Raw genomic sequence first — 56,549 nt, 5'->3', positions numbered from 1 at the left:
AGCGCCCAGGCGGCCGGCAGCGCGACGAGGGCCGGATAGTCGGCGACGACCGGCGCCCACGGTGCCAGGGCTCGCCCGCCGATCGCGAGGCTCGCGAAGACGAGCGCCCCCACGACGGCCGCGGCCCGGTGCACCGTCGCCCGCTCGGTGGCGAGTACCGGCGTCACCAGGGTCGCGGCGGCGAGTCCCCAGCCCCAGGTGAGCGCGCGCCAGGCGTCGAACGCCGGCAAGGCGAAGCCGGCCGCGAACAGGATCATCGCCGTCCAGACCAGGGGCAGCCGCGACCTGTTCCGACCGCGGGCCCGGTAGACCACGCGCCCGCCCAGCGCGCTCACGTTGGCAGCGAACAGCGCCGCCAGGGCTGCCAGGACGGCTACGACGGCGACCGCGGGCAGGAGCGCGCCGGGCAAGCCGGCGGGCAGGCCGGCGAGCGCGGCGACGGACGGTGCGCCCAGCCCCAGCTCGGGCGCGGCGTGGGCCGCGTACACGCCCCAACATGCCGCCAGCAGGGCCGACACCACCGGCAGCGCCAGCGCCGCCGCCCGCGCCCACCCCGACCCGCGCGTGCTCCGGCCGGCCCGTCGGCCCGCCGACAGCGCGGCGGTGCCGGCGGCCAGCGTGAGGGCGGCCGCGGCGACGTCGAACGTGACCGCGTGGTCACGGTCGATGGGATCGGCCCATGCGACCCCTGACACGGCGGCCCCCGGAATGCGCTTACCGGCCTCGAAGCGGACGCGAACGCCGGCGGCGAGCTCCAGGCGGTCGCCCGGCCGCAGCATGAGCGCATCGCCGGGCTTGAGCCGCCACTCTCGAACAGCCGGCACATCGCCGTCTCGCTCGACGACCCGGTAGACGGCCGGGCTCAACGCCGTCACCCGGTGCGCTTCGTCGAAATCGACGGCCGTGGCGACGCGCAGCACGAGGCCCTCGTTGGCCGCGGCCGCGTTCTCGCCGAAGAGCAGCGCCGGCCGCGACGCCACCGCCGCCCAGGCGTGCCAGGGGGCTACCCCCCTGGCTGACAGCAGCAGGACGGGGGCGGCGAGGATCACGAGGCCCGCGGCGAGCAACCCGGCCTGGAGGCGGCCCACACATCGCAGGCTGCCCACCAGGGCAACAGCCGCCGCCAGGCCGACGCCGTGCCAGCGCTCTCGACCCAAGGCCAGGGCCAGATCACCTGCGAGCGACAAGCCAGCCCAGACGAGAAGACCCGAGCTGGCCAGCCCGGCCACGGCGGCGAAGCCGTCACGTCGGCCCGGCAGCGGCCCGACCAGACTGCCCAGGAGCGGCGCCGTCGCGGCAGCGAGGATCAGGAGCGGGGCTTCCGGCGCTCCGGCGAAGACGCGAGCCACGAGCGTGGCCACCAGCACGGGACTCAGCGAGGCGGCGAGGCGCGCCGGCGGCGTCGGCAGCGTCACGAAGGCGACGAGCAGGCTCAGCAGCGGCGCCACCGCCGCGCAGTACCACCAGAGCAAGCTGACGCCGAAGAGCCGGGCGCTGCCGGGACCGACCGGCGTGGCCAGCGCAAGGCCACCGGCCAGGAGAAGGAGCACGGCCAGGATGCCGGCGTGTCGCCTGTCGGCCATGAATACCGGCGTGGATTATAAGACGGTATGCTGGGCAGGACCGAGGAGGATCGTGCATGGCCGACAAGATCGAGCGTGTGATGGTGATCACCGCCCACCCCGACGACGCCGAGTTCGGCGCCGGCGGCACCATCGCCAGGCTGGTGAAGCAGGGGCGTGAGGTGACCTACGTCATCGTCACCAATGGCGACAAGGGCAGCAGCGACCGGACCATGACCCCGGAGCGCCTGGCCCGCATCCGGGAGGCCGAGCAGCGCCAGGCCGCCCGCGTCCTGGGCGTCGAGCGCGTGGAGCTCCTGGGCTACGAGGACGGCGAGGTGGAGGACACGCGCCAGCTCCGCCTGGACGTGACCCGTCAGATCCGCAAGTGGCGGCCGGGTCTGGTGATCACCCAGAATCCGCACCGGACGATGAACCTCTACGCCTCGCACCGTGACCATCGCATTACCGCCGGGGTCGTCCTGGACTGCGTGTACCCGCTGGCTCGTGATCACATGTCCTTCCCCGAGCTCATGCCGGAATACGAGCCGCACAAGGTCCGCGAGGTCCACGTCATGCAGTGGGAGAACCCGCAGCTCGTCGTGGATATCTCCGAGACCATGGATCTAAAAATCAAGGCGCTGGCCTGCCACCAGAGCCAGCTGCCCGACTTCGGCTCCGTCGAGGCGCGAGTGCGCGAGCGTGGCGCGGAGCTGGGCAAGCCCCGCGGGTACGCCTACGCAGAGACGTTTGATCGCATCGTGATCCCTCGCTGAGGGCCACGCCCGGCTGCTGCCGGGGTACAATCGACACCGTGAGCCGTCCCCGGCGTATGCGTGTCCTGGGCGCTCTGATCCTCCTCCTTCCCGCCGTCCTGACGCAGGCCGCCGACGCGCCGTCGGCGCCGACGGCCGAGTGGCTGGGAGCGCAGGTCCACGCGCTGGCCGGACCCGAGATGCGGGGACGGCGCTCCGGGACCGAGGATGGTGAGCGGGCCGCCCGCTATCTGGCCGCCGCGCTGGCCGGTCTGGGGCTGCGGCCCGCCGGCGACGCCGGAACGTTTCTCCAGTCGTTCGTGCTGACGACGGGAACCGGGCTCGCTGGCCCGGGGACGAATCTGCTCCAGGCCGACGGCGGCCCGCCCTTCGTGGTCGGCCGCGACTGGGCGCCCCACGGCGGGGCGCCCGACACCGAGCTGACCGCGGAGGTCGTGTTCGCCGGTCACGGCGTGGTCGCTCCCGGACGCGACGATTACGGCGGTCTCGACGTCCGGGGTCGTCTCGTGGTCGTCCGGGGAGGCAGCCCCGACGGGCTGCCGTCGTCCCGGCTCGACAAGCTGCTCTCGGCGCGGGCCCGCGGGGCGGTGGGCGTTCTCGTCGTGGAAGAGCCGCTGCCCTCGCTGGCGGCGACGGGGACCCGGGTCGACATCCCGTCGGCGAGCGTGACGCCGGCCATGGCCGAGGCTCTACGGGCCCGTGACCCGGCGAGGCTACGGCTGGCGGTCTCGCTGATCCGCCGGGAGCAGCGCGCGGCGAACGTGATCGGCTTGCTGCCCGGTCGCCATCCCGAGCTCGCCGCCGAGGCGATCGTGATCGGCGCGCACTACGACCATCTGGGAGAGGTCGACGGGGCGGTCCACCCGGGAGCTGACGATAATGCCTCGGGCACGGCCCTCGTGCTGGGGTTGGCCCGCGCCTTCGCCGCCGCGGGCGGCGCGTCCCGGACCCTGGTGTTCGCCTTCTTCGGCGGCGAGGAGCTGGGATTGCTCGGGTCGCGACACTACGTCGGGCGGCCGACCGTGCCGCTGCCGCGCACGGCAGCCATGCTGAACTTCGACATGGTGGGACGGCTGCGCGATGACCGGCTGCACGTGGGCGGCGTCGACAGCGGCAGCACCCTGCGCGGGCTCGTGCAGGCCGCCCTGCGGGGGGAAGGACTGGAGGTGGTCGCCGAGGGCTCACCCTGGGCGCCCTCCGATCACCAGCGCTTCTACGCCGCCGGCGCGCCGGTGCTCTTCTTCTTCACGGGCCGCCACGCGGACTACCACCGTCCGACCGACACGCCGGATAAGATCGAGACGGCCGGTCTCGCCCGCATCGCGCGGGCGGCCTCGCGCCTGGTCTCCGAGCTGGCTGCGGGCCCGCGGCCCCGCTACGTGCAGCTCTCGGGGCCGGCCCGTTCCGGCGCCGGCGCCTCGGGCACCGCCTTCTTCGGCATCATGTTCGACGGCCGTGCGCAGGGCGACGGGGTCCCGGTGGGCGCCGTGGTGCCGGCCAGCGCGGCGGCCCGGGCCGGTCTCGCCGAAGGCGACGTGATCGTGCGCTTCGACGACGTCCCCATCGCCGGCTTCCCCGACTTCCAGCAGGCCGTGCGCCGCCGGCGTCCGGGCGACCGTTTCACCGTGGTGTACCTGAGGGATGGCCAGCCCCGGGTCGGCAGCGAGACCCTCGACGCCCGGCCATGAGCTCGGCCATGGCCAGACGGGATCCACAGGCGGCGCCGACGCTCACCGAGATGCTGGAGCGACGGGTAGCCCTGAGCGGCGACCGGCCGTACTTTCACCTGTACGGCGAGACGGTCACCTACGAGCAGCTCTGGGCGCAGAGCGCGCGCTACGCCGCGTCGCTGGCCCGGGCCGGCGTCGGCAAGGGCGAGACCGTGTGCCTGGTCTACCCGACGTGCGCGGAGTTCTTCTACACCTTCGTGGGGGCCCTGCGGCTGGGCGCCGTCCCCGTGCCGCTGTACCCCACGCTGGGCGTGGAATCGACGGCGGCGATCCTCCGCGATTCCGACACCGTGGCGGTGACCACGATCGGCTGGTTCCGCAAGTCGGTCGACGCCAGCGTGACCGGGGCTCCCGGCGTGCGCGCCGTGCTCGAGCCCGCCGAGCTCGAGAGCGAGCCGCCGCTGACGCGGTTCCCCGAGGCGGACGCCGAGGACGTGGCGTTTTTGCAATACACGTCGGGCAGCACCGGGCAGCCCCGCGGCGTGGTGCTGACTCACCGCAACGTGGTGAGCACCTGCCACTTCATGGCCGAGGCCGCCGGGCTCACCCCCGCGGACCGCGTCGTCTCGTGGCTGCCCCTCTACCACGACATGGGGCTGATCGGCTGCTCGTTCACGCCGCCGCTCACGGCCACCCCGCTCTGGCTCCTGCCCCCCGACCTGCGCAATCCCCGTCAGTGGCTGGAGCTGATCACCGAGGTCCGGGCCACGTTCACCGTCTCGCCCGACTTCGGCTACCGCAACTGCGTGAGGAACATCAAGGACAGGACGGGGCTCGACCTCGGCAGCCTGCGCGCGGCGCTCTCGGGCGCCGAGCCCGTGCGCGTCTCCACCATCCGGGCCTTCGAGCGCCACTTCGGTCTCGAGAACATCATCGCGCCCTGCTACGGGCTTGCCGAAGCCACACTGGCTGTCGCCATCTGGCCGTTCGGCGTGCCCATCAAGACGGACCCGAGCGGGCGCTTTGTGTCGGTGGGGCGGCCCTGTCGGGGCGTGGAGGTCGCCATCGTCCCTCCGCGTGATGAAGACACCGCGACGAGGGAGCTTCCCAGGGGGACCATCGGCGAGATCTGCGTGAAAGGCCCGGGGGTGATGCGCGGGTACTACAACAACCCCGAAGGCACGGCGCAGGTGCTCTCCCCCGGCGGGTGGCTGCGCAGCGGCGACCTGGGCTTCGTCGATCAGGAGGGCGACCTCTACATCACCGGGCGTCTGAAAGATGTGATCGTCCTGGGCGGCGAGAATGTCGTCCCCGGCGACATCGAGGAGATCGTGGATCACCTCACCGGCATCCGCTACTCGGCCGTGGTGGGGATCGACAGCGAGCGTACCGGAACCCAGCGCCTCTACGTGGTGGCCGAGGTCCGGGGCGAGACGTCGGAGGGCGAGGCGTTGCGCCAGCTCACCGGCGACATCGTGCGGAGCATCCACGAGGAACGCGGCCACCGTCCGGCCCGCGTGCTCCTGGTTCAGCCGGGCACCATCCCGAAGACCTCCAGCGGAAAGATCCAGCGCTCCCGCCTGGCCGAGATGATCGACACCGGCGAGCTGCGAAGCCGCGTGGTGCACCCCGTCGACTGACGCGGCGCCCCCTCCGACCTAGATCTTGGCGCCGGACTTCGCCCAGTCGTCCAGGAACTTCTTGAGGCCGACGTCGGTGAGCGGGTGCTTCACGAGCTGCTCGAGGACCGCAAAGGGCATCGTGGCCACGTGGGCGCCGGCCTTGGCGGCGTCGATGACGTGGAGCGGGTTCCGGATGGACGCGGCCAGGACCTGGGTGGTGAACCCACAGGTCCGGTAGATCTCACAGATATCGCGGACCAGGTCCATGCCGACGTGGCCGATGTCGTCGAGCCGGCCCAGGAACGGGCTGATGTAGAAGGCGCCGGCCTTGGCCGAGAGCAGGGCCTGGGCCGCCGAGAAGCAGAGCGTCTGGTTGACCCGGATGCCCTGGCCGCTCAGGCGCTTGACGGCCTTCAGCCCGTCCTTGGTCAGCGGACACTTCACGACGACGTTCGGCGCGATCTGGGCGAGCTCCTCGCCTTCCTTCACCATGCCCTCGACGTCGGTGGCCACCACTTCCAGGCTGACGTCGCCCGGGACGATCGAGCAGATCTCCTCGACGTGCGGGCGGAACGGCCGCTTCTCCTTGGCGACCAGCGTGGGATTGGTGGTGACGCCATCAACGACGCCGAGCGCCACGCCTTCCCGGATCTCGCCGATGTTCGCCGTGTCGAGAAAAATTTTCATGCTCTCCTCCTGCTGCGCTCGCCGTTCACAGCCAGCCTAGTCCCCGGCGTCGGGCGAAGTCAAGGCGGCGTATCGCGCCGTCTAGGATGCTACCGAACGGGAATCGTCGCGCCATTCGCGATGTTACTTTCCGTGGTCTATGGAGACAGCCATCGTGAGTGTGCGCGCCAAGCGGGAGTACGTGCAGGTGATCTATCAGCGCTATCGGGCGGCGAGGCGGCCGGAGAAGCAACGGATCCTGGACGAGTTCTGCCAGGTCACCGGCTATCACCGCAAGCATGCCATCCGCGTGCTCCGCGGCCGGGCGCCGGGGGCGGCCCCGGCCCCGCGCCACCGCCCGGCGCTCTACGGACCTGCGGTGATCGAGGCGTTGCGGGCGATCTGGGCCGCGGCCGGCTACCCCTGGTCGGTGCGGCTCAAGGCCCTGCTGCCGCTGTGGCTGCCCTGGGCGCGGCGCCGGCTGCGGCTGCGGCCGGCGGTGGAGCAGCACCTGCTGGCCATCAGCCCGCGGCAGATGGATCGCCGGCTGGCCCCCCACCGCCGCCAGCTCACCAAGCGGCTCTATGGCCGCACGAAGCCCGGCACCCTCCTCAAGCACCATATCCCGCTGAGGACGGATCGCTGGGATGTCGCCGTGCCCGGCTTCACCGAAATCGACCTCGTCGCCCACTGTGGCCCCTCGGGTGACGGCGAGTTCGCGCATTCCCTCAATCTGACCGACATCCACACGACCTGGGTCGAGACCGCCGCCGTCCTCGGCCGGAGCCAGGCTGGCGTGCAGGCAGCGCTCGACGAGCTCCGCCAGGCGCTGCCCTTCCGGCTCCGCGGCATCGACTCGGACAACGGCTCAGAGTTCATCAACCAGCATCTCTGGGAGTACTGCCAGCGGCAGGAGATCCAGTTCACGCGGGGTCGCCCGTACAAGAAAGACGACAACGCCCACATCGAGCAGAAGAACTGGACCCACGTGCGCAAGCTCCTCGGCTACGTTCGCTACGATAGCCCGACCGCGGTTGCGGCCATCCACGACCTCTACCGACACGACCTGCGGCTCCTGCAGAACCTCTTCCTGCCCTCGGTCAAGCTGCTGCGCAAGACCCGCGTCGGCGCCCGGGTCCGCCGCCACTACGACGCCCCGCAGACCCCGCTCGAACGCGTGCGTGCCTGCCCCCAGGCCGACCCCCGCCGTGTGGCCGAACTGCTCGCGCTTCGGGCCCGCCTGGACCCCTTCACCCTGGCCCAGACGATCGACCGGAAACTCGCGGCGATCTTTGCGCTCGCCACCGGGCGCCGCCCCTCGCCGCTGCCTGCCAGCCCCGCGAGCCCGGTTGCCGTTCCCCTCAAGCGCCCCCGCGTGGGCCGGCGCTTCGAGATCCACCGGCGCCCGGCCACCGGCTCGCGCCCATCCTTCACCCCGGTCACATCCCCAGTGGCGCGATGATCCCGGCGTCGGTCACATTCTCAGATGGCTTGACAGGGGCGACGGCTCACACCGCCGCGCGGTATTCGGCCAGGGCAGCCTTCAGCGCGGCGTGGTCGGGGACGGCGTCCCAGCCTGTCGCTTGCAGCGACAGCGACGCGGCGCACGCGGCGGCGGCGGCGGCGTCCCAGGGGTCGCCGTCGAGGTGGTAGCGCAGCAGGAACGTGGCGGCGAACACGTCGCCGGCTCCGGTGACATCGACCACACGCGCCGGGCGCGGCCGGACCTCGTAGCGCTCGCCGTTGACATAGAGCAGCGCGCCGGCGCTGCCCGCGGTGAGCACGGCGATCGGCAGGCGCTGGAGCCATTCGAGCATGGCCGGCTCCTGGCCACGGACGTCTTCGGCGCTCAGGAACAGCGCCTGCAACCGCTCCAGCAGCCCGCGCGGCGGCGCCCACGGCCGGGGGCCGATGGCCCCGTCGGGCCCCGCCGCGCGCAGCCAGCCCTGGCCCTCGGCGGCGAGAGTAGCGTCGGGAAACGCCTCGACGAGCTGCGGGTCGACCTCGCCGGCCACCGGCGCCAGCATCACCAGCCCGGCGTCGCCCCAGTCCTCGGGGACGTCGGCGGCGGCCTGTGGGGCCCCCGCCGACAGTAACCGCAGCGCCCGGCGGCCCGCGTGCTGGCGGTGCTCGAAGACGGTGGTGGCCGGCGCGTCCAGGGACACGACCTCGATCTGCGGCGGGAGCAGGTCCAGCGGGAAATCAGCGGCGTGGCTGGTGAGCACGCCTGCCGACAGGCCAAGCCGCTGCGCCGTGACGGCGGCAAACAGCGCGGCGCCGCCGGGCCGGGTGACGTCACCGAAGCGATCGAGGGTGACGTGCCCGACGGCGACGAAATCGGGAGCGCTCACCGCTCGACGGCGCCGCTACCGCCAGGTGCGCTCGTCACTGATCTTCTTCGCGCCGTCGGGGATGGTGCCGGGCGGGACGATCTCGACGGTGCCCCGCAGCTTCATCACGTCGCGGATGGCCTCGACCAGCGGGGCCGTGACCGCCGCTGGCGCCGCCTGGGGCGTGAGCTCGACGCGGAAGGTCAAGACGTCTTCGTGGCCCACCCGGGTGACGACGACCTGGTAACGAGCCAGGCCGGCCACTCGCGCCGCGACCTCGTCGGCCTGGCGGGGGTGAACGAACATCCCGCGGACCTTCGTCACCTCGTCGGCGCGGCCCCGCCAGCCCAGCATCCGATCGGAGGTGCGACCGCATGGGCACGGGGCGTCGTCGATCATGGTCAGATCGCCGGTGGCGAAGCGGATCATCGGATAGGTCGGGTTGTCGACGGTCGCGACGATCTCGCCGATCCGTCCCGGCGGCAGCGGCTCTCCGCTCTGCGGATCGCAGACCTGGACGATGGCGTCCTCCACCAAATGCATGCCGGACTTCTCCGGGCACTCGTAGGCGATGAGGCCGAGATCGGCCGTGCCGAACCCCTGACGAGTCAGGATGCCGTACTCCGCCTCGAGCTCGGCGCGCAGCGTCTCGGGAAGCGGCTCCGCCCCAACCTGCGCCACCTGCAGTGACAGCTTGGCGCCGCCCATCTCCCGGGCGCGCTTGAGGATCGTCATCAGGAAGCTCGGAGTGCCCACGTAGCCGGTGGCGCCCAGGGCCCTGGCCACCATCACCTGCGTGTCGGTGTTGCCCACCCCGGTCGGCACGACGGTGCAGCCGATGAGCATCAGAGCTTCGTCGATCTCGTGGGCGGCCGGCACCAGATGATAGAGATACGTATCGAGCACGACGTCGCCGGGGCGGAAACCGCCGGCGTAGAGGCAGGTCTCGGCGTGCCACGCGCTGACCGCCGACCCCATGGGCTCCAGGATGGGCCCCGGCGAGACGAAGATGCGACGGAGGCTGGCCGGGGGCACCGCGCAGAAGCCGCCGAAAGGCGGGTCGGCCTTCTGCAGCTCGGGCATCTCGCTCTTCTTGAGCACGGGCAGCCGGGCCAGCTTCTCGATCCCGCGGATGTCCTGGGGACGGAGGCCGGCCCGCTCCAACCGGCGCCGCACGCCGGGCGCCGCGGCCCAGGCGTGCTCGAGCAGCCGGCTCAGCCAGCCCGCCTGGTAGCGCTCGCGCGCCGCGGCCTTCATCGTCTCCTTCTCGCGATTCCAATACCCCGTGCGGCGGTCGACCGTCGTCACTCATCTCCTCCACGCCGAAGAATTGGCGCCGTTCGAGCGCGGGCGGAGCCCGCGCAACCCTCCTGGGGGGAGGCAGGCGCACGCGGGCCGTCAGGCCCGCAGCGCCGTCGGAAGGGGGGCGAAGCCCCCCTCCGAGTCACGACAACCAGCGCTTGCGGCGCTTGTAGTGTTTGACGTCGCGGTAGGATCGTCGGGTCCCCAGCTCGGTGAGCCCCAGGTAGAACTCGCGGACGTCCGCGTTCTCCCGCAGCGCTGCCGCCGAGTCCTCCAGCACGATGCGGCCATTTTCCATGACGTAGCCGCGCTCGGCGATGGTCAGCGCCAGCGTGGCGTTCTGCTCGACGAGAAGCACGGTGAGCCCGCGTTCCCGGTTCAGCCGCTGAACGATGTGGAAGATCTCCTCCACCAGCATCGGGGCCAGACCCAGCGACGGCTCGTCGAGCAGCATCAGGCGCGGCTCCGACATGAGGGCGCGCCCGATCACGAGCATCTGCTGCTCTCCGCCCGACAGGTAGCCCGAGGGCACCCGGCGCCGCTCGCGTAGCCGGGGAAAGTACCCGTACACCGCCTCCAGCGTCCGCCGCACCTCGCGCAGCTCGCGGCGAACGTGGGCGCCGGCGATCAGGTTCTCCTCGGTGGTGAGGTGCTCGAACACGCGCCGCCCCTCGAAGACCTGCGCGATGCCGCGCTTGACGATCTCGTGCGCGGGCAGCCGGTCGACCCGGTGGCCGTCGAACTCGATCGACCCCTTGGTGACCTCGCCGCGCTCGGGGTGCAGCAAGCCCGAGATCGCTTTGAGCGTCGTGGTCTTGCCGGCCCCGTTGGCCCCCAACAACGTCGTGATCCCCCCGGAGGCAACGGCCAGCGATACCCCTTTGAGGACGAGGATCACGCCGTCATAGATGACCTCGACGTTGTTCAGCAACAGCATCGGCGCAGGAGCGCCGGGCGGTCCCTCCACCCGGCGCTCCTCCGTCGACAGGCCTTCCGCCACCACCGTCACTTCTTTCCGGCTTCTTGGATGTGTTTGGCCACGACGTCCTGGTAGGCCTTGAACCAGTCGGTCGTCTTCACGAACTTGCCGCCTTTGACTTGCCAGATCTGGACCCAGCCCCCGCCCTCGTGGTCGGTGGGCGTGATCTCCAGGGGCGGCAGCAGCCCACCCAGGGTCACTCCCTTGATTCGCTCGAATCCCTTCTTGACGTCGTCGCCCGTGATCTTGCCATCCGGCTTGGCCTTGAGCGCGTTCCGAACGGCCTCCACGGCCACCGCCGCCCACAGGATGCCCCGGTTGTAGTAGACGGTCGAGGCCATCACCTCGGGCGGCTCCTTGCCCTCCTTCTTGTAGAGCTCGCGGATCTCCTTGATGACCTGGAAGTCCTGGCCCACGCCCGCGTACTGCATGGTGTTGTAGCCTTCGGCGACACCGAAGCCGCCGGCGGCTTCCACGTCGGCTTCGGCCGAGCCCCACACGAAGGAGACGACCTTGCGGAGCGGGTAGCCCACCCGCTTGAGCTCCTTGATGGAGACCGACGGGGAGCGGCCGAACAGATGGGCGATCACGAAGTCGGCCCGGTACCGTTGGGCGATATCGAGCGCCTGGGCCCCCATCTCCACACCGGGGGGCGGCACCGCGAAGGTCCGGAGCTGAAAGCCCTCCTGCTTGGCCAGATCTTCCAGGACCGGGATCGGTTCGCGCCCGGCCGGGTTGTCGTAGAAGAGGTACGCGATCTTCTTGCCCTTCAGGCCCTTGAGCTGGTCCTTGGCGAATTTTACGGCGGCGGCGCCCTGCGACCAGTACGACGCGGCGATGGGGAAGATATAGGGATAGCGGGTCCCGTCGGTGGCGTCGGCCCGCCCGAACCCCGGTGAGGTGCCCGGGATCTTGTCCTCGGTGAGCTTCTGGGTCAGGGCATAGGTGTGAGGCGTGCCGTAGAGGCTGATGACCACCGCGCCTTCCTGCTTGTGGCGCCCGTAGGCTGCCACCCCCTGGGGCACCTTGTATTCGTGGTCGATCTCCAGGGCGCGGATCTTGTGGCCGTTCACACCGCCCTTGGCGTTGATCAGCTTGACGTAGTCGTGATACCCGGGGCACAGGTTCACGCCCACCGTTTGCGTGGCGCCGGTACGGTCACACTGCAACCCGAGGACGATCTCGTGGCTGGCCCCGGCCGGGCCCACCCCGACCAGCGCGACCCCGACCAGCCCTGTGAGCACTATCGCCAGCATTCTCATGAGGCCTCTCCTTTCGTGTGGCCCGTCAGTACGCGAACGGCCAGAACCGGAAGTAGTTGCGGATGTTCCGCCACAAACGGTTCAGGCCCTCCGGCTCCACGACGAGAAAGATGATGATGAGGCTGCCAAAGAGGATCAACCGCAGATTCGGAATGGTGTTCCGCACCGCGGCCTGGGACATGAAGAGGCCGCCGAAGGCCTCCATGGCGTAGGGGATCAGGATGGGTAACAGCGTTACGAAGATCGCCCCGAAGATCGAGCCCAGCACCGACCCGAGGCCGCCGATGATGATCATAGCCAGGTAGTCGATCGACGTCACGATCTGAAACTGCTCGTAGTTGGCGATGCCCAGGTAGTACGTGTAGAGCACCCCGGTCACCCCCGCGTAGAAGGAGGAGACGGCGAAAGCCACCAGCTTGTAGCGGAAGATGTTGACGCCGGTCAGCTCGGCGGCGATGTCGTGGTCCCGGATGGCGATGAAGGCCCGCCCGACCCGGCTGCGCATGAGGTTGAGGGTGGCGACGATGGCGATCACGACGAAGGTCATGAGGAGAAAATACATCTCGAGCTGGGACGCGATCACGAACGACCCGAGCGTCGGGCGGGGCACCTCGATCGACGCCTGGACGCCGCCGCTGATGAAGGTGACGTGGTTGATCGTCCACTCGATGATGAGCTGCCCGGCGAGCGTGGCGATGGCCAGGTACAGGCCCTTGATTCGCAGCGACGGGATGCCGACGACGGCGCCCACCAGCGCCGCCATCAAGCCGCCGAGGGGCAGCGCCAGCCAGAAGGGAAAGTCCAGGCGGACGGCGAAGTTGGCCGCCGTGTAGGCGCCGACCGACATGAAGGCCCCGTGGCCGATGGAGATCTGTCCCGTCCAGCCGACCAGGATGTTGAGCCCCAGGGCCCCCACCACGGCGATGGCGATCAGGTTCACGATCGAGAGGTAATACTCGTGCAGGGCGAACGGCAGCACCAGCCCGAAGAGCACGGCCAGGCCGGCCACCGTCCAGCGCGCGATGGGCAACGGATAGAGGGCCATGTCGGCCGCGTACGTCGTCTTGAGGACGCCGCACTCCCGATGGATCATTTGAACAGGGCGCGGGCACCCGGGCTTCGCCACGCCCGCGCAGGGCGCGGGCGCCCGGGCTTCGCCACGCCCGCGCCCCGCCGGAAGCACCGTCGGCGAACGGTTGGTCGCCCGATCCGAGTCCCGATCTCCGCTGGACACTGTCCCGGCGCCATCACACCCGCTCGATGATCTTCTTGCCGAAGATGCCGTAGGGGCGGATCATGAGGGCCAGGATCATGAGCACGTAGGGCGCGAAGTCCTTGGTGCCGCCACCCACGTAGGGGTCGATGTAGCCGGCCGCGACGTTCTCGACGATTCCCACGATGAGGCCTCCCACGATGGCGCCCAAGATCGAGTCGAGGCCGCCCAGGATCACCACCGGGAAGACTTTGAGGCCCACCAGCGAGAGATGCACGTCCACGCCCAGCAGGTTGCCCCAGACCATGCCGCCCAGCGCGGACACCACGCCCGTCATGGCCCAGGCCAACGCGAAGTATCGCTCGACATTGATCCCCATCGCCATGGCCACTTGCTGGCTGTCGGCGATGGCCCGCATGGCAACCCCCTTGCGCGACTTGAGGAAGAACCACCCGAACACGGCCAGGAACAGGAGGGCCACGACCGCCCCGAGCAGCTGGATCGGGGGGATGAAGAGCGGCCCCAGGATGAATGGCTCGTCGGGAATCGGCAGCGGCAGGGGCTTGGTCTCCGCGCCCCACGTGAGCGGCCCCAGGCCGCGCAGAACGGCGGCCAGGCCGATGGTGGCCATGACGACCGCGATGATGGGCCGGCCGATCAACGGCCGCAGCACGACGCGCTCCAGGCCGAACCCCAGGCCGATCATGGCGGCCAGGCCGGCGGCGACCGCCGCCGGCAGGGGCGCGCCATAGGCCCCCAGCGTCACGGCGACCACGAAGCCAGCGATCATCACGAACTCGCCCTGCGCGAAGTTGATCGCGTCGGTGGCCTTGTAGACCAGAACGAAGCCGAGGGCGATGAGCGAGTACATGAGCCCGATGAGGACGCCGTTCGACATCAGCAGCACGAAGAACTGCCAGTCAAGCATGGGCCAGCGCCTCGACGTCCTCCACCAGAACCCGTGATTGGATGCTTCCCTGCCGGCCGTCCTCGTAGGTGATCGTGGTCGTCATGATCACCTCGTCCCGGCCCGCATAGATGGCCTCGGCGACCGCCGCGTATTTCTCGGCGATGTAACGACGGCGGAGCTTCCGGGTCCGCGTCATCTCGGCATCGTCGGCGTCGAGGTCCTTGGGCAGGACCAGGAAGCGCCGGACGCGGGCCCCCTCCGGCAGGGTGGCGTTGCTTTTCCGGATTTCCTCGCCGATGAGCTCGCGTACCCGGGGCTTCTGGCTGAGGTCCGTGTAGGAGGTGTACGGAATCCCTCGACGCTCCGCCCAGTTGCCGACCGTGCCGAGATCGATGGCGATCATCGCGCTGACAAAGGGTCGCTCGTGGCCAAAGGCCACCGCCTCTCGAACATAGGGGCTGAACTTCAGCTTGTTCTCGATGAACTGCGGCGCGAAGGGGGTGCCGTCGGCCAGAGCCCCGACGTCCTTGGCCCGGTCGATGATCACCAGGTGCCCGCGCGGGTCGAGGAAGCCGGCGTCGCCGCTGTGGAACCACCCCTCGGCGTCCAGAGCCTCGTGCGTCGCCTCCTCGGCCTTGAAGTAGCCCTTGAAGGTGCCCGCGCTACGGATCAGCACCTCACCCCTGTCGGCCACCTTCACCTCGACGCCCGGGCACGGCCGGCCCACCGTGGTCGGGTTGGCCTCCGCGTCGGGCTGGATGGCGACCAGCCCCATCGTCTCGGTGGACCCGTACACCTGCTTGAGATTGATCCCGAACGAGCGGAAGAAGCGGAAGGTGTCGGGGCCGAGGGGGGCGCCCCCGGTCAGGGCCCAGCGCGCCCGCCGCAGGCCGAGCTGGTCACGGACCGGCGCGTACACGAACACCTCGCCCAGGGCCGCAGCCAGGCGGAGCCCGAGCGGCACCGGGCGGCCTTCGGACCTGAGGATTTCCACCTGCTCGGCGACGGCGCGAAAGCGCTCGAAGATCCACCGCTTGAGCGGGGTGGCGTCGGCCGCCCTCACCTGCACGGCCGTCAGCATGTTCTCCCAGATCCGGGGCGGGGCCAGGACGATGGTGGGGCCGAGCTCGCGGAGGTCGCGCTGCACGGTCTCGGGACTCTCCGGGCAGTTCACGACGGAACCCACCTCGAGGCTCAGCACCAGCGTGTAGAAGGCATCTCCCACCCAGGCCATGGGCAGATACGCGAGGTACTCGTCGTCGGGATGGATCGATTCGGTCTGCAGGAGGGCGCGGGCCGTCTCGATGGCGTTGCGGTGGGTGAGCATCGCCCCCTTGGGGTTGGCCGTGGTCCCCGAGGTGTAACAGATCATGGCGACGTCGTCGGGCTGGCCTCTGGCGATCTCGGCCTCGAAGTACCCCGGATGCTCGCGGCCGAAGCTGCGACCGAGCTCTTGCACCTCCTCGAACGAGCGGAGCCAGTCGAAGCGGTACTGGCCCAGCCCCCGAGGGTCGTCGTAGACGACGTGGCGGAGGCGGGGCAGCTGATCACGCAGGGCGAGGACCTTGTCGACCTGTTCCTGATCCTCGGCCACGATCACCGCCACCTCGGCGTGGTTCCACACGTAGGCCAGCTCCCGGGCGATGGAGTCCTGGTAGACGGGCACGGCGATCCCCCCCAGGCTCTGGGCGGCGAGCTGGGCGCTGTACAGGCGCGGCCGGTTGTCGCCGATGACCGACAGGGTCTCGCCGCGGCCGAAGCCGAGCGCGGCCAGGCCCAGGGCCAGGTCGCGGACCTGGTCCCGATACTGGCGCCAGGTGAGGGCCTGCCAGATGCCGCGGTCTTTCTCGCGGATCGCCGGGCGGGTCGCGTACCGCTCGGCGTTGCGCAACAGGCGGCCGGGGAGCGTCGCGAGCTCAGCCACGGCGCGACTCACCCAGATACGCCTTGGTGACCCGGGGATCGACGCGTACCTCCTCGGGCTTGCCCTCGGCGATCTTCTGTCCCATGTCCAGGACGGCCACCCGGTCCGAGATGTCCATGACCACCCCCATGTCGTGCTCGATGAGGATGATGGTGCTGCCCCATTCCTCGTTGACGTCGAGGATGAACCGCGCCATGTCCTCCTTCTCCTCGTGATTGCACCCGCCCATCGGCTCGTCGAGGAGCAGGATGCGGGGATCCATGGCCAGGGCGCGTCCGAGCTCGACCCGCTTCTGCAGGCCGTAGGGTAGCGAGCCGGTGGGCCGCCGGCGCAGATCCTGGATCTTGAGGAAGTCGATCACGTCCTCGGCCCGCTTGCGGTGGGCGATCTCTTCCCGCTGGGCCAGCCCCCAGTACACGAAGGACGCCAGGACGCCCGAGCGCATGTGGACGTGGCGTCCCAGCATGAGGTTGTCGAGCACGGTCATGCCCTTGAAGAGGGCGATGTTCTGGAACGTCCGGGCGATGCCGAGCGCCGCCACTCGATGAGGCGGGTAGTCGGTGATGTCGACGCCGTCGGCGACGATCCGCCCGCGGTCGGGGTGATAGAAGCCGCTGATCATGTTCAGCAAGGTGGTCTTGCCCGCCCCGTTGGGGCCGATGACCGACAAGATCTCGCCGCGCACGACGTCCAGGCTGACCGCGGTGACGGCCTGCACGCCGCCGAAGGCTTTCGAGACATCCCGGATCTCGAGCAGGGCGCTCACGACAGCCAGCGCTTACGCCGCTTGTAGTGCTTCACGTCGCGGTAGCTCTTGCGCTGACCGACGCCGGTGAGCCCCAGGTAGAACTCCCGGATGTCCTCGTTCTCACTGATCGTCCGGGCCTCGCCGTCGAGGACGATGCGGCCGCTTTCCATCACGTAGCCGTACTGGGCGAAGCGCAGGGCCATGGTGGCGTTCTGCTCGGCCAGCAGCACGGTGACCTTCTCCTCGCGGTTGAGCCGGGCCACGATCTCGAAGATCTCGCGCACGAGCATCGGGGCCAGCCCCATGGACGGCTCGTCCAGCAGCATGACCTTGGGCCGGGCCATCAGGGCACGTCCGATGGCGAGCATCTGCTGCTCGCCGCCCGACACGTAGCCGGCCTTGGTCCCCCGGCGCTCGGTGAGACGGGGGAAGTACGTGTAGACGAGGTCGAGGTCCCGGCGCAGGGTGTGCCCGTTGCGGCGGCTGTAGGCGCCGGTAAGGAGATTCTCCTCGACGGTGAGGTGCTCGAAGACGTGCCGGCCTTCCATGACCTGGACGATGCCGCGCCGGACGACGGCGGCGGGGCCAAGCCGGTGAATCGGCTCGCCCTCGAGCTCGATGTGCCCCTTGGTGACCTCGCCCCGCTCCGTGCGCAACAGGCCCGAGATGGCCTTGAGCGTGGTGGATTTGCCGGCGCCGTTGGCCCCGAGGAGGGCCACGATGCCCCCCTCGGGGATTTGCAACGAGACCCCCTTGAGCACCAGGATCACGTGGTCGTAGATGACCTCGACGTTGTTGACCGACAGGAGCGGCCGGGGGACCGCGCCGGCGTCGCTCACCTCGCTACTTCTCCTTGGCGCAGTCGCGCTTCGTGTAGTTGAGTTTCTTGGACTCCTCGACGGCCGCCGCCTCCAGCTTGGGCCGCACGACGTCCCGCATGGGCTCGATCCAGTCCGAGACGATGTTCCACTTCTTACCGTCCCACTGCTGGACGGCCGCCATGCCGTTGCCCTCGTGGTTCTCGCACGTCACCCGCAGCGGGCGCAGGAGGCCCTTCATGCCGAGCTGCTCCAAGCGTTGCTCGGTGAGGTTCAGGTTCTCCATGCCCCACCGCACCTGCTCGCCGGTGAGCGGCTTGTTGCCGTACTTGGCCATCGCCGTACGGATCGCCTCGACGTTCAGCATCGCGTTGATGATGGTGCGGTTGTAGAGGACCTCCCCCACCGCCTCCTTCTTGGCAGCGCCCTTCCCCTTGGCGTACACGTGCTTGAAGATGTCCTGGTGCACCTTGAAATTGGCGCCGGGGGCGTGGAAGGTCATCGACTTGTAGCCCCTGGCCGCGTCGCCGGCGGGCACCACGTCGGCTTCGGTCCCCGTCCACCAGTTGCCCACCACCCGATCCATCTTCATGCCGTGGGCGCCCGCCTCCTTGACGGCGACCTGATTCATGACGCCCCATCCCGAGATGTAGATCCAGTCCGGCCGGATCCGCCGCACCTGCAACCACGTCGCCTTCTGCTCCTGGCCGGGGTGGTCCACGGCCAGCAGCGTGAGCTCGAAGCCGAGCTGCCGGGCCAGGGTCTCCAGCGTGGGATTGGCCTCACGCCCGTAGGGGCTGTTGTGATAGACGTGCACGATCTTCTTGCCCTTGAGCTTGTCCATCCCGCCTTCCTGCTGGCCCACGTGCTTGACGAAGGCGGAGGCCTGGCTCCAGTAGGTCATCGGGAAGTTGAAGACCCAGGGGAACCAGCGCCCGTCGGCCGAGGCCGTCATGCCGTAGCCCGCCGAGTGGATGACGACCTTGTCGACGGGGGCCTTGGGGATGAGCTGGTAGGTGATGCCCGTGCTGAAGGGATTGACCAGCACCGGGTTCCTGGCCTTCAGGCGCTCGTAGCACTCGACCCCTTGCTTGGTGTCGTACTGGGTCTCGCACTCCTCGAAGGCAATCTTGACGCCGTTGATGCCGCCGTCGCGCTCGTTGACGAGATTGAAGTAGTCGTTGAAGCCGTTGGCCGCAGGAACGCCGCTGGGCGCGTAGGGTCCCGTCCGGTAGACCAGGAGCGGGATGAAGATCGTCTTGTCCTGGGCCAGGGCCGGGCCGGTGAGCGGCGCCAGGGCCACGGCGGCGGCCAGCAGGACGGTGGAGAGCGTTCTCCGCGTCATGGTTTTCTCCTCTCCGGTTAGTGGGGGAACGGCCAGAGACGCAGCTTTTCCTTGGTGATCTGCCAGAGCCGGGCCAGCCCGTGGGGCTCGACGATCAGGAAGAAGATGATCAGCCCGCCGAAGATCATCAGCTCGATCTGCTTCTGGAGCGCCGTGGACATGTCGATGCCGAGCAGGTGCGGCAGGTTGGCCAGGAAGATCGGGACCAGCACGATGAAGGCCGCGCCCAGGAACGAGCCGAGGATGCTGCCCAGACCGCCGATGATGACCATGAACAGAACGAGAAACGACACGCTGACATCGAAGGCGAGGGTCTCGGCGCTGCCCAGGTACAGGAACACGAGCTCGGCGCCGGCCATCCCGCAGTAGAACGAGCTGATACCGAAAGCCAGGAGCTTGGTCCGCAGCGGGCGTATGCCGATGATCTCGGCGGCGATATCCCGGTCGCGGATGGCCATCCAGGACCGCCCGAGCCGGCCCCGGACCAGGTTCTTGGCGACCAGGGCGAAGACGGCCACAAACGCCAGGGCCATGACATAGCGCGCCCCGGCCGTGGCCTCGGGGCCGGTCACCATCACGCCCAGCACGCTGCGCGGCGGCGCGGTGATGGTGCCCGAAGGGGCGTAGTCGACGAACCAGGGCACCTTGTTGAACAGCCAGATCAGGAAGAACTGGGCGGCCAGGGTGGCCACGGCCAGGTAGAAGCCCTTGATGCGCAGGCTGGGGATGCCGAAGAGGAGCCCGACCGCGGCGGCGATGAGCCCGGAGGCAAGGAAGACCGCCACGATGTTGACGTGGGGAAAGGCCAGGGTGAGCTTGAAGGCGCTGTAGGCGCCCACGGCCATGAATCCCCCCGTGCCCAGCGAGAGCTGGCCGGCATAGCCGGTCAGTAGATTCAACCCGAGCGCCGCCAGCGAATAGACGAGGAAAGGAATGAGGACGGCCTGCAGCCAGTACTCATCGGCCAGGAGGGGCGGAACGACGAACGCGGCCACGACGGCCAGCAACACGACCACGCGGTCCTGGGCGATGGGAAAGATCGCCTGGTCGGCAGCGTAGGTCGTCTTGAACTGCCCGGCGGCCCGATAAATCATGTTGCTCGGAGGGGGGCTTCGCCCCACGCGTGATCACACACGTTCAATGATCCTCTCGCCGAAGAGGCCCTGGGGACGGAACAGCAGGAACACGAGGGCCACCACGTAGGCGAACCAGTTCTCGATGGCGCCCCCGACGAGCGGCCCCCAGTAGACTTCGCCGAGCTTCTCCCCCACCCCGATGATCAGCCCGCCCACGATGGCGCCGGGCACGGACGTGAAGCCGCCCAGGATGAGGACGGGCAGGGCCTTGAGGGCGATCAACGACAGGCTGAACTGCACGCCGCTCTTGGCGCCCCACATGATGCCGGCCACGATGGCCACCAGGCCGGCCACCGACCACACGATCACCCAGATGGTCGACAAGGGGATCCCGATGCTCAGCGCTGCCTCGTGGTCGTCGGCCACCGCCCGCAGCGCGCGCCCGACGCGGGTCCCGTGAAAGAAGACGGCCAGCACGGTGACCAGCACGCCGGCCGTGATGGCCGCCCAGAGCTCCAGCCGGTTGATCAGGACCCCGGAGACGATGAACGAGGTGTCGGGGATGCCGATATCGAGTTTCTTGACGTTCGATCCCCAGAGCATCTCGCCGAACCCTTCCAGGAAGAACGTCAGCCCGATCGTGGCCATGAACAGGGTGATGTGCTCCTGGTTGACCAGGGGGCGCAGGACCACGCGCTCGATCACGAAGGCCAGCGCCACCATGACGCCGGCGGTGAGGGCCAGCGCCAGGACGACGGGCACTGCCCGCTCGAGCAAGCCCACCAGGGTGAGGGCGGCGAACAGGACCATCACCCCCTGGGCGAAGTTGAAGACGCCGGAGGCCTTGAAGATGAGCACGAAGCCCAGGGCGACCAGCGAGTACATGAGGCCGGCGAAGATGCCTCCGATGAGCACTTCGACGAAGAAGGCAGGCCCGCTGACGATGTCGTGGAAGGGACCGACGAGCACCGCCCACAGGGCCTCACTCATGGGGCACCCCGAGGTAGGCATCGAGCACGGCGGGGTCCTTGCGGACCTCGTCCGGCGTTCCCTCGGCGATCTTGCGTCCGTAGTCGAGCACCGCTACCCGGTCCGAGATGTCCATGACCACGCCCATGTCGTGCTCGATGAGGGCGATGGTGGTGCCGAACTCGGCGTTGACGTCGAGGATGAAGCGGCACATGTCCTCCTTCTCCTCGACGTTCATGCCCGCCATCGGCTCGTCGAGCAGCAGGAGCTGGGGCTCGGCGGCCAGGGCCCGGGCCAGCTCCACGCGCTTCTGCAGCCCGTAAGGCAGGCGGCCAGCCGGCGTCTTGCGAATGGCCTCGATCTCGAGGAAGTCGATGATGCGCTCGACGAAGGCCCGGTGGGCGAGCTCCTGGCGCCTGGCCGGCCCCCACCAGAGCGCGTCGAGCAGGAAGCTCCCCCGCATCTTCAGCACCCGGCCCGTCATGATGTTGTCGAGCACGGTCATGCCCTTGAACAGCGCCACGTTCTGGAACGTGCGGGCGATGCCGAGCGCGGCCACGTCGGGCGGCCGCAGGCGAGTGCGATCCTGCCCCTGGAAGCGGATGCGGCCGGTGGCAGGGTGGTAGAAGCCGCTGATCACGTTGAGCAGGGTGGTCTTGCCGGCGCCGTTGGGCCCGATGATGGCGAGCAGCTCCCCCCGCCGGACCGCCAGGCTGACGCGATTCAGCGCCACCAGCGCGCCGAAGCGGACGCTGACATCTTCCACCTCTAGGAGCGGCCGGCCGTCGCCGGCCGTCACCCGGTGGCTTCCATGGCTAGGTCCGCCACCGGGCGGATCTTCAAATCGGCCCGGATCGTGCCCGTGCGGCCGTCCTCGTAGGTCACCTGGGCCTCGACCTGCACCCGGTCGCGCTGCGAGTACAGGGCCTCGATCAGGGTTTCGTACTTGCGGGCGATGTACCCGCGCCGCACCTTGCGGGTGCGGGTGATCTCCTCGTCGTCGGGATCCAGCTCCTTGTGGAGAATCAGGAACTTTCGGATCTGGGCGCCCCGCAGGGCCTCGTCCTCGGCCAGGCTGCGGTTCACCCGGACGACCTCCTGATGGATCAAGTCGTAAACCTCGGATTTCTGGGCCAGATCGGTATAGCTCGTGTACGTAATGTTCCGGCGCTCGGCCCAGTTCCCCACGGCGGCCAGGTCGATGTTGATCAGGGCGACGACCCAGGGCCGGTCCTGGCCCACGCAGACGGCCTCGCGGATGTAAGGGGAGAACTTGAGCTTGTTCTCGAGGTACTTGGGGGAGAACAGGGTGCCCCCGGCGAGCCGGCCGACGTCGCGGGCGCGGTCGATGATCTTCAGATGCCCGGCATGGTCGATGAGGCCGGCGTCCCCGGTGCGCATCCAGCCGTCGTCCCGGGTCTGGCGGGTGGCCTCGGGATTCTTGTAGTACCCCTGGAAGATGCCGGGGCTGCTGAAGAGCACCTCGCCCTCCGGCGAGACGCGAATCTGCACGCCGGGAATGGGGGTGCCGACCGTATCCAGCCGGACATCGCCGTCCCGCTGGATGGTGATGAACACGCTGGCCTCGGTCATGCCGTAGAGCTGCTTCATGTTGATGCCGAGCGCGCGGAAGAACACGAAGATCTCGGGCCCGATGGCCTCGCCCGCCGTGTAGGCGCGGCGCACGCGCCGGAGCCCCAGGTTGTCGCGCAGGGGCCCGTAGACCAGCAGATCGCCCAGCGGATAGAGCAGCCGCCGCCAGGCCGACGGGCGCTGTCCGGACAGGCGCTGCCGCTCGACCGTCTGGGCCAGCTGCAGGAAAAACCCCACCAGCCGGCGCTTGAGCCAGGCGCAGTCCTCGATGCGAACCATGACGTTGGTGAGGATCCGCTCCCAGATGCCGGGCGGCGCGAAGAAATAGGTCGGGGCGATCTCGTGGAGGTCCGCCAGCACCGTGGCCGCGCTCTCCGGACAGTTGGCGGTGAAACCCACGAGCACGGACTGGGCGTAGGAGAAGATATGATCGCCCACCCAGGCCATCGGTAGATACGACAGGATGTTCTCGTCGGAGCCCAACCCTTCGGTCTCGGCGGCGCTCCGTGCGGTCACGATGAGGTTCCGGTACGAGAGCATGGCCCCCTTGGGGGCTCCGGTCGTGCCCGACGTGTAACAGATGACCGCGATGTCGTCGGCGATCCCCTTGGCCAGCTCGTCCTCGAAGTAGCCGGGATGCTCCAGGGCGAACTGCCGGCCGCGCTCTTTCACCTGCTCGAGGCTCAGCAAGGAGGGCTCGACGTAGGACCGCAGGCCCCGGGGGTTCTTGTAGATCACACACTCGAGCCCCCGACACTGCTGCTTCACGCGGAGCAGCTTGTCGACCTGCTCCTGGTCCTCCCCGACCGCGAATCGGACCTCGGCGTGGTCGAGGATGTATGCCAGCTCCTTTTCGCTGGAGTCCTGGTAGATCGGGACCGGCACCCCGCCCAGAGCCTGGGTGGCCATGACCGCCCAGTAGAGCTCGGGGCGGTTGTCACCGATGATCGCGGCCTTGTCGCCCCGGGCGAAGCCGAACGCGGCCAGCCCCAGCCCGATGAGCCGCGCTTCGGCAAAGTACTTCGCCCACGTGTAGGACTGCCAGATGCCGAAATCTTTCTCCCGCATCGCGACCCGGCCGCCGAGCTGCTCCGCATTGCGACGGACGAGCTTGGGGAAGGTGTCGAGCTGAGGATCGACCGAGAGGTCGGGAAGGCTCATACCGTGCGTCGTCCGGTGCGTCAGAGTGGGGCAGAGTCTAGCGGGACACGGGAGCCCTGTCAAGCCAATCGGAACGTAAAGACGAGGACTTACGGTTCGTGTGGACGCGCGGTACTGCGCTTCCGCGCGAGCATTACCAGACTGTTGGCAGCCCGAGCGGCAAGGGGCAAACGGCGCAAACCGTCGTCCAGGCTACAGAGGATTCTGTAGCATCTGGCCAGCGGGCCGGCCAGGCGCTGGCGGTGGAGCACGGTGGATGGGATGACGTTCGTCAGCACGTGAATGCCCCACATCCCCACCGGCTCCAGCCCGGCCGCATCGAGCCACGCGCGGATCTCCCTGACGCTGAAGAGCCGGATCGTGCCGTAGCCGGGATACGGGAGGCGACATCCCGCCTCCCCTCGCGCGCCGAGGTGGCGCCACACGTCGCGGGGGTGCAGGCCGTAACCCAGAGAATCACCCGTCAGGCTGCTGATGGCCTCCCAGAGCAGATCGAGGCTCCAGCGGTGCTCGCACTCCAGTAGCAGCAAGCCTTCCGGACGGAGCACGCGGCCGATCTCGGCCAGCGCCCGCGCCGGAGCGTGGACGTACGACAGCGTGCTGCCGCAGCACGTGACGGCGTCGAAGGTCTCCCTCGCGTACGGCAGCGACTCGATGTCGCCGCGGGCGAGCACGATCGACGGCCGGCGGCGCCGGGCCACCGCCAGCAACCCGGCGGAGACGTCGAGGCCGTGGGTGCGATAGCCGAGCGAGGCCAGCACGGCGGCCTGGAAGCCGGTGCCGCAGCCGGCGTCCAGGGCGCGGCCGCGAGGCTCGCCTGGCGGCGTCAGCTCGGCGCGCACGATGGCGTGCAGGGTGTCGTAGAGATGCTCGTACCACGGCTCGAGGGATTCATAGGTTGTGGCCATGGCATCGTAGTCCATCGCGATCCTCGCTCGACCGTCGGCCCGGTCACAGTCTAAACTGCGGAGGCCGAGCCGAGGCGATCACACCTTGCGAGGAATGCATGAGCGACGGATCGAGAGGGGCCCCCGGACCGATCCGGGCCCCGATGCGGCTGGTGGAGGTGGACGGGCAGGCCGGAACGGTGAGCGCGCTGCTGGGCCGCATGCGCCAGTCGGCCTTCCAGGGACGCAAGCTGGGGGAAGCCTTCGAGGTCTGGCAGCGCATCATCGACGGGCACGGCCTCATCGCCATCGGGCTGGCCGGCTCGATGTCGAGCGCCGGCCTCGGGCCCCTGGTGGCCTGGCTGGTCGAGCGCGGCTACGTCGACCTGGTCGTGTCGACCGCGGCCAATGTGACGGAGGATCTGCTCGAGCAGCGCGCGAGCCGGTTCTATCAGGTGGATCCCGAACACGTGGACGACGCCGCGCTGCTGGAGCGGCGGCTCTACCGCTTCTACGACCATGTGGTCAGCGCGAGCGACTACGACGCCATGGAGGACTTCACCGCCGACTTCTTCGAGCACCTGGCCCACCGCTGGCCGCGCTCCACGATTCCCGCCGTGCGCCTGATGTACGAGTTCGGCCAGTGGTTGGACGATCAGGGGCTTAGCGGAGCGATCGCGGCCACTTGCGCGCGTCATGGCGTGCCGCTGTTCCTGCCGGCTGCCGTGGACGGGCCGCTCTCCGAAGGGTACCGGACGGCGAAAGCCAAGGGCCCCGTGGCGGACTTCTTCAAGGACTACGAGATCGCCCTGGCCATGATGGAGCGCTTCATGCAACCCGGGCTGGGGACGGCCGCGATTTTCCTGGGCGGCGGTGTGCCCAAGGACTTCATCCAGATCACCGCCACCAGCGTGTGCGCGATCCGGGGCCACGGGACCAGCCCCCACCTGGCCGCCATCCAGATCACTACCGACAACACCGTGTTCGGCGGGCTGGGCGGGGCCAGCGTCGCCTCGGAGTGCATCTCGTGGGGCAAGGAGTCGCCGGCCGGGCTGAACGTCATGGTCTTCACCGACTTCACGATCGCCTTGCCCCTGCTGTGCCAGGGGCTCCTCGAACACTACGGCCCCGACCACGTGCGTCCGGCGCGCGCCACCATCGCCCCCGCGTTGCGCACCATTCTCAACGACGCCAGCCGCTAGCCCGGAGCGCTCCGTGCTAGCGGCGGTTTGACCGGCTCAGGCGATCGTGATAGGTCAAGGACGCGACGTTCGGGGCACATCGACGAAGGAGGGGGAGTATGGCGGTGTACATGGTCGAGCGCGACCTCAAGGGCATCACGATGGACCAGCTCGCCACGGCTCAGAAGGCGGCCATCCAGACCGGCAAGGACATGAGCTCGCAAGGCCAGGCTGTGCGCTACATCCGGAGCACGTTCGTCCCGGGCGAGGGGCGCTGCATGTGCCTGTTCGAGGCGCCGAGCCAGCAGGCCGTCAAGGAGCTGAACGAGCGCGCCAAGCTGCCGTTCTCCCGCATCGTGGAGGCCATGGACCTCACGCCCTAGCCGGGACGTCCGCTCTGTGGACCTGCTATAGTCGGCGGTAATGCCGAGCGTGGTCGATCGCCTGCGAATCGAAACGCGTGAGACGGTGCTGGCGCTCCCGCCTGCCGACCGGCTCGCGCTCTCCCTCGCTCTCGGCGCCCGCGACCTGGACAGCTTTCGCCGAGCCCATGACCCCCCGCTGTCGCCCGAGGACGCGACGCGGATCCTGGAACGTCGCCGGCAGGCCGGGCGGCGGCGCAGCCGCGCGATCGAGGAGCTGATCGGCTGACGCTGCTCGCGCGAGTCGCCGCGCTACTGCAACAGCGGCGGATCCCCTTCGCCGTCATCGGGGCCGCGGCGATGGCGGTACACGGCGTCAGTCGCTCGACCCGCGATCTGGACCTCTTCACCGTCCTCGCGGACGTCCTGAACCCCCAGACCTGGCAGGGGCTCCAGGATGCCGGCGTGAAGGTCCGAATAGAACGCGGCGATAGCCAGGACCCGCTGGCCGGCGTCGTCAGGGTCAGCGCCCCGCGCGAGCATCCGATCGACGTGGTCGTTGGCCAGAGTTCCTGGCAGGCGCAGATCTTCCCGCGGTCCCGGCCGGCCGCGATCGAAGGCGTGGCCGTTCCCGTGGCGTCCGCGGCTGACCTGATCTTGCTGAAGCTCTACGCCGGGGGGCCCCAGGACGCCTGGGATATCGAGCAACTCCTCGCCGGCCCGGGGGGCGCCACGCTCATCGGCGAGGTCGAGGCGACGCTCGAAGCGCTGCCGGCGGAGTGCCGGCGCCTGTGGCAGCGCATCCGGGGAAGCGAGCCGCCTGCAGCGTGAGGGCTCAGGGCAGTATCTACTCGAGCCCGGGTAGCGCGAAGTAGACGAGGAAGGCGGCCGAGGCCAGGTAGAGCATCCAGTGCACCTGGCCGCCGCGGCCGCTCAGCACCTTGATGGCCACGTACGTCACGAACCCCGCGCCAATGCCGTTGGTGATCGACCACGTGAAGGGCATGGCCAGCATCGTGACGAAGGCGGGCACGGCCTCCTCGTAGTCGTCCCAGACGATCTCGCGAGCGACGGTCATCATGTAGAAGCCGGCCAGGATCAACGCCGGCGCAGTGGCCTGGGCGGGGATCACCGCCGCCAGGGGTGAGAAGAACATCGCCAGGAGAAAGAGCACACCGACCACGACGGCCGCGGCGCCGGTCCGTGCCCCTTCCGCCACGCCGGCCGCGCTCTCGACGTAGGTGGTGTTGCTGCTGGCGTTGGCGTAGCCGCCGAATATCGCCCCCAGGGAATCCACGAGCAGAACCCGGTTGACTCGCGGCAGGCGTCCCTCGCTGTCCAGGTACCCGCCCTTGCCACCCACGCCGATGATGGTGCCCATCGTGTCGAAGAAGTCGCTCAGCATGACGGAGAAGACCACCAGCACCGCGGTCAGCACGCCGAGCCTGGCGACGAGCCCGAAATCCAGACGTCCGAAGGTCGAGAAATCCGGAAGCTGCACGATGGCCGCCGGCAGGGTCGCGGCGCCCGGCGTGGGAAAGCCCTGCCAGCCGGCCACCAGGCCGTTGAGCGCGATGGCCAGGACCGTGGTGCCCAGGATGCCGATGAGCAACGCGCCCTGCACGCGGCGGGCGAGCAGCCACGCCGTCAGGACGAACCCCGCCAGGAACACGGCCGTCGGCAGCCCGGTCAGGGAGCCGAGCCCGACGGGGAGCGGTCCCGCCGCGGGCTTGACGACGAAGCCCGAGGTGAAGAAGCCGATGAAGGCGATGAACAGCCCGATGCCCACGCTGATGGCCCGCTTGAGAGCCAGCGGGACGGCGTTCATCATCGCTTCGCGGAACCGCGTGAGGACCAGGATGGTGATGACCACGCCTTCCAGGAACACCACGGTCATGGCCTGCGGCCAGGTCAGGCCACGCCCGGCGACCAGCTCGAAGGCCACCACCGCGTTGAGACCCATCCCCGGGGCCATCGCCAGCGGATAGTTGGTGAAGAGGCCCATCGCGATCGACAGCACGCCCGCCGTGAAGCAGGTGACGGTCAGGGTGGCGGCAAATGGCAGTCCGCGGCCCTCCAGGCCGGGCACGTTGGCGAAGCCCAGGATCAGGGGGTTCACGAAGATGATGTAGGCCATGACCATGAACGTCGTGATCCCGGCACGGATCTCGGTGGCCAGGGCGGTGGGCGGAGCGCTGGCTGGCGGCATCCGGCGGGCAGTGTACACGGGGCCGATCGATCGGGTCGTCGGGATGGCCTTCCGCCCCGTCGGGGACGAAGACCATGCCGAAGAACGCCGAGCCGTCGGGGTTGCCACCCAGGTTCGAATGACGTCGCCCCCAGGAAACGTGAATACGGAGTGTTAATTATTGGTGCGAGCGTTCGAATGGCGCCCGGGCCGGCCGTCGACTCAACGGGGGCGGCCGACGGGCCGCGGATAGAAGACCGCCTCCCGCTTTTCCTGCCAGGCCCGGTTGGCCTCCGCGATCTCCCAGGAGGTCATGCAATCGTCCTGGGCCCGGACGAGCGCCTCGATCATCGCCCGGGGATCGGAGTGGAACGATTCGTGGAGGAGGCGCTTGGTGTGGCCGACCGCCGTGGGGGAGGCGCTCCGGCTCTTGGCCACAACCTGCTCCACAGTGCCATCCAGGTCGGCGGCGGGACAAACCCAGTTGAGCAGCCCCATGCCTCGCGCCTCGGCCGGCGGCACCGTGTCGTTCAGCAGCGCCAGCTCCTTGGCCCGGCCGAGCCCCACTACCCTGGCTAGCCGCAGCACGGCCCCGTCGGGGATGAGGCCGTGACGCGTCGCCCCCAGGCCGATGATCGCGTCGTCGGTCGCCAGGCGCAGATCGCAGGCCAGAGCGAGCTGCAATCCCCCGCCCAGACAGTAGCCGTGCAGCACGGCCAGCACCAGCTTGGGCATGTCCTCCAGGGTGTTCAGCGCGCGGATCCAGTGGCGGTAGAACGCCTCATCGATGCGTCCCTCGGCCAGCGCAGTGCGATCGATACCCGAGCAGAACGCGCGGCCAGCGCCCCGGACGATCACGAGCCCGACGGCACGGTCGGCCGCCGCCGCGGCGGCGTGATCGGCGAGGGCCAGGGACAGCTCGGCGTCCAGGGCATTGAGGACGCTCGGGCGATTCAGCGTGATCCGCGCCACGCCGGCGTGGGTGTCGTACGTCACCGGGCTGGTCGTCATGACGGCATCGGCGCGGGGTCTGTCCATCGGTGGGGCGAGACTGTACGATGCGTCAAAACTGCGCTCACCGTATGAGAAACGATCGGCCCTGTCAAGCGACGCGACGGCTGCTGCTCCGCCTGGCCGTCATCGCCGGGCTGCTGCTGGCGGCCGCTCCGGCGCCAGCCGCAGCCCAGCTCTTCTTCGCCACGCGGCCCAACCCCGAGTTCCGGATCGGACCGCTGTTCGTGCGGGCCGCGGTGACGCCCGCGCTCGGCGACGTCGTCGTCGACGTCCTCTTCACCGTGGCGGTGCCGCCCACGCAGAGCGCCGTGGGGCTGGAGCAGGACCTGTTCTTCGTCTGGCCGGGCGCCGTCACCGGGGAGAGCGATCTCGGTCCACCCGAGCCGGCCCTGGCTCGGTTCGTCGAGGCCCAGGGATTCTCCGTCATCGATCAGGGTCGGCTGCCCCTGTTCGCCCGGCATCTCTACCAGGTCTCCGGCGAGGGAGAGCTGAGCACGGGACAGGCCATCCTCGTCTCCGGAGGCGCGCCGTACGTCACCTTCGTCGGCACGTCCGGCGCGCAGGGGCTGACCGCGCCGGCCACGTGGGTCCGCATTCCCTGGACCCCACAGGTCGTCAACCGCGTCTGGCTCATCGACCTCCGCCTCACGGCGCAGGGTCTCATCAAGACCAAGCCGGCGACGTGGGTCGAGCGCGTCCTGTGGGGAGCCCGGCACCGCATCACGCTCGGCTTCAACGACGTGCGGCACGGCGCGGTGTTCCCGCTCTACTTCTGGAACCGGGACCGCCGGATCCGGCTCAGCGAAGACCCCTCGCAGCTCGTGATCAACTTCTCCGCCGCCGACCGCCTGCGGATCGAGGAGATGGCGCCGCCCTCGGCCGGGCGCCGGCTCAGCCAGTCGCTGGACAACACCGAGGTCGTCTCGGTCTTCCTGGACTACGAGGAGGGGCTGAGCCCCCAGGTGCTCAACCTCCAGTTCGGCTACCTCACGGGCGTGCAGGCGTGGGCTCCCATTCTCATCCCCGTCCTGTTCTTCGTGCTCGGTAACGTCGCCGCCGTCATAGTCCGCGGGCTGGCCGAGCGTGCCGGCAGGGTGCTGTCGTCGCGCGTGCACGTGGGCCCAGCCGAGCCGGGCCGGCAGAGCGGCGTCCTGATTCCTCGCGAGACGCTGGCCCGCATCATCCCCGGGGAGACGACGTATTCCGAGCTGACTCGTCTGATCGGTGGGCCGCCGGAAGAGCACGAGCGGCTGGACGATCCGGAGGGCAAGACGCTGATCTTCCGCGGCCGACGCACGGTGCCGCACCGCCGCCGCACCTTCGGCTGGTTGGCCACCGTGAAGAGCTGGGACGTCGAGGACCACGAGGTCGAGATCGCCCTGCGCGACGGCGTCGTGCGCGATGTTCAGGCGCGAGTCCGCCGTCGGCATCCCACTCACCCCCAGAGCGGCTGAACCGGCGCCGTCTGCGCCTGTGCTGTTACCCTGACCCCTATGGCTGCGACCCGCCGGCGTTGGCTCCTCGTCTCCGCAACCTTCCTGCTGGTCCTCGTCGTGCTCGCGACAGCCGCCGGCTGGTGGTTCGTCCGCACGTACGGCCCGGAGATCACCCGGGAGCGCATCGAAGCGGGGCTCGCCTCCGCCCTGCAGCGCCCCGTGCGCGTGGAGCGCGTGGCGCTGCAGCCGTGGCTGGGCCGGCTGGCGCTCGAGGGGGTCGCCGTGGCCGCCGGCGACACCTGGCAGGCGGGGACGCTGCTCGAGATCGCTCGGATCACGCTGCACGTGGGGATCAGCAGCCTCTGGCGGCGGGAGCTCGTGCTCTCGCGCATCGAGCTCAGCGAGGTCGACGTCCGCTACGTCGCCGCGGGAACGGCCGGCGCGATGCAGCCGATCGCCATTCCGGACCGAATCGGCCTGGGCCCGGTGACCGCCTTCATCCAGGCCGTCGTCGTCGACCGCCTCGCGTTGGACTATCAGGAGCCGGCCACCGGACGGCGGGTCGTGGTCGAACGCGCCACGGTCACAGTCCGGCCGGCCGCCGGCGGGCTGGACGTGGTCGGCCAGGCGGAGCGCGTTCGCGTGGTCGCGTCCGGGCTCGACGAGGTGGTGGACGCTCTCGAGGTCGGTGGACGCCTCGACGCCGATCGTCTGGTCCTGCGGCGCCTGAGCGCGCGCTGGCAGGGCGGCCAGGTGCGGCTGGACGGGGAGCTGGCGTCGCTGTTCACGCGTCCCGAGCTGGCTCTCCGCGTGGACGGGCAGTTGCCTCTGGCCCGCCTGGCCTCGCGTGCGGGGACCACGCTGCCCGTCGAGGGCATGGCCGACGTGCGCGCGACCGTGCGCGGCGCCTTGCCCGGGGTCGTCGTGACGGCGAAGACGACCGCCGCCGACGTCACTGTGCGCGGCGTCCGCGCCCGGCAGGTCGCGGCCGAAGGTCGCTGGAGCGACGGCGGGCTGGTGGTGAGCGAGCTGCGGGCCCAGGCGCTCGGAGGCGAGGTGCGCGCCTCGCTGACCCTGCGGCCCGAGCAGTTGTCGCAGACGCGCATCCGGGCGCGCCTGGTCCGGGTCTCCGTGGCCGAGCTGGAGCAGGCCGCCGGCCGGGCCCCGGCCTTCGATGGCCGGGCCACGCTCGAAGCCGAGCTGACGGGCGATCCCCGAAACCCGGCGGCAGGCCGGGGCTGGCTCCGCCTGGAGCCGAGCACGGTGACGTTTCCCGGCGAGGCAGGCCGGCTGGGCCCGGCCACGGTGAGCGGAGAGGCCCGGCTCGCTGACGGCGTCCTCGACGTGGCGCGCGCCGAGGCGCGCTGGACCGCCGCCGCGGTCGAGCTCGGCGGCCCCGTGACGCTCCAGGGCCCGCGCGGCTTGCGCACGACGCTCCGGGCCGATCTGCGCGCCTTGAACAGCCAGCTCGGATGGGTGAAGGACCTCGCGGGTGAAGCTACGGCGGTCGCCGAGCTGCGCGGGCGGTGGACATCGCCCGTGATCGACGGCCAGGCGCACGTGCCCGTCCTCGTCGTCTCCGGTGTCCGCCTCGAACGCGTCGCCGCCGGGCTCAGATTTCAGGACGACGTGATCCGTATCGATCAGGCCCGGGCGATGTTGGGCCAGAGTGAGATCCGCGTCGGCGGCAGCGTGGCCGGGCTCGAGGCTCGAGCCGGGGTGGCACCGATCGCGGAGCGCCTGCGCCTCGACCTGGACATCCGGGTCCCGTCGGCCCGCATGGAAGACGTCAACCCCTGGCTCCCCGAAGCGTGGCGCGGCAGCGGTCGCTTCACGGTCACCGGACGGCTCGGCGGCGTGGCGGCCCGCTGGCGCGCCACCGGCCAGATCCAGGCCGCCACGCTGACGCTTCGCTATCCTCTGGAGCGGCTGAGCGCGCAGGTCGGGGTCGATGCGCAGGGTCTGGACGTCTCGTCGCTCACCGTGCGCGCCCTCGGCGTTCCCGTCACGGCAAAGGGCGACTGGCGCTGGGACGGCCGCGGAGGCGCAACGGCGGACCTGGGTCCCGCGTCGCTGGCCGAGCTGCCGGTCATGCCCGAGCGGCTCGGCGCGGCGGGCCGGGTCACCGGTCAGGCGGCACTGACACTCGACGCCGGACGCCTGTCCGGCTCGCTCGACGTGGACGCTGCCGACGTGTCGGTCGGGGGGCTCGCGCTCGGCGCGGGGACGGCGCGAGTGATGCTGCAGGCGGACGCCATCCAGGGTGGCATGGACTTTCCCGCCGCGCGCCTGGCCGCGACGGCCACCGGCCGCCTGGGCCCGCGCGATAGCGTGCACGTCAACGCGCGCATGGAGGACGTCGACGTGCGCCCCGTGCTGCAGCGGGTGGCCCCGATGCTGGCGGACACCGTCGGCGGCCGGGCCTCGCTCAGGACCGAGCTCGCAGTTCCCGTCGCCGACCCAGCCCGGGCTCAAGGCACGATGATCATCGATCCGCTGCGGCTCGTGGTCGCAGGGGAAAACTGGCAGAACCAGGGGCCCCTGCGGGTGCGGCGCACCCCCGACGCCGTGCATCTGGACGCCGTCGAGATGACCGGGGCCCTGGGGACGCTGAGCGCCGGCGGCGCCGTCCACGACGGGGGCCGCCTGGACATCAGGGTGCGGGGCCGAATTCCTCTGACCGCCCTCGCCACGCTCCGGCCCGAGATCCAGGAAGCGGCCGGCGTCCTGGCCGCCAATGTCAGGATCGCCGGAACAATCGCGGCGCCGGAGGCGACGGGCGACGGCACGATCAGCGACGGCCTCCTCGTTCTGCGCGACTATCCCGAGGCGTTACGGGCGGTGCGAGCCGAGCTCCGCGCCTCGCCCAGCGCCGTCAGGATCGTCAAGGCCACGGCCACGGTGGGCGGCGGCTCGCTGAGCGCGGCCGGCGACGTGCAGATCCAGAACGGTCAGGTGGGCAACTTCCGCGTGGCAGTCACCGCCCGCCGCATCGCCTTCGCCCCGCTGGAGGGCTTCGACACCGCGTGGGATGCCGATCTCGAGCTGCTGGGCTTGCGCGCCCGGGCCCTGCTGCGGGGCCAGGCCCGGTTGGTGCGCGGCCTCTACGCGCGCGACATCTCGCTGTTACGTCTGCTCCTGGAACGCCGCCCGGCCGGCGGCGGGCCGACCGCCGCCGGCGTCCAGCTCGACCTGAGCGCCAACCTGGACGACAACCTCGTCGTTCGTACCGACCTGGCGCGGCTGCGGGCCGGCGGCACCCTGCGCGTCCAGGGCACGACCGCGGCGCCCATCGTCTTCGGAACGGTGGCCATCCGCGAGGGCCAGATCGTGTTCCGGAAGCACACCTTCGAGCTCAGCTCGGCCAGCGTGCGCTTCACCGATCCGCGGCGGATCGATCCCGAGCTCGACGTGCGGGGCACGGCCCGCATCAAGGACTACGACGTCACCATGCAGCTGACGGGGCGCAGCGACGATCTCCGAATCGAGTTCACGTCCTCGCCGTCCCTGCCCGACGAGGACGTGTTGAGCCTCGTCGCGTTCGGCGCCACCCGGGCCCAGATGGGCCAGGCCGGCGCCGGCGCCTTCGCCGGCGAGGTGGCCGGCTTCTTGATTCAGGACCTCTTCGGCGTCCAGCCCGGCCGGGGCGGGGTCGACGTGTTCGAGGTCGAGACATCCGAGACCGGCGATCGGACCGTGAAGGTCGGCAAGCAGCTCACCCCGCAGATGCTGATGGTCTATTCGCAAGGCCTGAGCACGACCGACGAGCGGAGACTGCGCGTCGAGTACCAGGTCTTCGGGCCCCTGCGGGTCGCCGGCGAGCAGGACTTCCGCGGCGGCTTCGGAGGCGACGTGCTGATCCGGTTCCGGTTCCGATGAGGCGGGCCCTTGGCGCCATCCTCGGTGTGCTCGGGATCTGGCCACTGGCCCTCGCCGACGCGGCGCCGCCGGCGGCGGCCGCGCCGCCGCTGGTCGTCGGCGTCGAGCTGGTCTCCCCCCACGGGCTGCCGGAGCGCGAGGTACGGGAGGCGATCGGCGCCCTTACCGGTCGGCCACGGCAGCAGTTCCTGATTCGTGAGACGCTCGACCGTCTGTGGGCGCTGGGGCTGTTCTCCGTGGTCCGCGTGGAAGAGCGGCCCGAGGCTGGCGGAGTCCGGCTCGTCTTCTACCTGGAGCGGCGGCCCCATCTGGGAAGCGTAACCTTTCGGGGCGACCTGGGCCTGGCCGACGTCGACCTGGTGGAGGCCGCCGGGCTGGCGCCGGGAGGAAGCGCCGAGCCCGGGCGATTGGAACAGGCGCGGGAGGCCATCTTGGCCCGACTCCGACGCGAAGGCTTCCGCGCCGCCCGGGTCGAGGTACAGACGCGGCCCGATTCCGTGACCAACGCGCACGACGTGACCTTCGTCGTGGCGGCCGGAGACCGGGCCCGGATCGGCAGCGTCCAGCTCACCGCGGAGCCGCCCACCGTGGCCGAGTTGGTCCGGGCGGCCCTCGGGCTGCGGGAGGGTCGGCCCTATCGCGACGAGGCGTTGCGCGATGGTCTGCAGGCCGCGGAAGCGCGGCTTCGGCAGGCAGGCTTCTTCGAGGCGCGGGTGTCGGCGGAGCCACCGCGCTGGGACGCCGGCACGAACCGGGTCGATCTCGTCGTTCACGCCGAGGCCGGTTCGCACTTCCGCGTGGAATTCGCCGGCGCCACCGCCCTGGACGAAAAGCGCCTGCGGGAGCGGTTGACCTTCCCGCACACGGGGACGGTCGACGAGCCGGAGCTGCGGGCCAGCGCCCGCCAGCTCGAGGCCGCCTACCGTGAGGCGGGCTATCACTTCGTCACCGTGACGCCGTCCGTGCGCGAGAAAGACCGGGGGCGGGTGATCCGCTTCGACATCGTCGAGGGACCGCGGGTCGTAGTCGAGTCCGTCGAGATCGAGGGCCAGACGACCGAGCCGCCGGATCGCCTCCTGGCCCAGATGCAGACGCGGCCTCCCCGGCTGATCCACCGGGGCCGCTACCGGGCCGAAGCCCTCGAGCGCGACGTGCAGGCGATCCAGACCTTCCTCCGCTCCCGGGGATTTCCCGACGCCAAGGTCGGTCCGGCCCGGATGAGCTTCTCCGAGGATCGGTCTCGGGTTCGGATCACCATCCCGGTCGAGGAGGGCCCGCGCGTGCGGGTCGGCGCCGTCGTCATCGACGGCGCCCGGATCTTCTCCGCCCAGGAGCTCAGCTCGGAGATCCCGCTCGAGCCCGGGCAACCATGGAGCGCCGCCACTGCCGAGGAGGGGCGGCGCGTGCTGGAGCGCCGCTATGCCCGGCGCGGGTTCCTCAACACCCGGGTCGCGGTGGAGGCCACGCGCCGCGACGACGTCCAGGACGTCGTCTATCGGATCGACGAAGGCCCGCAGACGCGGATCGGTCGCATCCTTCTCAGTGGCCTCACCCGCACGAAGGAGTCCGTCGTAGTGCGAGAATTGCCGTTTCGTGAGGGCGACCCCTTCAACCCGGAGGACCTCGTGCGGGCCCAGCGCCGGTTGGGTGGGTTGGGGGTCTTCGAGCGCGTGGACGTCGAGCCGCTCAGGCCTCCGCCCGTGCCCTACGCGGACGTCCACGTTACCGTGCGCGAAGGCAAGCCGTGGCACGTCGGGTTCGGCGCCGGCTACGCCACCTATGAGGGGCTGCGGGGATTCGTGGAGGGCGGTCACGACAACCTCTTCGGAATCGCCCACAGCCTGAGGCTGCGCTTGCAGGCCAGCGAACGAGGCGAGCGGGGCGACCTCGCCTATGGTGTGCCCCGGATCTTCGACACGCTCTGGCGGGGGGAGGCCGACGTCTTCTACGAGCACCGGACCGAGATCGGCTACGACTTCCAGCGAGTGGGCACCGGCCTCGAGGCCAGCCGGGAGCTCAACGAGCTGCTACCCGGCCTGCGGATCAGCGCGCGTTACGAGCTGGCGCAGGTGGATCGCTTCAACATCGAGCCGACCCTCCTCGAGGAGGACGTCGAGCGCGGCCGCGAGCTCCTGTCCTCCATCGAGCCCGAGCTGAGCCTGGAGCGGCGGGACAACCCCCTCGATCCCACCCGGGGCAGCTTTCACCTGATCGCGGTCGAGCTGGGCGGCGTCGTCCTGGGCGGCGACAGCGACTTCGTCAAGACCAGGCTGGAGACGCACTGGTTCTTCTCGTGGCTGCCCCCGACGGTGGTGGTCCTCTCCGGCCGCCTGGGCGTGGCCACGCCGCTGCGCAACACCACGAGCCTGCCGATCGAGGAGCGATTCTTCGCCGGGGGGAGCGGCACCGTGCGCGGCTATCGGGAGCGGCGGCTCGGCCCGCGCGACAACCGGGGCAACCCGGCCGGCGGCAACGGCCTGGCCGTCTTCAACGCCGAGTGGCGTTTTCCCATCTGGCGCTGGCTGGGTGGCACCGTCTTCTTCGACACGGGGACGGTGACCGATTCGGCTGCCGACCTGTCGGTGGGCGCGCTGGTCGCGGGCGTCGGTGGAGGGCTCCGTCTGGTCACTCCGGTCGGGCCGATCCGGCTGGACGTCGGCTACCCCCTGGATCGGATCCACGACGAGGAACAGACGATCCGCTTCTACCTCACCGTGGGACACCCGTTTTGAGGCGTCGGTTCATCGCGCTGCTGGCCGTGACCGGGCTGGTCACGACGGCGATCGCGGCGGCGGGCACGAGATTCGTCGATGCCGTCCTGGCCGACGTGGAAGGCCAGCCCATCACCGCCAGCGATGTGGCCGTGGCCCGCGCGCTCAGCCTGTTCGGCGCCTCGCCCTCGGCGGCGCCGATCGGCTACGAGGACGTCGAGCGGCTCATCGCGGGTCAGCTCGTCGTGAGCGAAGCCCGGCGGCTGGGCATCGGCGGCACCGACGACGAGGTGCAACAGGCCTGGGACGAGGCCGCCCGCCGTGTCGGCGGTCGCGCCGCGCTCGAGCGCTGGCTCGAGCAGACCGGCGTGGGGCCGGCCTGGGCCCGACGGCTGATCGCCGCGGATGTCGACCGGCAGCGCTTCCTCGATCTGCGCTTCCGCGCGTTCGTCTTCGTTCCCATCGACGACGTGCTGGCCGAGCTGGGTCCGGGGGAGCATTCGCCCGACGCGCAGGCCCGGGCCCGGGCGGCGCTGGAAGCCCGCGAGGTGGAGCGGCGCTTCAACGAGTGGCGCGCCGAGACCGAGCGACGCGTGTCCGTTCGGCGCCTGCTGGATCGGCGGGACCGCGTGGACTGCCCGTTGCCGATGATCGCGAACCCGTCAGCCGAGCTGCAAGACCTCGCGCGCGATGACCATCCGCTGAATCTCGGAGGTGCCCTCACCGATCTCGGTCAGCTTGGCGTCGCGGAAGATCCGCTCGACCGGGAACTCCGTAATGTAGCCGGCGCCGCCGTGGATCTGCACGGCTCGCGTCGCAGCCCGCATGGCCGTCTCGGAGGCGAATAGCTTGGCCATGGCCGCGGCGTGCATGGCCGGGCGTCCCTGATCCTTGAGCCAGGCGGCCCGCAGCGTGAGCAACCGCGCGACCTCGATGTCGGTGGCCATGTCGGCGACCATGCCCTGCAGCCCGTTGAACTCGGCCAGCGTGCGGCCGAAGGCCGTCCGCTGCTTCATGTACCGGACGGCGTGGTCGAGCGCGGCCTGGGCGATGCCCACGCCCATGGCGGCCATGGCGATGCGCCCGCCCTCCAGGATCTGCAGCGCTTGCGCGAAGCCCCGGCCGCGCGCGCCGATGAGCGCCTCGGCCGGCAGACGGACGTCCTCCAGCACGAGCTCGGCGGTGTCGGAGGCGTGCAGGCCGAGCTTGCGATAGGGCCGGCCGGCGGAAAAGCCTGGCACGCCTTTCTCCAGCACGAACGCCGAGATCCCCCGGGCGCCCTCCTCGGGCTCGCTGCGGGCCATGATGACCGCCACGCCGCCCACGCTGGCGTTGGTGATGAAGGCCTTGCTGCCGTTCAGCACCCAGCGTCCCTCGCGCCACTCGGCCCGGGTGCGCAGGGCCGCCGCGTCCGAGCCCGAACCCGGCTCGGTGAGGCCCCAGGCGCCCAGCAGCTCCCCGCGAGCCAGACGCGGCAGGTAGCGGGCCTTCTGCTCGGTCGAGCCGAACGTCAGCAGATGGTTGGTGCACAGCGAGTTGTGAGCCCACATGGTGATGCCGACCGAGGCGTCACCCCGGTTCAGCTCCTCGACCACGAGCGCGTAGGAGACGTAATCCAGCCCGGCGCCCCCGTACTCCGGCGGCACCAGCGCGCCCAGGAACCCGAGCTCGCCCAGCTTGCCGATGATGGCGTGGGGAAACTCGTGACGCTCGTCGTAGGGCACCATCTGCGATCCCAGCTCGGCCTCGGCGAACTGGTGGGCCACGTCCCGGACGGCCTGCTGCTCGGCGGTGAGCTCGAAATCCACGCTACCGCTCGCGGGGCTCTTTGGCTTTGAGCTCCGGCTCGTGCTCGCGGATGAAGGCGCGGATCTCGTCGGCCATGGCCAGCAGCTTGTCCCATTGTTCCTTGTAGAGCGTGACAGGAAACCGCCCCAGCCCGTAGACGGAGACACCGCCTTTCTCGCTGACGCGCAGGGAGAGGCCCCGGGCCGTCCGGGCCTTGAGCGCCTCATTCTCCCGGCGCAGCCGCTCCAGCTCCTGGTGCAACGCCTCGTCGTCGGCCATTCGCTTCTCCTCGGCGCGCCTTCACACCGCCGTGCGGACGTTTTCCCGAACGAAGCGGACGATCTCCTGGGTCGTCGTACCGGGACCGAAGAGCTCTTTGACGCCGAGGGCCTTCAGCGCGGCGACGTCCTCGGGCGGGATGATGCCCCCGCCGAAGACGACGATGTCCTCGGCGCCCTTCTCCCTGAGGAGCTCCAGCACCCGCTTGAACAGATGATTGTGGGCGCCCGAGAGCACGCTCAGCCCGATCGCGTCCGCGTCTTCCTGCACGGCGGTGGCGACGACCTGCTCCGGCGTCTGATGCAGCCCGGTGTAGATCACCTCGAAGCCGGCATCCCGCAGCGCCCGGGCCACCACCTTCGCCCCCCGGTCGTGCCCATCCAGACCGGGCTTGGCCACGACTACTCGAATTCGGCGCTCGCTCACGAATCGCCCGTTCGAGCGCGGGCTTGGCCCGCGCCACTCCTGGGGGAGGTCTCGGAGGGGGCCGTCGAGGCCCCCTCCGAAGATTTCGCCACGGCGGAGCGGATCTTGTCGGCCATCGCCATGACCTGCGCCCGGTCCCCCGGCACGAGCTTCCAATCGAACCCTTTGCCGTCGTTGATCCAGCGAGGGAGCAGGTGGAGGTGAAAGTGCGGCACCGACTGAAACGCGGCCGCCCCGTTGGCCTGCAACAGGTTGAGGCCGTCCGGCTTCACGGCCTCGCGCAGGGCGATGGCCACGCGCCTGGCCGTGACGATCGCGGCTTTCAGATCGGCTTCGTCGGCGTCGAAGATGGTGGGCGCGTGCGCCCGGCTCACGACGAGACAGTGCCCAGGGTTCAGCGGGTTGATGTCCATGAAGCAGATGGTCCGCTCGTCCTCGTACACGCGCATCGAGGGAATCTGGCCGTCCCGGATCTTGCAGAAGACGCAGTCAGTCATGACCGTCCCCCGTCAGACTTCGACCGTCCAGCCGTGCGTGTCGGGCGCGGTGCCGTACTGGATGCCCACGATCGCGTCGTACAGACGCTGCGTGAGCTCCCCGATCCTGCCGCCGCCCACGACGATGCGCTCGCCGCGGTAGGCGAGCTCCCCCACCGGCGAGATGACGGCGGCGGTGCCGGTGCCCCACACCTCTTTGAGAGTGTTCGTGCGGGCGGCGTTGACGACCTCGTCGATGGAGATCGGGCGCTCGGAGACCCGCACGCCCCACTGGCCGAGCAGCGTGAGCACCGAATCGCGCGTAACGCCGGCCAGGATGGTGCCGGCCAGCGGCGGGGTGATGACCTCGTCGCCGATCTTCAGCATGAGGTTCATGGTGCCCACTTCCTCGATGTACTTGCGGTGCACGCCGTCCAGCCACAGCACCTGGGTGAAGCCCTCGTGCTTGGCCTCTTCGGCCGCATACAGGCTGGCCGCGTAGTTCGCCGCGGTCTTGGCTTCGCCCAGACCGCCCGGCACCGCCCGCACGTAGTTGTCGATGACCTTGATCTTGACGGGATTGATGCCTTCGGGATAGTAGGCCCCGACCGGCGACAGGATGACGAAGCACAGGTACTCCTTGGCCGGCCGCACGCCAAGGAAGGGCTCGCTGGCGATCACGGTCGGACGGATGTACAGGGACGTGCCCTCCCGCGAGGGCACCCAGTCCCGATCGAGGTCGACCAGCGTCATCCAGGACTTCAGGACCATCTCGGAGTCGAGGGCCGGGATGCACATGCGCTCGGCCGTGCGGTTCAGCCGGGCCACGTGCTGGTGGGGGCGGAAGAGCCGGATCTTGCCATCCCGGCCGCGGAAGGCCTTGAGACCCTCGAACAGTCCCTGGCCGTAGTGCAGCACCGCGGTCGCCGGGTCCAGGTTGAACGGTCCGTACGGCGCGATCCGGGGGTCGTACCAGCCCTTCTCCTCCTGAAAGTCCATCACGAACATGTGGTCGGTGAAGACGGAGCCGAAGCCGAGCTCGGCGTCCTTCGGCTTGGCCTTCTTCGTGGCCGCCCTGGTGATCCGGATCGCGTCACTCATACCCCTGCCCCCTAAAAAATGATCGGCTCCCGGTACAGGCCGAACACCTGCCGGTAGACGTCGGAGATCTCGCCCAGGCTCGCGTAGTCCTTCACGGCATCCACGAGCACGGGCATGAGGTTCTGTCCGTTGCGGCACGCCTCCGCCACCTGCTTGAGGCGCCGCTCCACCCGGGTCATGTCGCGGCTGGCCTTGAAGCGCCGCACCCGGGCGACCTGCTCCACCTCGACCTGCTCGTCGATGCGTAGGTACGTGATCGGCTTCTCCTCGGACATCACGTACTTGTTGACGCCCACCGTCACCTTCTCGCCGCGGTCCTCCATGAGCTGGTACCGGTAGGCGGCGTCGGCGATCTCCTTCTGCGGAAAGCCGTGGTCGATGGCCCGCACCATCCCGCCCAGGGCGTCGATCTTCCGGATGTACTCCAGCGCCGCCGCTTCCATCTGGTCGGTGAGCGACTCCAGATAGTAGGATCCGCCCAGCGGATCGATGGTGTGAGGGACCCCCGTCTCCTCGGCGATGATCTGCTGGGTGCGCAGGGCGACGGTGACCGCGTCCTCCGTGGGCAGCGCCCACGTCTCGTCGTAGGAGTTCGTGTGCAGCGACTGGGCCCCGCCCAGCACGGCGGCCAGGGCCTGCAGGGCGACCCGGGCGACGTTGTTCAGCGGCTGCTGGGCAGTGGCGGAGACCCCCGCGGTCTGCGTGTGCGTACGCAGCCGCATCGACTCCGGCCTGGTGGCGCCGTAGCGCTCCTTCATGAAGCGGGCCCACATCCGGCGCGCCGCTCGCAGCTTGGCAACCTCCTCGAAGAAGTCGTTGTGGATGTCGAAGAAGAAGCTCAGCCGCGGCGCGAAGCTGTCGACGTCGAGGCCCCGGTTGCGTGCCGCTTCCACGTAGGCCAGGCCATCGGCCAGGGTGAAGGCCAGCTCCTGCACCGCCGTGGCCCCGGCCTCGCGGATGTGATAGCCGGAGATCGACACCGGGTTGAAGCGCGGGACGTACCGCGACGTGAACTCGATCATGTCCGTGACGATCCGCACGGCCGGCTCGGGCGGGCAGATCCACTCCTTCTGGGCGATGAACTCCTTGAGCATGTCGTTCTGCATCGTGCCGCCGACCCGATCCCAGGCCACGCCCTGCTTGTCGGCCACGGTCAGGTACATGGCCAGCGCCACCGACGCCGTGCAGTTGATGGTCATCGACGTCGTCACCTCGCCGAGCGGGATGTCGGCGAACAGGCGCTCGAAGTCGTCCAGCGTGGAGATGGACACGCCTTCCTTACCGACCTCGCCCTGGGCGCGAGGATGGTCGGCGTCGTAGCCCATGAGCGCCGGCATGTCGAAGGCCGTCGACAGCCCCGTCTGCCCCTGCTCGAGCAGGTACTTGAAGCGGGCGTTGGTGTCCTCCGGGCGTCCGAACCCGGCGAACATCCGCATCGTCCACAGGCGCCCCCGGTACATCGTCGGATAGACGCCGCGGGTGAAGGGATACTCGCCCGGATATCCGAGCTTGTCGGCGTACGACCAGTCCCGCAGATCCTCCGGCCCGTACAGCGGACGTACCGGAAGACCGGAGAGCGTCTCGAAGCGCCCCGGACGCTCGGGGGAGCGCCGCCGGAACGCCTCGTACGTCTCGTCGCGCCAACGCTCCTGCTCGCTCATGCTGGCTCCCCCAAGACCGCGCGCGCGATCACCAGCTTCTGGATCTGCGATGTGCCCTCGTAGATCTGCGTGATCTTGGCGTCGCGGAAATGCCGCTCCACCTGGTACTCCCGGATGAACCCGTACCCGCCGTGGACCTGGACGGCGTCGGTGGTGACCTTCATCGCCGTCTCCGCGGCGAAGAGCTTGGCCATGGCCGCCGCGGGCCGGAAGGGCTGGCCCCGGTCCTTGAGCGTGGCCGCCCGCAGCGTCAACAGGCGCGCGCCTTCGATGGCCGTCGTCATGTCGGCCAGCATCCATTGCACCATCTGGTGCTGGCCGATCGGCACGCCGAAGGCCCGACGCTCGCGCGCGTAGGCCACCGCGCGCGCCCAGGCGCCCTCGGCGATACCCACCGCCTGCGCGGCGATGCCGATGCGGCCGGCGTCGAGCGCGCTGAGCGCGATCCCGAAGCCCTGGCCCTCCTGGCCCAGGCGATTGGCCACCGGCACCCGGCAATCCTCGAACACGAACTCCGCGGTGTCGGACGCGCGCAGCCCCAGCTTGTCCTCGGTCTTGGGCACGAGGAAGCCCGGCGTGCCCTTCTCGATCAGGAAGGCCGCGATGCCGCGGTGGCCCAGGGCGCGATCCGTCTGGGCGAAGACCAGGGCGGCGGCCGCCTCGCGACCGTTCGTGACGAACGCCTTCCGACCGTTGAGGACGTAGTGATCGCCGTCGCGCGTGGCCAGGGTGTGCTGGTTCCGGGCGTCGGAGCCGGCCTGCGGCTCGGTCAGGGCGAAGCAGCCGATCTGGTGCCCGGCCGCGAACGGCCGGAGAAAGCGCTCCCGCTGCGCATCCGAGCCGAACTTCAGCACGGGGTCGCAGAAGAGCGAGTTGTTGACCGACATGACGACGGCGTGCGAAGCGCAGTGCCTGGCAATCTCGACCAGCGCGACGACGTAGGAGACGGTGTCGGCCCCGCTGCCGCCCCAGGCCTCGGGCACCGCGATGCCGAGCAGACCGAGCTCGCCCATGCGCTTGACCGTCTCGTGGGGGAAGCGCCCGTCCCGATCGATCTCCTCGGCGATGGGCTTGATCTCGCTCTCGGCGAACTCCCGCGCCATCGACTGGATCATCTGCTGCTCGTCCGTCAGGTCCAACCGCATCACTTCTCCAGCAGCTTCTTGAATTCCTGCGTCAGGTGAGGCACGACCTCGAAGAGGTCGGCCACGATCCCGTAATCGGCGATCTTGAAGATGGGCGCCTCGGGATCCTTGTTGACGGCGACGATCACTTTGGACGTCCGCATCCCGGCCAGGTGCTGGATGGCGCCGGACACGCCGAACCCCATGTAGAGCTTGGGCGAGATCGTGCGGCCGGTCTGGCCGATCTGGAAGCGATGGGGCCGCCAGCCCGCGTCGACAGCGGCCCGGGAGGCCCCGACCGCGGCGCCGATGACGCCGCCCAGCTCCTCGAGGATCACGTAGTTCTCCGGCCCCTTCATGCCCCGCCCGCCCGAGAGCACGATCTCGGCCTCGGTGAGCTCGGGCAGCCCCGTGGAGACCTCCTCGCGGCGCTCCACGAGCTTCATCCGTGCCGCCGGCAGCGTCAGCGCGGGGCGCTCCACGGACGCCGTGCGTCCGGCCTGGGCGTCGGCCGGGCGGAACACGTTCGGACGCAGCGTGGCGACCCAGGGCGTCTTGGCCCAGGCCACCTTGCTCAGCAGCTTGCCCGCGTAGACCGGACGGGTGGCGACCAGGCGGTCACCCTCCAGCGCCAGGGCCACGCAATCGGCGGCGAGGCCCACGCCGAGGCGCGCGGCCAGACGCGCGAGGAACTCCCGCTGGCGGCTCGTCACCGGGCCGAAGATGGCCTTGGGCGACTCCCGTTCGACCAGCGCCTCCAGAACCGGCACCCACACCTCGCCTCGATACGGCGCCAGGTCCGCGTGCTCGAGCAGCCAGATCTTCACGGCGCCCCACTCGCCAAGCTGCTTGAGGCCTTCGTCCGTGGCCTTGTCGGTGAGCCAGACCGCCTCGGCGGCCCCCGCCAGTCGGGTGGCCTCGCCGAGCACCTCGGACATCACCTTCTTGGGACGGCCGCTGCGGTCGTCCTCGACCACGCACCAGAACGCGCCTGCCATGTTCGTCTCCTGATCGGAGGGGGCCTCGACGGCCCCCTCCGAGGCCTCCCCCTATGATCGCTTGCGCCGGCAAAGCCGGCGCAAGCCCAACGTGACTAGATCGCTTTCGCTTCCTCCCGGAGTGAGCGCACGAGCTCCTTGACGGCGGTCGGGACGTCACCCTGGATGATGCGTCCCGGCGGACGGGGCGGCAGCGCTTCGAGCGCGACCACGCTGAGCTGCTCGCCGCCGGGCTCGAGCCCCAGATCCCCAGCCTTCACGTCCTTGATCTCTTTCTTCTTGGCGCCCATGATCCCCTTGAGCGTGGGATAGCGCGGTTCGTTCAGTCCCTTCTGGCACGTGAGGACCGCCGGCAGGGGGACGTCGAAAACTTCCAGGCCGCCCTCGACCTGCCGGGCCACCCGGATCGATTGGCCATCCGCCGCCACCGCTTCTTCCATGATCCAGTATGCGCACGGCCAGCCCAGCGCTTCGGCGAGCTGCGCCGGGGTCGCGCCCATGTCGTCGTCGATCGCCTGGCGCCCGCAGAGCACGAGCTGGGGGGCCTCTTGCTTGACGACGGCCGCCAGTGCCCGCGCGGTCACCAGCGTATCGGTGCCGCCCCAGGCAGGATCGTTGAGGTGAATGGCCCGGTCGCAGCCCATGGCCAGGCACGAGCGCAGGGCCTCCTTGGCGCGTTCGGGACCGAGCGTCACCGCGACGACCTCCCCCTGCCCCGCCTTTTCCTTGATGCGCAGCGCCTCCTCCACGGCGAACTCGTCGTAGGGGGAGACGATCCAGGTGATGCCGGCGGTGTCGATGCCCTTGGCGTCGGCGCCGATCTTCACCTGGGTGGCGGTATCTGGAACTTGCTTGATGGCTACCAGGATCTTCATCACGAGGCTCCTTGGTACTGCAGCTCGCGGGTGATGCGGAACCGATCGCCGGGAATGTAGACACGGTCGAAGACGACGGGCTGACCGTCCGCGGCGAACGAGACCCGCTCGGACTCGAAGGCCGGCGCTTCCAGGCGGCAGCCGAGCTCGCGGGCCTCGCGTCGGCCGAGCCGGACGGCGGAGACGGTCTCTTTGGCGCGCTCGATCGTCACACCCAGCTTGAACTCCAGGGCCTGACGCAGCGGCGTCGCCGCCAGGTCGGCCTTCACCAGCTCCTCCCCCAGGCGAGCGGCCAGAAACGAGCGCTGCAGACTCATGGGGTGGCCATCGACCAGCCGCAAGCGCTCCAGCTGGAGCACGCGGGCCCGGGCGCCCAGACCGAGCGCGGCCGTGACACGGCGGTCGCCGATGACGAACCGGCTCGCCAGCAGCCGCGTGCTCACCGGCTCGCCCTGGGCCCGGAGGTCGGTGGCGAAGCGCTGGTGCTGGAGGATGTCGTAGTCGATGAAGGGGGCCGCCACGAAGGTGCCCAGGCCATGGCGCCGACGGATCAGGCGGTCCCGCTCGAGCACCTCCAGGGCCTGGCGCAACGTCATGAGGGTGACGCCGAACTCGCGGGCCAACTGGCGCTGGTTGGGCAGCTGGTCACCGGCGGCGTGCTCGCCGCTGCGGATCCGCCCGCGCAGCGCGTCCGCGATCTTGAGATATCGAGGCGTGCGACCGTTCATCCGCCCGTGCTCCTCGCCCGGTGTTCTAGAACACTCCCGAAGCACCCGTCCGGCGAAGCGCCAGCAGAGATGAAACGGCAGCGATGAGGACAACGGCGCGCCGCAGACGAAACCATTGTAGGCGCCCGCCAGGGGCGCGCGCAAGTATACGAGCCGGCGGTCAGCCCGCCAGGCGCGCAGGCCCGTGGCGGCGCCGGCGCAGCAGGCGCACGGCCATCGTCGCCGCCGCGGCCAGCACGACGGCAGCCAGGGCGGCGACGATCACCGGACCGGCTCCGAACCGATCGATCATATCGCGCCACTGATCTCCCAGCAGGTAGCCCAGGCCGACGAACGCCCCCGCCCAGACCAGCCCGCCCACGGCGTCGAAGAGCAGGTACTGAGGGTAGGAGATGAGCCCTGTCCCGGCCATGGGCGCGGCGAAGATGCGCACGCCGGCCACGAACCGCCCCATGATGATGGTCAGCGGGCCGAACCGCTCGAAGTGCTCCCGCGCCCGGCTCACGCAGCGCCCGGAGCCGAGCGACAGGCGGCAGTAGGCCCGCAGCAGGCTGTGGCCGCCCAACCGTCCGGTGGCGTACCAGAGGTGATCGCCGGCCACCGCACCGACCGCGCCGGCGACCGCCAGCGTCGCCGCCCGCATCGGGTCGCCGGCGCTGGCACCAGCGGCGACGAGAAACAGGCGCCCCGGGAAGGGCAGGCCCGTGGCGTCGATGAACGTGGCGGTGGCCACGACGACGTGCATCAGCGGCCCCTGCCCTGCGGTCGGCAGCCAGCTGGCGAGCACGCCGTCCAGCCCGGGGCCGCCCATGCGCCTAGTACGCGGGCAGGCGTCCCCCGCCGCCGGCGGTCTTGCGGACGGCGGCCGCTTCTTCGGCGGCCTTGGCGGCGAGGAAGCGACTGTCGCTGGCCAGCGTGACGAACTGGTAGCCGGCCGCCACCATCTTCTGGGCGTAGGCGGCCGTGGCGTTGTGGATGCCCGCCACCACCCCGCGCCGGCGGCACACCTCCACGATCTCCCGCTGGGCTTCCACCACCGCCGGCTCCGTCTGGTCGAGCCGGGGCTTGAAGCCCAGCGCCAGGCTGAGGTCCGACGGCCCCACGTAGACCGCCTCCTCGGCCGTATTGACCATGGGGCAGATCACCCGTACGCGCCGGCGTCGAGGATCTTCATGATCGGGGCCGGATCGTTCCAGGGCACCCGGGCCAGGGGGATGACGGGCGTCGTGGCCACCGCCTGCAGCATGGTGACCGCGGCCTGATAGTCGACGACCCCGTGCTGCATGTCGATGGTGAGGGAGTCGAAGCCCTGGTGGGCCATCACCTCCGCCGAGAACGCGCTGGGGATGGCCAGCCACCCGTTCACCACGGCCCCGCCGCGCCGCCAGATCTCCCGCAGGGTGTTGGGTCTCACGAGGGCCTCAGGCCGGGTCGCTGGCCAGGCGGCCGTTGTAACCCCAGTCGGACTTCTCGACGTCCTGGAAGACGATGTGGACCTGGTCGGGCGTCGTCTTGCCGATCTTGACCACGGCCTCGGTGATGGCGGCGACGAGCTGGCGCTTCTGCTCGGGGGTCCGACCGGCATACCACTGGATCGTGATGTTAGGCATGGCTCACGCTCCTCTCGCTAGCGCTTCGGGACGGGGGCGACTATAGCCGCGAAACTTCGTTTGCGCGACCCTGTTGTGCTAGCGTCGAACTTGATGGCGCAACGTGATGTCGCCATAGTCCGGTGACAGAGTTTATCGCGGACGCCACGTGCGTCGCCCGCGCCTACTGTCCTGGCTGCGAGCCGGGGGCCGATCCCACCCGTGAAGTCCTCGACGTGCGCTGGTGCGATGGCCATGCGCCAGCCCGCGACGGCTCCGACGACGCCGTCGTGACCTCGGAAGCGTTCCTGTCGGGAAGCGCCGAGGCGGGCGGCGAGGCCAACCGCCGGTGGTGCGAGCTGCTCCACGCCGCCTCGCGGGAACGGCGCACCTCGCGGGCGGGGCAGCGGCTCTAGCCCGACCCCCTCTCTTCCCCGTCGCCCGCGATCACCTCGAGCGTCACCTCGACCGCCCTCAGCATGGTGCCGGCTGCCATGCTGGGCTGGTCCAGCCCGCTCGCCGCCACCATCGAGGGAAGCAACGGCAGGTGGACAAAGCCGACACGGGTCCGACGCCGGCGCGTGGCGACGAGGTGCAGGGTGCTGTAGAGCGTCTGGTTGCAGAGGTAAGTGCCCGCGCTGTTCGAGATGAACGCGGGAATTCCCTCCGCAGTGAGGGCCGCCAGGATCGACCGTAGCGGTAACGTGCTCAGATACGCCGTCGGGCCCCCCACGACGCAGGGCTCGTTCGCCGCGCGATAGCCTCCGGCGTCCGGGATCGGGTAGTCCAGCACGTTGATGGCCACGCGCTCGAGACCGATCCGGGCGCGGCCCTCGGCAAGGCCCAGATGCAGCACGGCCAGCGGGTCGACCTCGGCCAGCAGCCGTTCCATGGCTGCAGCGGCCTCGGCGTGGTGCACGGGCAGCACGCTGCCCAGCACGTCCTGACCGCCGACACGCCGGCCGTCCACGGCCTTGGCGATCTCCCGGGAGGGGTTGTCGGCGTGAGGCCCGAAGGGCTCGAACCCGGTGACGAGGATCATGCCACCTTCATTCTATTCCGGGCGGCGCTTGACCCGAACCGGCGGGGCGGGCTACGCTGCCCGCGCTCCGGGCCAGTCGATCGGTCCGGCTCATCTTGAACGCGACGGGGGAGCGCGCATGGGACTGCTGACAGGCCGGGTCGCCATCATCACGGGAGCCAGCAAGGGGATCGGCCGGGTCGCCAGCCAGCGCTTCGCCGACGAAGGCGCCGGCGTGGTGTGCGCGGCCCGCTCGGCCGGGCTCGTCGGGGAGACGGCGAAGCTGGTCACGAAGGCCGGCGGCAAGGCGGTGGCCCTCGTCGCCGACGTGGCGACCGAGGAGGGGGCCCGGCAGACGGTGGAGGCCGCGGTCCGGGCCTTCGGCGCCGTGCACCTGCTCGTCAACAACGCCGGCGACGGGGGCCCGACCAAGAAGATCCAGGAGTACACGACCGAGGACTGGTTCTACACGATCAACTCCTGCCTCACGACGTCGTACATGATGATCCGGTTCGCGACGCCCGAGCTGATCAAGGCCGGCGGCGGCGCGATCGTCAACATCTCCTCGATGGCCGGGCGTCGCGGCCTGCCCTACCGGATCGGCTACTGCTCGGCCAAGGCCGGGCAGGTCGGCATGACCTACGGCATGGCGCTGGAGCTGGCGCCCCACAACATCACCGTCAACGCGATCGCCCCCGGGGCCGTGGAAGGCGATCGCATCGACCGGGTGATCGCCGGCCAGGCCGAGGTGCGGGGCGTGCCGGTGGAGGAGATGCGCCGGAGCTGGATCGAGCGCTCGCCGCTCAAGCGCATGGTCACCGCCGAGGACATCGTGGCCATGGCCGTCTTTCTCTGCAGTCCCCTGGCCCGGAACATCTCGGGCCAGTGCATCGCCGTCAACGCCGGCGATCCCGCGGGCTAGCGCAGCCGCGCGCCGTCCTCAGCGGTTGCCGTAGTCGCGCCGCCAGAGCTCGATGTACTCCACGGCGTTGCGCGCGATGTCGTCGAGCTCTTCCTGGCTCATCTTCCGGACAGGCTTGGCCGGCACCCCCATGACGAGCCAGCCCGACGGCACCACCTTGCCCGGCGGCACGAGCGCGCCCGCGCCGACCTGAGCCCACTCTTCCACCACCGCCCCGTTGAGCACCACCGCGCCGATCCCGATCCGGACGTTGTCCTTGACGGTGCACGCGTGGACCACGCACCGGTGGCCAATGGTGACGTTGTCGCCGACCAGACAGGGGTACTGCGGCGTGACGTGCAGCACCGAGCAGTCCTGGACGTTCGTGTTGCGCCCGATGCGAATGTAGTTGTCCTGGTCGCCTCGGACGATGGTTCCCGGCCAGATGCTGGAGGCCTCGCCGATCTCTACGTCGCCGATGACCTGAGCGGCCGGATCCACCCAGGCCCCGGGATGGACCCGGGGCGTGCGCCCGGGGACGGACCGGATCACGTTCAGGCGACCTCGAACAGGCCGGCCGCCCCCATCCCCCCGCCGATGCACATGGTGACCACGACGTACTGGGCCCCCCGCCGCTTGCCCTCGATGAGCGCGTGGCCGGTCAGCCGCGCGCCACTCATGCCGTACGGGTGCCCGATAGAGATGGCGCCACCGTCCACGTTGAGCCGCTCCATGGGGATGCCGAGCCGGTCGCGACAGTAGACAACCTGCACGGCGAAGGCCTCATTGAGCTCCCAGAGGTCGATCTGGTCCATCCGCATGCCCGTCCGCTCGAGCAGCCGGGGCACCGCGAAGACGGGACCGATCCCCATCTCGTCCGGCTCGCAGGCGGCGACGGTGAAGCCGCGGAAGATCCCCAGCGGCTGCAGCCCCCGTCGCTCGGCGAGCCCGGCATCCATCACGACACACGCGGACGCGCCGTCCGAGAGCTGGCTCGCGTTGCCCGCGGTGATATGACCTTTCTCACCGGTCACTGGCTTGAGCGCGGCCAACCCCTCCAGCGTGGTGTCGGGGCGGTTGCCCTCGTCGCGGGTCAGCGTGACCGCTTCCTCGCGCACCTCGCCCGTTGCCTTGTCCTGGACGAGCTTGACCGTCGGCAGGGGGACGATCTCGGCGGCCAGGCGGCCTTCGCGCTGGGCGGCCGCCGTGCGCTGCTGGCTGGCCAGGGCGTACTCGTCCTGCCGCTCGCGGGTGACGTAGTAACGCTTGGCCACCACCTCGGCCGTCTCGATCATCGACATGTAGATCTCGGGCTTGTGCTCCTCCAGCCAGGCCTCGCGGAACCGATGCAGGTTCATGTGCTCGTTCTGCACCAGGCTGATGGATTCCAGGCCTCCGGCCACGACCACCGGTACCCGATCGACGATGACGCGATGGGCCGCCATTGCGATCGTCTGCAAACCCGAGGAGCAGAAGCGATTGACCGTCACGCCGGCGGTGGTCACGGGCAGCCCGGCGCGGATCGCCGCCTGCCGGGCGATGTTGTGACCGGTCGCGCCTTCTGGCATGGCGCAGCCCATGATGACGTCCTCGACCTCGCCCGGGTCCAGCCGGGCGCGCTCGACGGCGTGCTTGATGACGTGACCGCCGAGCACGGCGCCGTGGGTGTTGTTGAAAGCGCCGCGGTAGGCACGGCCGATCGGGGTTCGCGCGGTGGAGACGATGACGGCGTCGGGCATGGTTACGCTCCTTTCCGCGATGATACACCGGGCTCAGCGCCCGGCGGTTCAGCGTCCGGCGGCAGGGCCGCGAAACGCCTCCAGGCGCGGGAGGAGGTCACGGAGGAGCAGCCGGCGCTTGAACGGCAGCACCGTCGCCGGGAGGCGGCCGGCCCGCACGGCCAGCCGACGGGGCACGGCCACGATGAGGTTCACGCCGCGGACTGCCGCGAGCTTGCCCAGCTTGTCGGCCAGGTACTCGGGCGTCCAGTATCCGACGATCTCCAGCAGCACCTCGGTTCCGTCCCGGTGGCGGAACACGAAGTCCGGAACCAGCAAGCTGCCTCCCACGTCGAGCACCGCCCCCTCCCGCACCAGCCGCCAACCTTCCCGCTGCCGGCCGAATTTGCGAGCGATCGCCGCCTCCAGGGTGGAGTCGAACTCGGCGGGCGGCGTGGCCCCGAGCCCCAGGCCGGCGCCCGCAGCGAGCGTGAGCGTGAAGGGCCGCCAGCCCCGGCGCAGCTCGATCTCGGCCTGGAGCCGCCAGTCGGGCAGCCGCACCAGCGCGGCCAGGAACCGCGAGAAGTCCACCCCGTAGGCGCGCGTCCGGCGCAGCACCGAGTTCGGCCCGTCGAGCACGAAGCGGTAGCCCCCGTCGGCGAGGACCACCGCCGCGGCGGCGGCCCGGCGACGCCGGCGCCCTCCCAGCTTGCCTGACGACTTCCGCGGCTCCCGGCCGGCTGGCGCGCCCCGGAGCCGCTCCACGCGATGGAGCAGCCTCGCCAGGCGGGCGTAGCGAAGGATGTGCTTGAAGTCGCGCCCGGCCTCCAGCGTCACCCGCGTGGCCGAGTAGAGCAGCGCCTGGGCCTGGGCCAGATCGTAGTCGGCACGCAGCCGCTCGGCGGTGTAGTCGGCTGGAAAGGCCGTCAGGCGGTGGTACTCGGGATAGTCGGCGTAGAGCGCGGCGACGGCCTCGGCGTGCCCGGCCGGTGGCGGCCTATATTCCTCGGCCAGCAGAGCGGTGACGGCGCCCGCGTCGAGCACCGGATGGCGCGCGGCCGCCCGCTCGAAGACTTCTACCCGTCGCCCGGCGCAGCGGGCGGAAGCGGGCCACTCGTAGGTGGCCACGTCGTCGAGGAGCTTTACCATCGGCTCCACGCGATCGGGCCGCAGTCCCCGCAGCGCCCGCCGGCAGGCATTCCGAACGACGCCCCGCGTCTGGCCGACCGCGCCGCGGTAGACGGCCAGCGCCGGCTCGAGAACGGGCAGCACCTCGTTCTCGAGCCGGTCAGAAGAGATCGAGCTGGTTCGCCTGTCCCAGTGATAGACGCGTAGCGCGGCGGTAAGCATCGACCGTTCCCCGACGTCGCGCCCGGGCAACGTCCGGAGTCTCCTGGACCACGACCTCGTAGAGCCGGGCGGTGCGGTCTCCCGATCTCCGCAAGAGGCGGCCCAGCCGCTGCACGGCCTCGCGCACCCCCTTCTCGCCGCCCAGCACGACGCCCACCTTCACGGCGGGCGCGTCCCAGCCCTCGTTGAGGACCTCGCAGGCGGCCAGCGCCTTGATCCGACCGGCCGCGAAGGCGTCCAGCACCCGGTTGCGCTCGTGCTTGTCGGAGTGGGCGGTGAGGGCCGGGATCAGGAACCGCGCCGACACGTCCAGGGCCATCCGGTTGGAGGCCGTGAAGACGATGACGGGCTCGTCCGGGTGCAGGCGAAAGACGTCCTCCAGCACGCGCAGCTTCTCGGCCGAGCGGTTGACGATGGCCAGCTTGCGCCGCCAGCGCCGGAGGATCTCGCGGGCCTGGGGATCGGCGCGGGAGCGCCGGGCCATGTCCCTCCAGTCGAAGCTTCCCTCCTCCAGCCGGCAGGCCGCCACGTAGTGCCGGATGCTCCGCGACAGCTCGTCGAACTCGGCCTGCTCCTCCTCGGTGAGGTAGATGGGCACCCGCACGATCACGTAATCGGCCACCGTGTGGCCGCGCGCCTGGGCCAGATCCTCCTGGTACACGATGGGACCGACCAGCTCGGCCAGCATCGCGTCCCGGCCGTCGGCCCGCCAGGGCGTCGCGCTGAGGCCAAGCCGGAGCGGAGCCAGACAGTCGAGCGCGCTCTCGTGCTGGACGGGCCCGGGCAGGTGGTGGACCTCGTCGTACACGATCAGCCGGAACCGGTTGCCGATGTCCTTCATGTGGATCCAGGCGCTGTCGTACGTGGTCACCGTGATGGGCCAGACCTCTTGCCGCCCGTCGCCGAGCACGCCGGCGTCGAAGCCGAGCCCCTGCTTGATGCGGCGCTGCCACTGGTACATGAGGTCGCGGAGCGGCGCGACCACCAGGGTCGGCGTCTGATGCCGGGCCACGATCGAGAGCGCGATCTCGGTCTTGCCCGTGCCGGTGGGCTTGACGATCACGCCGCGGCCGCCCGCCTGCTCCCAGGCCTCGATCGCCATCTGCTGGTCGGGCCGGAGTGGGGGCAGCGCCGTCTTGAGCGAGGGGGCCGGGAAGAAGCGGGGCGCCTGGTCGGCGAGCGGCAGCCGGTAGGTCGCGGCGTCTTCGCAGATTCGGAAGTGGTTGACGGCCGCCGTGCGCCAGGCGCTGACGCGCTCATCCCAGACGAAGTAGGGCGGCACCTGCACCGTCGCCGGCGCGTCGAGGCGCAGCGAGCCCCGATCGAAGCTCAGCGCGTGAGCACGCGCCACACGTGTATCTCTATAGGAACGCCGCCAGCGGTGCAAGTAGATTGCGACGCGGCGGGGGTGGCAAAGCCATCGGTTGGATAAACCGACGCCAGCATTGTCGGCGTCCGCCACGTCGGCTATAGTGCTGACGCGAGCGAAAGGGGGCGGCCGCAGCGACCCTTCTGCGATCGAGTGCGCCGGCTCACTACCCGGCTGAGGCAGGTGCCGGGCGCTGCCCGATGGTGTGTGAAACGGTTGCGCCCGGGCCTGTCGATCAGCCGAAGCCGCGGCTTTTGGACCGAGTGCGGGCCGCCGTTCGCTCACGCGACTACAGCCGACGCACCGAAGCCTCTTACGTCGCCTGGATCCGCCGCTTCATCGTCTTTCACGGCAAGCGCCACCCTGCCGAGATGGGCGCTCCGGAGGTGACGGCGTTTCTCACCTCACTGGCTGTCGATGACCGGGTGGCCGCTTCCACCCAGAACCAGGCGCTCAGCGCGCTCCTGTTCCTGTACCGTGACGTGCTGGGGGTCGACCTGCCCTGGCTCGATGGGATCGTCCGAGCCAAGCGACCTGTTCGACTTCCGGTCGTGCTCACACGCGAGGAGGTTCGGGCCATCCTCCAACGTCTCGAGGGCGAGCCCCGCCTGATGGCCTGCCTGCTTTATGGTGCCGGTCTGCGGGTGCTCGAGTGTTGCCGTCTCCGGGTCCAGGACGTCGACTTCACGACAAATCAGATCCTCGTTCGGGGTGGCAAGGGGGACAAGGACAGGGTCACAATGCTCCCGGTCGTCGCCAAGGCCGATCTCGGTCGACACCTCGAGGTCGTCCGGGCCCAGCATCGAGCCGATCTGGCGGCAGGTGCAGGTTGGGTGGCGTTGCCGACTGCTCTCCTCAGGAAATATCCGAATGCCGGCCGGGAATGGGCCTGGCAGTGGGTCTTCCCGGCCACGCGTGTCTATCGAGACCGCCTGACCAGCCAGGTACGTCGACACCACCTGCACGAGTCGGTCCTCCAGCGTGCCGTGAAGAGTGCCGTCCGGCGGGCCGGGATCGCCAAGCGCGCGGCCCCTCACACGCTTCGCCACTCGTTCGCGACGCACCTGCTCGAGGACGGCCACGACATCCGGACCGTACAGGAACTGCTCGGCCACCGCGACGTCGCCACCACCATGATCTATACCCACGCCCTCAACCGCGGCCCTGCCGCCGTCCGGAGCCCGGCGGATAGGATGTTCGCGCCATGACTCCTCTCGCCGTGTTTGAATGCAAACGCGACGGGATGGGCTGCAGAGTGCTGCAGCATATCCAGATCGTGCAGCAGCGCCGTGCTCGACCGAATGGCTGGAAAGAGAAGGCAAAGAGCGAATAGGCAAGCGGTTTCGATTCGGTGATAGGCAGCGGTCACCCGCAGCATCTGCGGGATATCCAGACCAGCCTATCCCGGGGTCGAATTATAGTTCGACGACTGGCGAAGATCGGGGCGCCATGGGCGCCACTCCGGACCGAGCAGACGAAACTTGCCCATGAGGCGCGCGCCCCTCGTCGTCCTCGTCGCGATCATCGCCGGCATGCTGGCGCCCTGTGGTGCCGGAGGGCA

At 69.9% G+C, this 56,549-nt stretch carries 52 protein-coding genes (1 of these 52 running past the window's edge); 14 read left to right on the top strand and 38 right to left on the bottom strand.

Annotated features, from left to right (window positions below; translation table 11 throughout):
• Positions 1-1,583 carry the 5' portion of a hypothetical protein gene (locus VFR64_06415; protein ID HET9489369.1) on the bottom strand. It extends 58 nt beyond the left edge of the window, so the window shows 1,583 of its 1,641 coding nt (coding positions 1-1,583); it begins with the start codon at positions 1,581-1,583; its stop codon lies off the left edge, out of view.
• 56 nt (positions 1,584-1,639) lie between these two features.
• On the opposite strand from VFR64_06415, the gene VFR64_06410 reads away from it, so the two are divergent.
• Genes VFR64_06410 through VFR64_06400 form a run of 3 tightly spaced genes read left to right on the top strand, consistent with a single transcriptional unit; the run spans position 1,640 to position 5,648 of the window.
• Positions 1,640-2,338, top strand: coding sequence for a PIG-L deacetylase family protein (locus VFR64_06410; GenBank protein HET9489368.1), 699 nt, complete (start codon positions 1,640-1,642; stop codon positions 2,336-2,338).
• 38 nt (positions 2,339-2,376) lie between these two features.
• Positions 2,377-4,026: a M28 family peptidase gene (locus VFR64_06405; GenBank protein ID HET9489367.1), complete on the top strand. Its 1,650-nt coding sequence runs from the start codon at positions 2,377-2,379 to the stop codon at positions 4,024-4,026.
• An 8-nt stretch (positions 4,027-4,034) separates the two neighbouring features.
• Entirely contained in the window at positions 4,035-5,648 is a 1,614-nt protein-coding gene (locus tag VFR64_06400) for an AMP-binding protein (GenBank protein HET9489366.1), read from the top strand.
• Between the two features lie 18 nt (positions 5,649-5,666).
• Here the strand turns inward: VFR64_06400 and fsa are convergent, their stop codons facing one another.
• Positions 5,667-6,317 (bottom strand): fructose-6-phosphate aldolase, encoded by a 651-nt coding sequence (gene fsa, locus VFR64_06395; GenBank protein HET9489365.1) that lies wholly within the window; start codon positions 6,315-6,317, stop codon positions 5,667-5,669.
• Between the two features lie 154 nt (positions 6,318-6,471).
• Between fsa and VFR64_06390 the strand changes: the two genes are divergently transcribed.
• Positions 6,472-7,758 (top strand): transposase family protein, encoded by a 1,287-nt coding sequence (locus VFR64_06390; GenBank protein ID HET9489364.1) that lies wholly within the window; start codon positions 6,472-6,474, stop codon positions 7,756-7,758.
• Between the two features lie 46 nt (positions 7,759-7,804).
• Here the strand turns inward: VFR64_06390 and VFR64_06385 are convergent, their stop codons facing one another.
• The 15 genes from VFR64_06385 to VFR64_06315 all read right to left on the bottom strand — a co-directional run bounded on the left by VFR64_06385 (position 7,805) and on the right by VFR64_06315 (position 24,849).
• A complete protein-coding gene (locus VFR64_06385) occupies positions 7,805-8,647 on the bottom strand; it encodes a PfkB family carbohydrate kinase (protein ID HET9489363.1) in 843 nt (280 codons plus the stop codon).
• Between the two features lie 15 nt (positions 8,648-8,662).
• Complete coding sequence (locus VFR64_06380; GenBank protein HET9489362.1) at positions 8,663-9,934, bottom strand: AMP-binding protein; 1,272 nt, start codon at positions 9,932-9,934, stop codon at positions 8,663-8,665.
• Positions 9,935-10,070: 136 nt separating this feature from the next.
• Positions 10,071-10,865 (bottom strand): ABC transporter ATP-binding protein, encoded by a 795-nt coding sequence (locus tag VFR64_06375; GenBank protein ID HET9489361.1) that lies wholly within the window; start codon positions 10,863-10,865, stop codon positions 10,071-10,073.
• A 68-nt stretch (positions 10,866-10,933) separates the two neighbouring features.
• Positions 10,934-12,169, bottom strand: coding sequence for an ABC transporter substrate-binding protein (locus VFR64_06370; protein HET9489360.1), 1,236 nt, complete (start codon positions 12,167-12,169; stop codon positions 10,934-10,936).
• A 25-nt stretch (positions 12,170-12,194) separates the two neighbouring features.
• Entirely contained in the window at positions 12,195-13,262 is a 1,068-nt protein-coding gene (locus tag VFR64_06365; protein ID HET9489359.1) for a branched-chain amino acid ABC transporter permease, read from the bottom strand.
• A gap of 154 nt (positions 13,263-13,416) precedes the next feature.
• Entirely contained in the window at positions 13,417-14,310 is an 894-nt protein-coding gene (locus VFR64_06360) for a branched-chain amino acid ABC transporter permease (GenBank protein ID HET9489358.1), read from the bottom strand.
• Positions 14,303-16,216 carry an AMP-binding protein gene (locus tag VFR64_06355; protein HET9489357.1) on the bottom strand — a complete coding sequence of 638 codons (1,914 nt, stop codon included), beginning with the start codon at positions 16,214-16,216 and terminating at the stop codon, positions 14,303-14,305. The genes VFR64_06360 and VFR64_06355 overlap by 8 nt, the downstream gene beginning before the upstream one ends.
• On the bottom strand, positions 16,209-16,982 hold the full coding sequence (locus tag VFR64_06350) for an ABC transporter ATP-binding protein (protein ID HET9489356.1): 774 nt from the start codon (positions 16,980-16,982) through the stop codon (positions 16,209-16,211). Before VFR64_06350 ends, VFR64_06355 begins: the two co-directional genes overlap by 8 nt.
• A complete protein-coding gene (locus VFR64_06345; protein ID HET9489355.1) occupies positions 16,979-17,803 on the bottom strand; it encodes an ABC transporter ATP-binding protein in 825 nt (274 codons plus the stop codon). The genes VFR64_06350 and VFR64_06345 overlap by 4 nt, the downstream gene beginning before the upstream one ends.
• A gap of 4 nt (positions 17,804-17,807) precedes the next feature.
• On the bottom strand, positions 17,808-19,127 hold the full coding sequence (locus VFR64_06340; GenBank protein HET9489354.1) for an ABC transporter substrate-binding protein: 1,320 nt from the start codon (positions 19,125-19,127) through the stop codon (positions 17,808-17,810).
• Positions 19,128-19,144: 17 nt separating this feature from the next.
• Complete coding sequence (locus VFR64_06335) at positions 19,145-20,221, bottom strand: branched-chain amino acid ABC transporter permease (protein ID HET9489353.1); 1,077 nt, start codon at positions 20,219-20,221, stop codon at positions 19,145-19,147.
• A 33-nt stretch (positions 20,222-20,254) separates the two neighbouring features.
• Positions 20,255-21,193 carry a branched-chain amino acid ABC transporter permease gene (locus VFR64_06330; protein ID HET9489352.1) on the bottom strand — a complete coding sequence of 313 codons (939 nt, stop codon included), beginning with the start codon at positions 21,191-21,193 and terminating at the stop codon, positions 20,255-20,257.
• Complete coding sequence (locus VFR64_06325) at positions 21,186-21,971, bottom strand: ABC transporter ATP-binding protein (protein ID HET9489351.1); 786 nt, start codon at positions 21,969-21,971, stop codon at positions 21,186-21,188. The genes VFR64_06330 and VFR64_06325 overlap by 8 nt, the downstream gene beginning before the upstream one ends.
• On the bottom strand, positions 21,968-23,926 hold the full coding sequence (locus VFR64_06320; GenBank protein HET9489350.1) for an AMP-binding protein: 1,959 nt from the start codon (positions 23,924-23,926) through the stop codon (positions 21,968-21,970). The genes VFR64_06325 and VFR64_06320 overlap by 4 nt, the downstream gene beginning before the upstream one ends.
• An 89-nt stretch (positions 23,927-24,015) precedes the next feature.
• Positions 24,016-24,849, bottom strand: a complete 834-nt coding sequence (locus tag VFR64_06315; GenBank protein ID HET9489349.1) for a methyltransferase domain-containing protein — start codon at positions 24,847-24,849, stop codon at positions 24,016-24,018.
• 83 nt (positions 24,850-24,932) lie between these two features.
• Between VFR64_06315 and VFR64_06310 the strand changes: the two genes are divergently transcribed.
• From VFR64_06310 to VFR64_06295, 4 genes are all read left to right on the top strand, one after another.
• Positions 24,933-26,015, top strand: a complete 1,083-nt coding sequence (locus VFR64_06310) for a deoxyhypusine synthase family protein (protein HET9489348.1) — start codon at positions 24,933-24,935, stop codon at positions 26,013-26,015.
• A 98-nt stretch (positions 26,016-26,113) separates the two neighbouring features.
• On the top strand, positions 26,114-26,377 hold the full coding sequence (locus VFR64_06305) for a DUF4242 domain-containing protein (protein ID HET9489347.1): 264 nt from the start codon (positions 26,114-26,116) through the stop codon (positions 26,375-26,377).
• Between the two features lie 40 nt (positions 26,378-26,417).
• Positions 26,418-26,645, top strand: coding sequence for a hypothetical protein (locus tag VFR64_06300; protein ID HET9489346.1), 228 nt, complete (start codon positions 26,418-26,420; stop codon positions 26,643-26,645).
• Between the two features lie 71 nt (positions 26,646-26,716).
• The gene (locus tag VFR64_06295) at positions 26,717-27,187 is read left to right on the top strand and encodes a hypothetical protein (GenBank protein HET9489345.1); all 471 of its coding nucleotides are present in this window, start codon (positions 26,717-26,719) and stop codon (positions 27,185-27,187) included.
• Between the two features lie 16 nt (positions 27,188-27,203).
• Here VFR64_06295 and VFR64_06290 read toward each other — a convergent pair whose 3' ends face one another.
• Both VFR64_06290 and VFR64_06285 read right to left on the bottom strand, forming a co-directional pair.
• A complete protein-coding gene (locus VFR64_06290) occupies positions 27,204-28,565 on the bottom strand; it encodes an NCS2 family permease (protein HET9489344.1) in 1,362 nt (453 codons plus the stop codon).
• A gap of 201 nt (positions 28,566-28,766) precedes the next feature.
• Positions 28,767-29,555, bottom strand: a complete 789-nt coding sequence (locus tag VFR64_06285; protein HET9489343.1) for an enoyl-CoA hydratase/isomerase family protein — start codon at positions 29,553-29,555, stop codon at positions 28,767-28,769.
• Between the two features lie 71 nt (positions 29,556-29,626).
• Between VFR64_06285 and VFR64_06280 the strand changes: the two genes are divergently transcribed.
• The 3 genes from VFR64_06280 to bamA are packed head-to-tail and all read left to right on the top strand — an operon-like array spanning position 29,627 to position 37,605.
• Positions 29,627-31,012, top strand: coding sequence for a hypothetical protein (locus VFR64_06280; GenBank protein HET9489342.1), 1,386 nt, complete (start codon positions 29,627-29,629; stop codon positions 31,010-31,012).
• 39 nt (positions 31,013-31,051) lie between these two features.
• Positions 31,052-34,873 (top strand): translocation/assembly module TamB domain-containing protein, encoded by a 3,822-nt coding sequence (locus tag VFR64_06275; protein HET9489341.1) that lies wholly within the window; start codon positions 31,052-31,054, stop codon positions 34,871-34,873.
• Positions 34,870-37,605, top strand: a complete 2,736-nt coding sequence (gene bamA / locus VFR64_06270) for an outer membrane protein assembly factor BamA (GenBank protein HET9489340.1) — start codon at positions 34,870-34,872, stop codon at positions 37,603-37,605. The genes VFR64_06275 and bamA overlap by 4 nt, the downstream gene beginning before the upstream one ends.
• A gap of 641 nt (positions 37,606-38,246) precedes the next feature.
• Here bamA and VFR64_06265 read toward each other — a convergent pair.
• The 14 genes from VFR64_06265 to VFR64_06200 form a co-directional block, all read right to left on the bottom strand.
• Positions 38,247-39,392: an acyl-CoA dehydrogenase family protein gene (locus tag VFR64_06265; GenBank protein ID HET9489339.1), complete on the bottom strand. Its 1,146-nt coding sequence runs from the start codon at positions 39,390-39,392 to the stop codon at positions 38,247-38,249.
• Position 39,393: 1 nt separating this feature from the next.
• Entirely contained in the window at positions 39,394-39,651 is a 258-nt protein-coding gene (locus VFR64_06260; protein HET9489338.1) for a hypothetical protein, read from the bottom strand.
• A 21-nt stretch (positions 39,652-39,672) separates the two neighbouring features.
• A complete protein-coding gene (locus tag VFR64_06255; GenBank protein ID HET9489337.1) occupies positions 39,673-40,077 on the bottom strand; it encodes a cobalamin B12-binding domain-containing protein in 405 nt (134 codons plus the stop codon).
• The gene (locus VFR64_06250) at positions 40,074-40,574 is read right to left on the bottom strand and encodes an HIT family protein (protein HET9489336.1); all 501 of its coding nucleotides are present in this window, start codon (positions 40,572-40,574) and stop codon (positions 40,074-40,076) included. Before VFR64_06250 ends, VFR64_06255 begins: the two co-directional genes overlap by 4 nt.
• A 12-nt stretch (positions 40,575-40,586) precedes the next feature.
• The gene (locus VFR64_06245) at positions 40,587-41,654 is read right to left on the bottom strand and encodes a branched-chain amino acid aminotransferase (protein ID HET9489335.1); all 1,068 of its coding nucleotides are present in this window, start codon (positions 41,652-41,654) and stop codon (positions 40,587-40,589) included.
• Between the two features lie 11 nt (positions 41,655-41,665).
• Positions 41,666-43,315: a methylmalonyl-CoA mutase family protein gene (locus tag VFR64_06240; GenBank protein HET9489334.1), complete on the bottom strand. Its 1,650-nt coding sequence runs from the start codon at positions 43,313-43,315 to the stop codon at positions 41,666-41,668.
• A complete protein-coding gene (locus VFR64_06235; protein HET9489333.1) occupies positions 43,312-44,460 on the bottom strand; it encodes an acyl-CoA dehydrogenase in 1,149 nt (382 codons plus the stop codon). Before VFR64_06235 ends, VFR64_06240 begins: the two co-directional genes overlap by 4 nt.
• Positions 44,460-45,437 carry an electron transfer flavoprotein subunit alpha/FixB family protein gene (locus VFR64_06230; protein HET9489332.1) on the bottom strand — a complete coding sequence of 326 codons (978 nt, stop codon included), beginning with the start codon at positions 45,435-45,437 and terminating at the stop codon, positions 44,460-44,462. The genes VFR64_06235 and VFR64_06230 overlap by 1 nt, the downstream gene beginning before the upstream one ends.
• A 95-nt stretch (positions 45,438-45,532) precedes the next feature.
• Positions 45,533-46,312, bottom strand: a complete 780-nt coding sequence (locus VFR64_06225; GenBank protein ID HET9489331.1) for an electron transfer flavoprotein subunit beta/FixA family protein — start codon at positions 46,310-46,312, stop codon at positions 45,533-45,535.
• Positions 46,312-47,040 (bottom strand): GntR family transcriptional regulator, encoded by a 729-nt coding sequence (locus tag VFR64_06220; GenBank protein HET9489330.1) that lies wholly within the window; start codon positions 47,038-47,040, stop codon positions 46,312-46,314. Before VFR64_06220 ends, VFR64_06225 begins: the two co-directional genes overlap by 1 nt.
• Before the next feature lie 160 nt (positions 47,041-47,200).
• Positions 47,201-47,851 carry a DedA family protein gene (locus VFR64_06215; protein HET9489329.1) on the bottom strand — a complete coding sequence of 217 codons (651 nt, stop codon included), beginning with the start codon at positions 47,849-47,851 and terminating at the stop codon, positions 47,201-47,203.
• Positions 47,852-47,855: 4 nt separating this feature from the next.
• On the bottom strand, positions 47,856-48,173 hold the full coding sequence (locus VFR64_06210; GenBank protein ID HET9489328.1) for a hypothetical protein: 318 nt from the start codon (positions 48,171-48,173) through the stop codon (positions 47,856-47,858).
• Between the two features lie 8 nt (positions 48,174-48,181).
• Positions 48,182-48,454 carry an aldolase/citrate lyase family protein gene (locus tag VFR64_06205; protein ID HET9489327.1) on the bottom strand — a complete coding sequence of 91 codons (273 nt, stop codon included), beginning with the start codon at positions 48,452-48,454 and terminating at the stop codon, positions 48,182-48,184.
• Between the two features lie 7 nt (positions 48,455-48,461).
• Positions 48,462-48,650: a tautomerase family protein gene (locus tag VFR64_06200; GenBank protein HET9489326.1), complete on the bottom strand. Its 189-nt coding sequence runs from the start codon at positions 48,648-48,650 to the stop codon at positions 48,462-48,464.
• Positions 48,651-48,772: 122 nt separating this feature from the next.
• Here VFR64_06200 and VFR64_06195 point away from each other — a divergent pair, with 122 nt between their 5' ends.
• A complete protein-coding gene (locus VFR64_06195; protein ID HET9489325.1) occupies positions 48,773-49,045 on the top strand; it encodes a hypothetical protein in 273 nt (90 codons plus the stop codon).
• Here the strand turns inward: VFR64_06195 and VFR64_06190 are convergent.
• Positions 49,042-49,671, bottom strand: coding sequence for a pyroglutamyl-peptidase I (locus VFR64_06190; GenBank protein ID HET9489324.1), 630 nt, complete (start codon positions 49,669-49,671; stop codon positions 49,042-49,044). The genes VFR64_06195 and VFR64_06190 overlap by 4 nt on opposite strands.
• A gap of 118 nt (positions 49,672-49,789) precedes the next feature.
• On the opposite strand from VFR64_06190, the gene VFR64_06185 reads away from it, so the two are divergent.
• The gene (locus tag VFR64_06185; protein HET9489323.1) at positions 49,790-50,572 is read left to right on the top strand and encodes an SDR family NAD(P)-dependent oxidoreductase; all 783 of its coding nucleotides are present in this window, start codon (positions 49,790-49,792) and stop codon (positions 50,570-50,572) included.
• Between the two features lie 18 nt (positions 50,573-50,590).
• On the opposite strand, the gene VFR64_06180 is transcribed toward VFR64_06185, so the two are convergent.
• Genes VFR64_06180 through VFR64_06165 form a run of 4 tightly spaced genes read right to left on the bottom strand, consistent with a single transcriptional unit; the run spans position 50,591 to position 54,970 of the window.
• Entirely contained in the window at positions 50,591-51,103 is a 513-nt protein-coding gene (locus VFR64_06180) for a gamma carbonic anhydrase family protein (GenBank protein ID HET9489322.1), read from the bottom strand.
• 2 nt (positions 51,104-51,105) lie between these two features.
• On the bottom strand, positions 51,106-52,290 hold the full coding sequence (locus VFR64_06175) for an acetyl-CoA C-acyltransferase (protein ID HET9489321.1): 1,185 nt from the start codon (positions 52,288-52,290) through the stop codon (positions 51,106-51,108).
• Between the two features lie 48 nt (positions 52,291-52,338).
• On the bottom strand, positions 52,339-53,619 hold the full coding sequence (locus VFR64_06170; GenBank protein HET9489320.1) for a DUF790 family protein: 1,281 nt from the start codon (positions 53,617-53,619) through the stop codon (positions 52,339-52,341).
• Positions 53,558-54,970: a DEAD/DEAH box helicase family protein gene (locus VFR64_06165; GenBank protein HET9489319.1), complete on the bottom strand. Its 1,413-nt coding sequence runs from the start codon at positions 54,968-54,970 to the stop codon at positions 53,558-53,560. Before VFR64_06165 ends, VFR64_06170 begins: the two co-directional genes overlap by 62 nt.
• 218 nt (positions 54,971-55,188) lie before the next feature.
• Here VFR64_06165 and VFR64_06160 point away from each other — a divergent pair, with 218 nt between their 5' ends.
• Positions 55,189-56,196, top strand: coding sequence for an integron integrase (locus tag VFR64_06160; GenBank protein HET9489318.1), 1,008 nt, complete (start codon positions 55,189-55,191; stop codon positions 56,194-56,196).
• The last annotated feature ends 353 nt before the right edge of the window (positions 56,197-56,549 follow it).

The sequence above is a fragment of the Candidatus Methylomirabilota bacterium genome, assembly GCA_035709005.1.
Lineage (GTDB): Bacteria > Methylomirabilota > Methylomirabilia > Rokubacteriales > CSP1-6 > 40CM-4-69-5.
Note: the sequence above shows the minus strand (reverse complement) of the source record. Positions and strands in the feature narration are given on the sequence as shown.

Excerpts from the sequence above, each read along its gene's own strand:
- VFR64_06295 (HET9489345.1), top strand. The coding sequence starts at position 26,717 with ATGGCGGTACACGGCGTCAGTCGCTCGACCCGCGATCTGGACCTCTTC.
- VFR64_06210 (HET9489328.1), bottom strand. The coding sequence starts at position 48,173 with ATGGTCAATACGGCCGAGGAGGCGGTCTACGTGGGGCCGTCGGACCTC.
- VFR64_06280 (HET9489342.1), top strand. The coding sequence starts at position 29,627 with ATGAGAAACGATCGGCCCTGTCAAGCGACGCGACGGCTGCTGCTCCGC.
- VFR64_06185 (HET9489323.1), top strand. The coding sequence starts at position 49,790 with ATGGGACTGCTGACAGGCCGGGTCGCCATCATCACGGGAGCCAGCAAG.
- VFR64_06320 (HET9489350.1), bottom strand. The coding sequence starts at position 23,926 with ATGAGCCTTCCCGACCTCTCGGTCGATCCTCAGCTCGACACCTTCCCC.
- VFR64_06260 (HET9489338.1), bottom strand. The coding sequence starts at position 39,651 with ATGGCCGACGACGAGGCGTTGCACCAGGAGCTGGAGCGGCTGCGCCGG.
- VFR64_06335 (HET9489353.1), bottom strand. The coding sequence starts at position 20,221 with ATGATTTATCGGGCCGCCGGGCAGTTCAAGACGACCTACGCTGCCGAC.
- VFR64_06230 (HET9489332.1), bottom strand. The coding sequence starts at position 45,437 with ATGGCAGGCGCGTTCTGGTGCGTGGTCGAGGACGACCGCAGCGGCCGT.
- VFR64_06160 (HET9489318.1), top strand. The coding sequence starts at position 55,189 with ATGGTGTGTGAAACGGTTGCGCCCGGGCCTGTCGATCAGCCGAAGCCG.
- VFR64_06225 (HET9489331.1), bottom strand. The coding sequence starts at position 46,312 with ATGAAGATCCTGGTAGCCATCAAGCAAGTTCCAGATACCGCCACCCAG.
- VFR64_06360 (HET9489358.1), bottom strand. The coding sequence starts at position 14,310 with ATGCTTGACTGGCAGTTCTTCGTGCTGCTGATGTCGAACGGCGTCCTC.
- VFR64_06370 (HET9489360.1), bottom strand. The coding sequence starts at position 12,169 with ATGAGAATGCTGGCGATAGTGCTCACAGGGCTGGTCGGGGTCGCGCTG.
- VFR64_06215 (HET9489329.1), bottom strand. The coding sequence starts at position 47,851 with ATGGGCGGCCCCGGGCTGGACGGCGTGCTCGCCAGCTGGCTGCCGACC.
- VFR64_06285 (HET9489343.1), bottom strand. The coding sequence starts at position 29,555 with ATGACGACCAGCCCGGTGACGTACGACACCCACGCCGGCGTGGCGCGG.
- VFR64_06170 (HET9489320.1), bottom strand. The coding sequence starts at position 53,619 with ATGCTTACCGCCGCGCTACGCGTCTATCACTGGGACAGGCGAACCAGC.
- VFR64_06200 (HET9489326.1), bottom strand. The coding sequence starts at position 48,650 with ATGCCTAACATCACGATCCAGTGGTATGCCGGTCGGACCCCCGAGCAG.
- VFR64_06290 (HET9489344.1), bottom strand. The coding sequence starts at position 28,565 with ATGCCGCCAGCCAGCGCTCCGCCCACCGCCCTGGCCACCGAGATCCGT.
- VFR64_06365 (HET9489359.1), bottom strand. The coding sequence starts at position 13,262 with ATGATCCATCGGGAGTGCGGCGTCCTCAAGACGACGTACGCGGCCGAC.
- fsa (HET9489365.1), bottom strand. The coding sequence starts at position 6,317 with ATGAAAATTTTTCTCGACACGGCGAACATCGGCGAGATCCGGGAAGGC.
- VFR64_06400 (HET9489366.1), top strand. The coding sequence starts at position 4,035 with ATGGCCAGACGGGATCCACAGGCGGCGCCGACGCTCACCGAGATGCTG.
- VFR64_06310 (HET9489348.1), top strand. The coding sequence starts at position 24,933 with ATGAGCGACGGATCGAGAGGGGCCCCCGGACCGATCCGGGCCCCGATG.
- bamA (HET9489340.1), top strand. The coding sequence starts at position 34,870 with ATGAGGCGGGCCCTTGGCGCCATCCTCGGTGTGCTCGGGATCTGGCCA.
- VFR64_06275 (HET9489341.1), top strand. The coding sequence starts at position 31,052 with ATGGCTGCGACCCGCCGGCGTTGGCTCCTCGTCTCCGCAACCTTCCTG.
- VFR64_06375 (HET9489361.1), bottom strand. The coding sequence starts at position 10,865 with ATGCTGTTGCTGAACAACGTCGAGGTCATCTATGACGGCGTGATCCTC.
- VFR64_06220 (HET9489330.1), bottom strand. The coding sequence starts at position 47,040 with ATGAACGGTCGCACGCCTCGATATCTCAAGATCGCGGACGCGCTGCGC.
- VFR64_06245 (HET9489335.1), bottom strand. The coding sequence starts at position 41,654 with ATGAGTGACGCGATCCGGATCACCAGGGCGGCCACGAAGAAGGCCAAG.
- VFR64_06235 (HET9489333.1), bottom strand. The coding sequence starts at position 44,460 with ATGCGGTTGGACCTGACGGACGAGCAGCAGATGATCCAGTCGATGGCG.
- VFR64_06190 (HET9489324.1), bottom strand. The coding sequence starts at position 49,671 with ATGATCCTCGTCACCGGGTTCGAGCCCTTCGGGCCTCACGCCGACAAC.
- VFR64_06250 (HET9489336.1), bottom strand. The coding sequence starts at position 40,574 with ATGACTGACTGCGTCTTCTGCAAGATCCGGGACGGCCAGATTCCCTCG.
- VFR64_06305 (HET9489347.1), top strand. The coding sequence starts at position 26,114 with ATGGCGGTGTACATGGTCGAGCGCGACCTCAAGGGCATCACGATGGAC.
- VFR64_06300 (HET9489346.1), top strand. The coding sequence starts at position 26,418 with ATGCCGAGCGTGGTCGATCGCCTGCGAATCGAAACGCGTGAGACGGTG.
- VFR64_06240 (HET9489334.1), bottom strand. The coding sequence starts at position 43,315 with ATGAGCGAGCAGGAGCGTTGGCGCGACGAGACGTACGAGGCGTTCCGG.
- VFR64_06410 (HET9489368.1), top strand. The coding sequence starts at position 1,640 with ATGGCCGACAAGATCGAGCGTGTGATGGTGATCACCGCCCACCCCGAC.
- VFR64_06175 (HET9489321.1), bottom strand. The coding sequence starts at position 52,290 with ATGCCCGACGCCGTCATCGTCTCCACCGCGCGAACCCCGATCGGCCGT.
- VFR64_06340 (HET9489354.1), bottom strand. The coding sequence starts at position 19,127 with ATGACGCGGAGAACGCTCTCCACCGTCCTGCTGGCCGCCGCCGTGGCC.
- VFR64_06315 (HET9489349.1), bottom strand. The coding sequence starts at position 24,849 with ATGGACTACGATGCCATGGCCACAACCTATGAATCCCTCGAGCCGTGG.
- VFR64_06330 (HET9489352.1), bottom strand. The coding sequence starts at position 21,193 with ATGAGTGAGGCCCTGTGGGCGGTGCTCGTCGGTCCCTTCCACGACATC.